Below are 47,471 nucleotides of genomic sequence, written 5' to 3' on the forward strand. Positions count from 1 at the left end.
CTGACGAGGAGTATTCATATTACTGGCTGTGTTTCGGCACGCTGTTGAGTTCTCAAAGAACACGCGCTCACCGGTTCCATTCTCCGTTTCCGGAGTTTTTCACTCGGGGCTTGTGTTGCTGAAGCTTATTTGGTGTTGCTCGCCGGTGTCAAATCGGCCTCTAGGAGGCTTTCTCTCTCCGGCTTGTGCCCCGCTCGTTCCGGTTTTGATTTCCGGCCCGTTCCGCGCTGGCAGAGAGAACATTACACGGGCCTGTTTCGATCTCCAAATCGGGGGGTCCTGGTGGCCGCGAAACGTGCGACCACCAGGACAAATGCCCGTGTCAGGGTGCGGAGACCCCGACATCCGCCGCCGTCAGCGCCTTCCGAACTGCCGACGAGCTGTACTCGTCCGCCCCCACATCGGGCCTGCCGACGCGGGACTGCGGGTCGAAGTCGCGGGTCACGTACGAGTAAGTACCCGCGGAGCTCTCGATCGCCGGGCTGCTGGACGAGAGGCGCAGCAGCCCGTTGGCGTCGCGCACCAGCTTCGGGTCCACGGAGCGGTAACCGGAAGTGATGCCGGCGGTGCCACCCCAGATGATGTTGCCCTCGTACTTCACCGTCGCGCCGCTCATCATGTCGATGAACTTCGACGACGAACCCTTGATGATGTTGTTCGCGAAGACGCAGTCCTTGGGCGCATAGGTGTCGGTGTCGTTGTCGACCACCGCGCCCGTTCCGATCAGGGTGTTGAACGTGACCGCCACGCGGTCGGGACGGTCGTGCAACTTCGAGGTCGGCCCGCTGTCGGCCTCGGAGCCCCTGCCGAACACGATCGCGCGGTCGCCGGTGTTCTCCACGTAGTTGTTGAAGACCTTGTGGTCGTTCCCGTGGAACCGGATGCCGCTGCCGAACAGCAGGTTGCCCTCGACCGTCGTCCGGTTGCCGTGCCGCAGGACGATGTAGCCCTTGCTGTCGCGGATGGTGTTGTACCGGACCGTGTTGTCCGACGACTTGACCGAGATGGCCTCGGGATCGCCGTTGGCCTTCTCGAAGAGGTTGTTCTCGATGACCGCGTACGCCGACAGCTGCTGCTTGTAGCTGTAGCCGAGCCGGATCGACTCACCGCCGTTCGTGCCGTCGTAGTGGTGGTTGTAGAAGTAGTTGTGATGGACCCAGGTGCGCTGGGCAATGGCGCCGTCGGGTCCGGTGATCTGCAGGTAGACGCCCTCGTTCGAACGGTTCGAGAACGTGTTGTGGTCGACCTGGACGTCGTTGGCGCTGACGGTGAGCGAGGCGCCGTCCTTGTCGCCGTCGAACGTCGTGCGGGTGATGCGGGTCGCTTCCGCCGCGGCCGGCACGTCCAGCTTGCTCGTTCCGGTGAAGACGAAACCCTCGACCGTCACACCGCGCACCGCGCCGAACTCGAAGCCGCCGGTTTCGAACACCGCCCGGCCGGCGTGCCTGGCCGCGATGGTGATCTTCGACTTCGTGATCTTGATCGGCTTGGTGGCGCGATGGACGCCGTCCGCGAGCACGATGCGCTGACCCGCTCTGGCCGCGTTGATCGCGGCCTGGAGGGCGGTCACGTTCGGCACGCTGACGACGGCGGCGTACGCGGGTGCCTGGACTGAGGACGACAGCAGAGCAGCCGCACCTATGGCGGCCAGTGATCGGATCATTAGCCAACTCCTGTGGTGGCCCATCGGCAGCGGTGGACCGAAAGTACTGCCGAGTTCCTGCAGAAGGGGGTAGTCCGGCAGGGCCGCTTGCCCCGTCCTGCAGGAATGGGTCCGATGTATGCCCTCAGGGGCAGGCTACGGCGCCGTGGGCCCGACGTCGGCCTTCGTGAGCGCCTTGCGGATCGCCGACGTGCTGTACTCGTCCGCGCCGACGTCCGGCTTGCCCGAGCGCGCCTGCGGGTCGAAGTCACGCGTCACGTAGGAGTAGGTGCCCACCGACGCGTCGATGGCCGGGCTGCCGGACGTGAGCCGGAACAGCCCGTTGGCGTCCTTCACGAGCTTCGGGTCGACGGACCTGTAGCCCGACGCCGGCATGCTGCCGCCGGTCCCGCCCCAGATGACGTTGCCCTCGTACTTCACCGTCGAACCGCTGTGCATGGAGACGACACCGCCGGACGAGCCCTTGATGATGTTGTTCGCCAGCACGCAGTCCTTCGGGTTGAAGTTGCCGCCGTCGCTGTCCACCACCGCACCGGTGCCGATGAGCGTGTTGAACGCGACGGTCACGCGGTCCGGGCGGTCGTGCCCCTTGGAGGTCGGTCCGCTGTCCGCCTCGCTGCCCGACCCGAACACCATCGCGCGGTCGCGGGTGTTCTCCACGTAGTTGTTGTAGATCTTGTGGTCGTTGCCGTGGAACCGGATGCCGCTGTTGAAGAGCAGGTTGCCCTCGACGGTGCTGCGGTTGCCGTGCCGCAGGACGATGTAGCCCCTGCTGTCGCGGATCGTGTTGTAGCGGATCGTGTTGTCCGAGGACTTGACCGAGATGGCCTCGGAGTCGCCGTCCGCCTTCTCGAACAGGTTGTACTCGACGATCGCGTTCGCCGACTTCGACTGCTTGTGGCTGTAGCCGAGCCGGATCGACTCGCCGCCGTTCGCACCCTTGAACTGATGGTTGTAGAAGTAGTTGTGGTGCACCCAGGTCCGTTTGGCGATGTCGTCGCCGGGCCCGGTGATCTGCAGGTACACGCCCTCGCTGGTGCGGTTGGAGAACGTGTTGTGGTCGACCTGCACGTCGTCGGCGCTCACGCTGAGGGAAGCGCCGTCCTTGTTGCCGTTGTAGGTGTTGCGGGTGATGCGGGTGGCCTGTGCCTCGACCGGCACGTCGAGCTTGCTCGTGCCGTCGAAGACGAAACCCTCGATGGTCACGTTCCTCACGGCGCCGAGCTGGAAGCCACCGCTGGTGAACACCGTGCCGCCGACGGTCTGCGCGGCGATGGTGATGCCGGACTTGGTGATCTTGACGGGCTGGCCGGCCGCGTGCACGCCGTCGGCGAGCACGAGGCGCTGACCTGGCCGGGCGGAGTCGATCGCGGCCTGCAGGGAGGACACGTTCGAGACGCCGACGACAGCCGCGTACGCGGGGATCTGGACGAAGGACGACAGCAGGGCGACCGCGCCGACTGCGGCCAGTGATCGGATCATTCGCCAACTCCAGTGATGGTCGTCGGCGGCGGTAGTCGTAAGTTACCGCAATATTCCGGCAGGTGGGGTAGTTCGGTACAAGCCAAGAGCCGTATCCAGCGAAGGCACGCGGTCAAGTTGTCCGATGTCTGCGATCGGGAACCACTGGGCGAGGTCGGTCGTGCCGCCCACTTCGTTCCGTAACGCGCCACCGACGACACGGACCTCGTACATGATCCTCAACGCGTGGTAGTCGCGGCGGGACTCCTCGCGGAACTCCGAGTCGATGCCGAGCAGCCGCAGGACCTCGACGTCGTAGCCGGTCTCCTCCTCGAACTCGCGGATGACCGCGTCGTACGGGTGCTCGCCGTGGTCGATGCCGCCGCCGGGGAGGATCCACCGCTTGCCGTTCGGACCGAGCCAGCGCGCGAGCAGGATCTCGTCCTTGTCGTTGAGGCACACCCCGTACGCGGCCACGCGCTGCTTCTTCGCCCTCATGCGGATCAGCCTAGCTGGTGATCATCGCGAAAAAGTGATATCACTTAGATAGTACTTCGACAGGGGGTAGTCAGATGGTCGACACGACGGTGCACATGCCGGCGCCCGCAGTGCGTGAGAGGCACGCACGCGAGCTGCCCGGTCTCCCGATGTTCTTCGCAGGACTGGCGGTGTACGCGGTGGGTGCTTGGGTGCTCGTGCGAGGGATCGCGGACGCGGCCGATGCGGGCACCGACCCGTCCGCGGGGGTTGTCATCACGGGGGTGCTGGTGCTCTTCGCCGCCTCCCTGATCATGAAGGGACTGTTCACCGTCGCGCCCGGTCAGGCGCGCGTGCTGCAGTTCCTCGGCCGTTACGTGGGCACGGTGCGCACGGACGGCCTGCGGTGGGCCAACCCGTTCACCACGCGGGAGAAGATCTCGACGCGGATCCGCAACCACGAGACGCAGCCGTTGAAGGTCAACGACGCCGACGGCAACCCGATCGAGATCGCCGCGGTGGTCGTGTGGCAGGTGGAAGACACTGCGCGCGCACGGTTCGAAGTGGACGACTTCGTGCGGTTCGTGGGCATCCAGACCGAGACCGCCGTACGGCACATCGCGACGAGCTACCCGTACGACAGCCACGAGGAAGGCGGTCTGTCGTTGCGGGAGAACGCCGACGAGATCACCGAGACGCTGGCGATCGAGATCTCGGCACGCGTGCAGTCCGCGGGCGTGAAGGTGATCGAGTCGCGGCTCACGCACCTCGCGTACGCGCCGGAGATCGCGCAGGCCATGTTGCAGCGGCAGCAGGCTTCCGCGGTCGTCGCGGCCCGCACCCGGATCGTCGAGGGCGCCGTCGGCATGGTCGAGCTCGCGCTGCAGCGACTCGCCGAGCAGGACGTCGTCGAGCTCGACGAGGAACGCAAGGCGGCGATGGTGTCCAACCTGCTCGTCGTCCTCTGCGGTGACCGCTCCACTCAGCCCGTGGTGAACACCGGTTCGCTCTACACCTGATGGCGGAGCGCAAGAGCGTTCTGCTCAGGCTCGATCCGGCCGTGCACGACGCGCTGAGCAGGTGGGCGAACGACGAGTTGCGCAGCACCAACGCGCAGATCGAGTTCCTGCTGCGGCGTGCACTGGCGGAGGCCGGTCGGTTGCCGGGCGAGGCGAAGAAGATGCCTCGCCGCGGCAGGCCCCCGAAGAACCCGGTCGGGGAAGACGACTCGGCGAGCCAGGGCTGAACAGGCGTTTCACCAGCATGAAACCGCTTCCGCGGAGTTCCTCCGTTCGGCGGGTGTGCGGTCCGACTCCTCCACGCGATCGTGTGCGGCGGGCGCACGGGAACGTGGAGGAGTCTTGTCTTTGTTTTCCCGCAGGCGCGCCGTGCTGGGCGTTGCCGTGCTGCTCATGTCGCTGACGCCGGCCGGTGGTGTGGCGGCCGGCAAGGAGATCTACCTGGACGCTCGCGCGTCGTCGGAGCGGCGGGTCGAGGACCTGCTGCGGCGGATGACGCTCGAGGAGAAGATCGGGCAGATGGTGCAGATCCGCGTCGGGAAGCTGCGCGGTGACTGCAACAACGCCAACGGGCCGTTGGTGGACTCGTGCCTGAAGGCCGTGCTTTCCGACGCGCACACGGGCTCGATCCTGTCCGGTGGCGGTGACGCACCGGTCGAGAACACGCCACGCGCGTGGGCCGAGATGAACAACGCGATCCAGCGCTATGCGTTGGAGCACAACCGGTTGAAGATCCCGATCATCTACGGCGCGGATGGCGTGCACGGGCACAACAACGTGCTTTCGGCGACGATGTTCCCGCACCAGATCGGGCTCGGTGCCACGTGGGATCCGGCGCTTTCCGAGCGGATCGGTGTGTCCGCGTCCAAAGCGTTGCGGTCGACGGGCGTGTTCTGGAACTTCGCTCCGGTGTCGGACATCGCGCGCGACACGCGTTGGGGGCGTTACTACGAGACTTACGGCGAGGACCCGTTCCTCGCCGGGCAGATGGCCGCCGCGAACGTGCGCGGACAGCAGTCCAAGGTGGACGACACCGCTCAGCTGACCGCGACCGCCAAGCACTTCGCGGGTTACTCGGCGCCGTCGAACGGGCACGACCGCTCCCCCGCCCAGATTCCGATCCGTCAGCTGCAGGACGTGGTGCTGCCGTCGTTCCAGGCGCAGTTCGACGCCGGGGTGCGCACGGTGATGATCAACTCCGGGTCGGTCAACGGGGTACCGGTGCACGCGTCGAAGTACATGCTGCAGAAGCAGCTGCGGGAGCGGATGGGCTTCAAGGGCGTCGCGGTGTCGGACTGGCAGGACATGAAGTACCTGGTGGACCGGTACAAGATCGCGCCGGACTACCGGACGGCCATCGCGATGAGCGTCAACGCCGGGGTGGACATGGCGATGGAGCCGTCCAACGCGGCCGAGTTCACCTCGCTGCTGCTGGCGAACGTGCGCGACGGGGCGGTGTCGCGCGGGCGGATCGACCAGGCGGTGCGGCGGGTGCTGAAGCTCAAGTTCGACCTCGGGCTGTTCGAGAAGCCGTACGTCGACGCCTCGAAGGCGGACGGGGCTGTCGTGGGCGCGGACCGGGCGTTGGCGCGCCAGGCGGCCGCGGAAGGCACCGTGCTGCTGAAGAATGACGGTGTGCTGCCGTTGTCCACGTCGGCCAAGAAGATCGTCGTGACCGGGGAGACCGCGGACGACGTGCGGCGCCAGCTCGGCGGCTGGACCGTCGAGTGGCAGGGCGTGCCGGACGACTCGCCGTTGCCGCCGACCGCGACCGTGCTGACCGGTGTGCGCGAGGCCGCTCCCGAGGCTTCCGTCGTGCATGCTCCGACGCCTGCGGCCGCTGTTGCTGAGGCTGCCGGTTCGGACGCGGTCGTCGTCGTCCTGGGCGAGAAGCCCGGCGCGGAGGGTCCGGCCGACACGGAGAACCCGGTGCTGACGGCCGATCAGCAGGCGTGGGTGGACGCGGTGCAGGCGACTGGCAAGCCGGTGGTCGTGGTGCTGCTGACCGCGCGCCCGCAGGTGCTCGGGGCGGCGGCGGACGCGAACGCGCTGGTCGCGGGCTGGTTGCCGGGCAGCGAAGGTGGCCGCGGCATCGCCGACGTGCTGTTCGGCGCGGTGAACCCGAGCGGCCGGCTGCCGGTGTCGTGGCCTCGGACGCTCGGTGACCCGACGCTCACCTACGACCAGCTGCCGGGCGCGAACACCTCGGCCGCCGCCAAGTACGACCCGCTCTACCCGTTCGGGCACGGCCTCTCGTACACGTCGTTCGCGACCTCGGGCACGTCCGTGGCCGTCGACCGCTCGACGGCAGTGGTGAAGTTCACGGTGGCGAACACCGGCGGACGTGCGGGCACCGTCGTCGTGCCGGTTCACGTGCGGCAGCCGGCCTCGCCCGTGCTGACGCCTGACCAGCGCCTGGTGGGCTTCACCCGCGTCGAGCTCGCCGCAGGCCAGTCGAAGCAGGTCGAGGTGTCGTTCCAGCTCTCGCAGCTGGCCCTGACCGTCGGCGACGTGGACGGCGACGGCAGGCGCGAGGTCGCGCGCGGTGGCTACGAGGCCGTGGTGGGCGCCGAGAAGGCCGCGTTCACGGTGCGCTGAGCAGGCCTGATATCCTTCGTCGTCGTGAACGCGCGGCACTCCGCCGTGGAGGAGAGCCGGCCCTTGGCCGGTGCCGACCAAGCGCGTCACGAACTCCGGTTTCGACAAGAAGGGTGATGTCGCATGGCGAACATCAAGTCCCAGCTCAAGCGGATCAGGACCAACGAGAAGGCGCGCCTGCGCAACAAGTCGGTCAAGTCGTCCCTCAAGACGGCCATCCGCAAGTTCCGCGAGGCTGCCGAGGCCGGTGACAAGGCGAAGGCCCTGGAGCTGCTGCAGGACGCGTCCCGCAAGCTCGACAAGGCCGCCACCAAGGGTGTCATCCACCCGAACCAGGCCGCCAACAAGAAGTCGGCGATGGCGCTGCGCGCGAACCAGCTCGAGGGCTGATTCCCGCTCGGTTCAAGCCTCTGAGAAGGGCCCGCTCCTCGTTGAGCGGGCCCTTTCGCTGTTCTGGTGCTGTGGTGTCCCGCTTCGGCGGATGGACTGCCGTCGGGGGTGCTCCTCGGCGTCGGGTTCACCGCTTTCGGGCTCTACTACACCCCGCAGACGTTGCGGACCACACAGGAAGGCCAGATCACCGACCGCTACACGAAGTCGGTCGAACTGCTCTCCTCGCCCGCCGTGGACGCCCGGCTCGGCGCCATCCACGCCCTGCGGCGCATCGCCGACGACTCGCCGAAGGGCCGATCCACGATCCACAGCGTGCTGGCCCGCACCGCAGTGCAGCGGCGCCTCCGTCCAGCAGCGAGCCGACCACCCGATCATGCGAATGCCGACCGGGCAGAACGCGCGGCTCAGCCGCGCCGACCTGACGTTCGCCGACCTGTTTTGGGCGGACCTGCGGGCTGCCGACCTGACGTACGCCAAGGCAGAAGCCGCTTGCCTCATGTACGCGAACCTGACCGAAGCGAACCTGAGCAAGGCGGATCTGAAGCGCGCGGACCTCAAGAGCGCACAGCTCCACGGCGCGAACCTGTCCGGGGCAGACCTGCGTGGCGCCGACCTGCGCGGCGCCTTCGGCAAGACGCCGGACGAGATCAAAGCCGTTGCGGAAACCGACTCGGAGACCCACTTCGGCGATCAGGCCGTCCCGGAGCCGAGCGTCGCCGCCTGTGCCGGTGTCGGCTAGCGGCGTCCGTGTGCGGCGACGATCTTGAGCACCGCGCGTTCGAGCGCGTAGTCGGCGTCGGCCGCCACGCCCTTCACGTCGGCGTTGAGCCCTGCGACCACCTGCATCGCGTCGGCCAGGCCCGACTGGTCCCAGCCGCGGGCCTGGGCCTGCGCCTTCTTGATCTTCCACGGCGGCATGCCGAGCGGCCCGGCCAGGCTGAACGGGTCGGCCCTGCCCACCGCGGAGACACGCGCGACCGTGCGGACCGCGTCCGCCAGGGCGTCGGCGACCAGCACGTGCGGCACGCCGAGCTGCATCGCCCAGCGCAGCGCCTCCATCGCGCCCGCCCGGTCACCGGTCACGGCCTTCTCGGCGACCGCGAACCCGGTCACCTCGGCCTTGCCCTGGTGGTAGCGGCGGATCTCGTCGACCGTCACCTTGCCGTCGGTGTCGGACACGAGCTGGGACGCCGCCGCGGCCAGCTCGCGCAGGTTCGTGCCCACGGCGTCGATGAGCGTGGCGACGGCCTCGGGGTCGATCTTGCCGCCGGCCTGCCGCACCTCGTTGCGCACGAACGCTTCCCGATCACCGGGTTTGGTGACCTTCGCGCACTCGGTGACCGCGGCACCGGCCTTCTTCAGTTGTCCGGGCAGGTCTTTGGCCGCCTTGCTGCGGCCACCGCCCGTGTGCACGACGACGAGCGTGACGCCGTCCGCGGGTGCCTTGACGTAGGAGAGCACCGTGTCGGCGATCTCCTTGCTGATCTCCTGCGCGTTCTGCAGGACGATCACGCGACCCTCCGCGAACAGCGACGGGCTCACCAGTTCGGCCAGCTCGGGAGGGGTGAGATCAGTCACCTGCACGCGGGTCAGGTCGGCGTTCGGATCGGCCTTGCGTGCGGCCTCTAGAGCCGCCCGAACAGCACGTTCGACCAGCAACTCCTCCTCGCCGACGACGAGGTGCAGTGACTCCGGTGCGCTCACGCTCCGCATCCTCCCACGTCCCGGATCGTGGACGTTTGTGGCTGAGCAACGGACCGTTGCCGTAGCTTGGTGGCCACAACTGAACACCGCTCATCCAGAGGGGCAGAGGGACCGGCCCGAAGAAGCCCCGGCAACCGGCGTCAGCGCCACGTGCATAACTGCGCGCAGACGATCACGGTGCCAATTCCGACCCGTTCGATTTCGCGGGAAAGATGAGGAGATACCTCGCGATGACTGCTGTCACTGTGCCCACGAGCACGACCTTCGACCTCGGCCCCGCCCGCGCACTGTTGTGCCGTGAGTGCGGTAATGAGACTCCTCTCGCTCCTGAGTACGCCTGTCTGGAGTGTTTCGGGCCGCTGGAAGTGGCCTACGACTTCGGCAGGATCCGGCGCGAGGACATCGAAGCCGGCCCCCGGTCGATCTGGCGCTACCGCGGCCTTCTCCCCGTTCCGTCCACTGTGGAACAGCACCCGAACACCGAACCCGGCGGCACTCGCCTGGTCGAGGCCCACAACCTGGCCAAGGCCCTCGGCGTCCGCAAGGTCTGGGTGAAGGACGACACCGGCAACCCCACCCACTCCTTCAAGGACCGCGTGGTCGGCGTCGCGCTCGCCGCGGCCCGCGAGCTCGGCTTCAAGGTGCTGGCCTGCCCGTCCACCGGCAACCTGGCGAACGCCGTCGCCGCGGCCGCCGCCCGCGCGGGCTGGCAGTCGGTGGTTCTCGTGCCCTCCTCCCTTGAGCGCGCCAAGATCCTCATGAGCGCCGTCTACGAGGGCGCCCTGATCGCCGTCGACGGCAACTACGACGACGTGAACCGCCTGGCCCAGGAACTCGCCGCGGAGCACGAGGACTGGGCGTTCGTGAACGTCAACGTCCGCCCGTACTACGCGGAGGGCTCGAAGACCCTCGGCTACGAGGTCGCCGAGCAGCTCGGCTGGCGCCTGCCCGACCAGATCGTGGTGCCCATCGCGTCCGGGTCCCAGCTCACCAAGGTGGACAAGGCGTTCCGCGAGCTCGGCCAGCTCGACCTGGTCGAGGCCACCCCGTACCGGGTGTTCGGTGCCCAGGCCACCGGCTGCTCGCCGGTGTCCGCCGCGTACAAGGAAGGCCACGACGTCATCCGCCCGGTCCGTCCGGACACCATCGCCCGCTCGCTGGCGATCGGCGCCCCGGCCGACGGCCCCTACGTGCTCGACGCGGTCCGCCGCACCAACGGCGCCATCGAGGACGTGACCGACGAAGAGGTCGTCGAGGGCATCAAGCTCCTCGCCCGCACCGAGGGCATCTTCGCCGAGACCGCCGGCGGCGTGACCGTGGCGACGGCGAAGAAGCTGATCGAGTCGGGCCAGCTCGACCCGGACGGCGAGACCGTGCTGCTGATCACCGGCGACGGCCTCAAGACCCTCGACGCGCTCGGCGACACGATCGGCCCGCGCGCGACGGTGCCGCCGTCGGCCGAGGCCGTCATCAAGGCGCTGGGCTAGTCACCTCCTTCCGGTCCGGGGACGCGCACGCGTCCCCGGACTCATGTTGTCTCAGAGGGAAATCGCGTCCGTCTGCGTCCAGCCGGAGCGCGGGAACCGTTGCAGGCCTTCCATCACGTGCGGCCCGAACGGCTCCACTCGCGCGCGCCACGCCACGATCCGTTGCGGCCACGGGGCTTCCGCCTTCAGCGCGTTGTAGTGGTAGTTGTGCCAGTCGTGCGGCGCGATCCGCAGACCCTCGTCGAACAGGTGCTCCGCGACGAGGTCGTACGCCTCCTCCGGCTTGCCGACCTTGGTGGGCGGCAGCACGTGCGTGACCGTCCCCCGATAGGTGAGAGCGCGTGTGCCGTCTTCGAGTGTTTCGCAGATGTAGTAACCGAAATCGGGTTTCAGCTCGTCGTGCGGCCATGGCGTCGCCGAGTAGTTCGTCTGCCACATCGCCCACGCGATCCGGGGCGTGCCACCGGGAACCGGGTAACGCGCGTTGTGCAGCCTGATCCAGACCATTCTCTTCTCCTTCTCACTGTTCGGTTTCCCGGCAGGACCGCCAGGTCGCCGTCCTTGTCCGTGCGCAACACCAGCGCACCTCCCGCCCGCAACAGGTCGAGCACGTGCTCGCTGGGATGCCCGTAGCGGTTGCCGGCGCCCACGCTCACCAGCGCGATTCGCGGATGCGTGGCCTTGAGGAACGCGGGCAGCGAGTACCGCGACCCGTGGTGCGGCACCTTGAGCACCTCGACCCCGAGGTCCCGCTCCCCCAGCAACGCCGACTGGCCTGCCAGTTCGACGTCACCGGTGAGCAGCACACGGCCTGCTCTGGTGTGTGCCTTCAGCACGAGCGAGTAGTCGTTGACCGTCGTGTTCGTGTCGTCTGATGTCGGTGGCCGCCGCGGGCCCAGGACTTCCACTTCCAGCCCGGGCCAGGCGAACCGCTCGCCCACCTTGGGTTCCACGACCCGCACGCCGTGACCGCGGGCCTGCCTGTTCACCTCCTTCCACGCCCATGCGGGCTCCTTGAGCGGACCGGTCGCGATGGCACCCACCGCACGCCCGGTGAGCACCGCAGGCAGGCCCTGCACGTGATCCGCGTGCAGATGCGTCAGCACGAGAAGCGGAATCCTCTTGATTCCCAACGTCTTCAGGCATCGGTCGACCGCGCCGGGGTCGGGTCCGGTGTCCACGACGACCGCTCGGTCGGGTTCGTCCGTCGCCAGAACCAGCGCGTCGCCCTGACCGACGTCGCAGATGACGACCTTCCAGCCGTCGGGCGGCCACGTCGGTGCGATGACCTTCATCGGCACCAGCACGACGAACCCGCCGACCAGCACCGCGACGACCAACGTCCGCGTCTTCTTGAAGCGGAGCAACAACACCACCGCTGCCGTGACCGCCAGCAGCGCGAGCGCTCCGAGCCAGCCCTTCGGCCAGCCGACCGAGGCACCGGGCACCGTCGCCGACTGCCGTCCGACCTGGATCAACCAGGTCACCGCCGGTCCGGCGATGTGCACGACCAGCTCGGCCGCCGGCCGGTGCAGCGGCGCGATGGCCGCCGCCACCACACCCAGCACCGTCGCCGGCGCGACCACCGGTCCGGCCACCAGGTTGGCGACGATCGCCACGAGGCTCACCTGACCGGACAGCCCCGCGACCAACGGAGCCGTGGCCAGGCTCGCGGCCGTCGGCACAACGACCGCCTCGGCCAAACCGTTCGGCACGCCGCGTTGCTTCAGCGCCTTCGACCACTTCGGCGCGACCAGCACCAGCGACGCCGTGGCCACCACGGACAGCGCGAACCCCGGCTCACCACCCAATGCCGGGTCGACGAACACCAGGACCAGAACGGCCGTGGCGAGACTGGGCAGTGTGGACCTTCGCCTGCCCAGTACGAGGGCGAGCAAGGTGACGGCACCCATGACCGCCGCTCTGAGGACGCTCGGCTCCGGGCCAGCCAGCACCACGAACCCGACAAGCGCCGCCATCGCCGCCGCAGCCGCCGTCCGCGGGCCGGCTCTGAGCCGCTTGGCCAGCAGGTAGACCGCGCCGCACACGATGGCGAGGTTCGCGCCGCTCACAGCAAGCAGGTGCGACAGCCCGGCGGTGCGGAACTCGTCGACGATGCGCGGAGCCATCTGGTCGGTGTCGCCCACCACCAGCGCCGGCAGGAGTCCGGCTTCCTCGTCGCCGAGGACAGCGCTGGCGTCTCTCAGGCCGTCGCGGAGGTCGTCCGCCCAGCGTTGCCAGAACGGCGGTGGCTGCGGGTCGATCGGCGGGCCGCGAACTCTGAGCAGTGCCGAGGACAGGTCGCCGCCTCTCGGTGGCGCCAGCGTTCCCTTGGCGGTGACCTTCTGGCCCGGCAACAGCGTTCGCCACCGGTCGGCCGGAGCCAGCAGGACGAGGTGAGCGCCGTTGGCCTTCGCGGTGATCACCACGTGGTCGACGCCGGCCTGGTGGCCACCGAAGCCCGCAGCCTGGATGCCTCGGGGTCTGGTCGTGAGTTCAACGGTGAGGGTGGTGGCGCGGCCGTCGTTGGCGGCGAGGCGGAGTGGGTGGGTTTCGGCTCTCAGCACGGCGCCGCCTATCCACGCCGCGGCCACCGGGCCGGAGATCAGGAGGGCGATCGCGCACGTCCTGGTCCACCACGCCCTGCGCCAGGCGACCAGGCCGATGAGTCCTGCGGCCAGGCCGGTGAGGACTGCTGCCTGCCAGTTCAGGAAGAGGCCGGCGACGGAGGTCGTCCACACCGCTGTTGCGGCGGGGACCAGGCGGTAGTCGTGGGTCAGCGGGTGTCTGCGGGCCATTGCGGCCTCCGGTGCCCGGTCGGAGGCCTGGGGTCAGGGCTTGGGCTGCCTTGGCGTGGTTGAGGAAGCGCGGTGGTCGGTTCGATCAGGGGTGGGCGGAGATCTGGGTGGTGCCAGGTGAGGTCGATGTGCGGTTGTCGCTCGCCTGGGTGGGTGGACGGGTCGGGTGGTTGGTGACCGGGGCGGATGGCTGCTGCGGGGTGGGGACTGAGCTGGTGGGTGATTCGTACGGATCGCATTCCGGAACTCCTGTCGAGGTCGGAGCTGGGGTTGGGGGACGTAGGGGCGGGCCTGGATGGGTGGTGTCGTTGGGGGCATGCGGCATGGCGGGTTCTTCGCGGACGGCCGGGCGACGCGAGGGCAGCGGTAAGACGGGCTTGGTGGTGGAAGGGCTCCGCAGCGGGAGGGGCTCGGCGGCCGCACCGGGGCTGGTGGTGAGGCCGGGATTGGTGACTGAAGCTGGACAGATAGCGCTGGCACAGGCGGCGGGCTGGGATGGCCGGCGACACCGAGCCGCTGGCGACACCGGTCGGGCGGAGACAGGCGGTGGAGGCGGACGGACGGCTAGGCGTGTTTTGCCGTGCACAGGCGGCACGACGGGGTTTTGGTCGGGCGTCGGGGTGGGGGTGGTGAAGGGGGCGGGTGGGTGGGACGTAGGCGGTGGGTGCGGAGCTCGGGTGGGTGGAGAGGGAAGGTGAGGGTGATCGGGTGGGGTGGGTGGTTGTGGTCGGCTGGAGGTCGGGCTGGGTTGGTCAGGTGGTGGGGCTGGGCCTTAGGGCGCAGGTAGAGGGTCAGCGCTGTGGTGGCGAGGGTCATGTGTGGACCAGGTCGGCCAGCTTGGCGAGTTTCGAGTCGCCGATGCCTTCCACCTCGCGGAGTTGGTCCACCGAGGCGAACGGGCCCTTGCGGGTGCGGTGGTCGACGATGCGTTGGGCCGTCACCGGGCCCACGCCTGGGAGGGCGTCCAGTTCGGAGGCCGTGGCCGAGTTCAGGTTGAGCTTGGACTGGGTGGCGGCGGGGCCGGCCGGGGGTGGGATGCCCACGGCTATCTGTTCGCCGTCGGTGAGCTTGCGGGCCAGGTTCAGGTCGTGGAGGTCGGCGCCCGGTTTCAGGCCGCCTGCCAGGCGGACGGCGTCGGCCACTCGGGCACCTGAGGTCACCGTCACCAGGCCCGGCGTGGCGACCTCGCCGATCACGTTCACCACCAGTTCCGGGGCCGGGGCCGTGGTGCTCACCAGGGCCACGTCCGGGGCCTGTTCGGCGGCGGGGCCGCGCCACCAGCTGCCCAGGCCGATCACCGTGCAGGCCACGGCGATGCCCAGGGCCAGCAGGCCGCGGCGCGGGAGGCGGGGCAGGTGGAAGCGGCGGCGGGGTTTGCCGTGTTCGTCGGAGTCTTCTGAGCGCGCGTAGACCAAGGTCGGGTTGGCGCGGACCTTCGCGGCCAGTGCGGCCAGGCGTTCGCTCGGGCTGTCGTCCGGGTGGGGGCGGGGGAGCATGGGGGCGACGTTACGGAGCGGGGTGGGTGGGGAGACCGGGTTGCTCGCGGGGCTGTGGATTACTCGCGGGTTGTGGACAGGTCGCGATCACTCGGGGCTGGGGAGCCGGGAATTGTCGGGGGTGTGTGGGAGGATGTCGGGTCCTCCCGGCAGCACCACCACGCCCAGCACGCCGGGACCCGTGTGGGCGCCGATCACCGCGCCGACCTCGGAGATCACGCACCCCGTCGAGCCGGGCAGGCGTTCGTCCAGCCGGGTCGCCAGTTCGGCGGCTCGTTCGGGGGCGGCCAGGTGGTGCACGGCCAGGCCGACCGGGCCGTCGCCCGCCGCGGCCGCCGCCAGGTCGACCAGGCGGCCCACGGCCCGGCTCATCGTGCGGACCTTCTCCAGCGGCACGATCCGGCCGTCGTCCATGTGCAGCAACGGCTTCACGGCCAGCGCGGTCCCAACCAGGGCCGCCGCCGTGCCGATCCGCCCGCCGCGCCGCAGGTGCTCCAGGGTCTCCAGGCAGAAGAACATCCGCGTCTGAGCGGCGGCGGACGAAGCGGCCTCCTCCACCGACGCGTGCGAGCGTCCGTCCGCAACAGCCGCGCACGCACGCAACACCGCGAAACCGAGCCCCATGCCGGTCGACCGCGAGTCGACCACGCGAATGCGCGAGGAATCGACCTCCTCCGCCGCCAGCCGTGCCGCCTCCCACGTCCCGGACAGCTCACGAGAGAGATGCACCGACACGATCGCGTCCGACGACGACAGGACGTCCCGGTACACGTCAGCCATCTCACCCGGCGTCGGACGTGAGGTGGTCACCCGGCGGTGCTCGGCCAGCGCGGCGGCCAGTTCGAACGGGCCGAAGTCGACGCCGTCGAGGCGTCCGGCACCGTCCACCGCCACGTGCAGCGGCACCACGGTGATCGAATGGCGCTTCGCGAACCCCTCGGGCAGATACGCCGTGGAGTCGGTGACGATGGAGATGCGCACGAGCGACGAGCCTACGGGGCTCACTCGTCCGAGGGACTCAACGCCACGGACGAGATCAACGCGGCCATCGCCTTGCCCACCAGCTCGTGGCCTTCCCAGCCCCAGTGCATCCCGTCCGGATTTCCGGCGCCGGACCGCACGTGCTCCCCGATCACGGCAGGCAGGTCCAGCAACGGCACATCCGCACGTGCGGCCCAGCCCCGCACCGCCGCAACCGCAGCCGCGTGCCCGTTGTGCACGAAGCTGTACGTAGGTGCCCTGTGCACCGACGGCACGATCCCCACCGCCGGCATCGTGTACTCAAGATTGCGCACCGACTGCAGCATGTCCCGCAGGTACCGCGCCGTCAGCGCAGGAGGCAACGCCACACGCGCATAGGGCGCTAACAGCGGTTGGGCCGCGGCATAGCGTGCACGCACCCACCGCCGCAGCCAGTCAGGCCGCACATAGCGCAGCCCCTCGCGCAGGTACGTGGGCAACGGCGAGGGCAGCGTGTCCATACTGCCCACCGCGAACACCAGCACGTCGGTACGAGGAAGCAGCGACCAGATCCGCGGATCCCCGGTCAGCGCCCACCAGGCGTCCCGAGCCGTCCACCCGAACCCCGCCGCGAGCTCGGCCGAACCACCCAGCTCCGCGGCGCAGAGGTTGTGCCACAGCCGCGGATGATCAGCGGGCAACGGCCCGGACGGACCGAAGAACGACAGCGAGTCCCCGAGGACGAGCAGTCTCAACGCGTGGTGCCCGCGTTGTACGACGTCAGCCGCCACCGGTCGTTGCGGCGGGTGAACACGGTCCAGTGGCAGTTCGAGATGCCCCCGAGCTGCGACCAGGTGTGCACCGGCAGTTCGAGCAAACGACCCGTCAACGCGCTGATCAGGCCACCGTGCGCGCACAGCATGACGGTCTCGGAGAACTCCGCGTCCACCTCGCGCACGACCTCGATGGCCCGCTCGGCCACCTCGACCCGCGACTCGCCGTCCGGTGGCGTGTACGTCGGGTCCGTCCGCCAGATCGTGACCGCGCCCGGCCACTCCTGCTCCACCTCGGCCAGGTTCAGCCCCTGCCACTTGCCCAGGTGGGTCTCGCGGAGACGCTCGTCGATCCGCAGCGGAACGTCAGCCGATGAGGTGAAAACTCGGGCCGTGTCACGCGCGCGTTGCAGGTCGGAGGCGACCACGACCTCCGGTTCGAACCCGGCGAGCACCGGGACGGCGAAGCGGGCCTGGTTCAAGCCGGTCTCGGTGAGCGCCGAGTCCAGATGACCCTGCAGACGACCTGTCGCGTTGTAGTCGGTCTCACCGTGCCGCCACAGCACGAGCCGGCTCAGGGCCATCAGCTACCTCATTCAGCCGTGGAGTCGGCGGGGACGTCCGCTTCGAACTCGATCCGCGGGCAGTCCTTCCACAGCCGCTCCAGGCCGTAGAAGCTGCGCTCCTCGGTGTGCTGCACGTGCACGACGACGTCCACGAAGTCCAGCAACACCCAACGGCCCTCACGGGCACCCTCGCGGCGCACCGGCTTCGTGCCGGCCTCCCGCAGCTTCTCCTCGATGTTGTCGACGATCGCGCCGACCTGCCGCTCGTTGGGAGCGGACGCGATCACGAACACGTCCGTGATCACGAGCTGGTCGGAGACGTCGAGCACCGTCACGTCGTGCGCCTTCTTGTCGGCCGCTGCGTTCGCCGCGACCAGCGCCAGCCGTCGTGCCTCGTCGGTGGCTGCCACGTCACTCCTCTGACTTCCGGCGAGCGTCGATACGCCCACACGAGTTACTGAGGGTACCGGCGAGCGCCAACGACTACTTCGCGCGTAAGCATGACGAAGGCCACCTCAGCGCCCTGAGGTGGCCTTCACCTGCGCCGAAGCTTAGAGCGGACGGACCTGCTGGGCCTGCGGCCCCTTCTGGCCCTGACCGACCTCGAACTCGACCTTCTGGTTCTCCTCGAGCGAGCGGAACCCCTTGGACTGGATCTCCGAGTAGTGCACGAAGACGTCAGCCGAGCCGTCGTCGGGGGCGATGAAGCCGAACCCCTTCTCGGCGTTGAACCACTTCACGGTGCCTGTAGCCAAAGTCTTGCCTTCCACGAACCAGCAACAACCCGCTGATTGTTGCTCCCTGGGCCCACGGATGCACGCAAAATCCACTCGAACGTGGTCACGACTCGGAGTACAAGCCCGTTTTGGCGATGTACTGGACCACACCGTCTGGGACCAAATACCAAACCGGCTGGCCGGAAGCGGTCCTCGCGCGGCACCCGGTGGACGAGATCGCCATGGCCGGGACCTCGATGAGCGACACGGCACCTGGCGGCAGGTGATGGTCGTCCAGCGTGTAACCCGGACGAGTGACCCCGATGAAGTGGGCCAGGTCGAACGCGTCGGCGGCGCGCTTCCACGACAGGATCTGCTCCAGCGCGTCGGCACCGGTGATGAAGAACAGCTCGGCGTCCGGGTACTGCTTCTTGAGGTCCGTGAGCGTGTCCACGGTGTAGGTGGGGCCCTTGCGGTCGATGTCGACCCGGCTGACCGAGAACCGGGGGTTGGACGCCGTGGCGATGACCGTCATCAGATAGCGGTCCTCGGCGGCCGAGACCTCCCGCGACGACTTCTGCCAGGGCTGACCCGTCGGCACGAAGATCACGCGGTCCAGGTCGAACTTGGCCTGCACCTCGCTGGCCGCCACCAGGTGACCGTGGTGGATGGGGTCGAACGTGCCACCCATGACGCCGATGCGCATCGAAACAGCGTAGACGGGCGCCGGACCGCTCCCGTGGTCCAGCGCCCGTCGTGCTGATCACACCGGACGGCCCTGGGGGAGGACGGGCCGTACGGGTCGCGGCCCACCCCGAAGCAGAGCCGCGCAACGGAGGAACGCACGCGCCGCTCCCCCATTACGCGGTTCGGCCAAGATTTTTCTCACCAGGACACGACCAGGCTCACAGGTCCCCTGACCAGCGATCCCCTGCGGAACTCGACGGGTTCGGCGAGCCGCAGGCCGGGCATCCTGCGCAGCAACGCGCCCAGCGCCACCTGCAGCTCCATCCTGGCGAGCTGCGAGCCGAGGCAGAAGTGGATGCCGTGCCCGAACTGCAGGTGCTGGCCCACCTCGCGGTCGAGGTCCAGCTCGTCGCTCTTCGGGTAGACCGACTCGTCGCGGTTCGCCGACGACACGACGACCAGCACCGCCTCGCCTTCCTTCACCAGCACGTCGCCGACCTGGACGTCCTCGGTCGCGATGCGGGTGAAGCCGGCACCGCTGCCCAACGGGATGAACCGCAGCAGCTCCTCGACGGCGTTCGGGAGGTCGTCCTCGCTCAGGCGTTTCAAGCCGTCCGGGTGCTCCAGCAGCGTCACGACGCTGTTGGCGAGCATGTTCGCCGTCGTCTCGTGGCCGGCGACGAGCAGCGTGATGCCGAACCGGACGAGCTCGTCCTCACTCAGCCGGTCCTCGTTGTCACGGGCGGCGACGAGCGCGCTCATCAGATCGCCGGCCGGTTGTTCGCGGCGTTTCGCGACGAGGCCGGTGAAGTACGCGTGCAGCTTCACCATGCCGTGCATGGCCTCTTCCGGCGTGTGGCCGCCGACCGTGGCCATCACCTGGTTCGACCACATGCGGAAGTCCGCGCGGTCCTCGAACGGCACGCCGAGCAGCTCGCAGATCACCGTGATCGGGAACGGCATGGCGAAGCCCTCGACCAGGTCACCGGGGTTGTCCAGACGGTCGAGCAGCTCGTCGGTGATCTGCTGCGCGCGCGGCCGCAGCTCCTCGATGCGCCGCACCGTGAACGCCTTGGACACCAGGCGACGCATGCGCGCGTGGTCCGCGCCGTCGTGGGTGAGGATCGAGCCGCCGGGCGCGATGAGGGGTTGCATCCTCGGCACGTCCTGGTTGATCGTCCGCGCTCGGCTGAACCTCGGGTCGCCCAGGACGAACTTCGTCTCTTCGTAGGACGTGACGAGCCAGCCCTCGCCGCCGTACGGGTACGTCACGCGCGTAACGGGCTCTTCACGCCGTAGACGTTCATAGGTCGGATCGAGGGCCAGGCCGTCGGTTTCGGAGAACGGGTAGGTGGGAGCCATGTCTCCCAACGTAGGACTACGCCTTGGGACGCGTGTGGCCTTCGCCCCAGACGACCCATTTAGAGGACGTCAGCTCGGAAAGGCCCATCGGACCGCGGGCGTGCAGCTTCTGCGTGGAGATGCCGATCTCGGCGCCCATGCCGAACTCCGCGCCGTCGGTGAACGCCGTGGAGGCGTTGACGAACACCGCCGCCGCGTCCACCCGCGTCGTGAACTTCCGTGCCGCCGCAACGTCGTTCGTCACGATCGCCTCGCTGTGGCCGGAGCCGTACGTCGCGATGTGCCTCACCGCTTCGTCCAGCGAGTCCACGACCTTCGCGGCGATGTCGAGGCTCAGGTACTCGGTGCCCCAGTCCTCGTCGTTCGCCTGCACGACATCGGCCTGCTGGGCGAACGTGGCGTCACCGTGGACGGTCACGCTCTCCTGCTGCAACGCCTTGGTGATGCGCGGGACGAACTCGGCCGCGACGTCCTTGTGCACCAGAAGGGATTCCGCGGCGTTGCACACGCTCGTGCGCCGCGTCTTGGCGTTGAGGACGATGGCTTCCGCCATGTCGAGGTCCGCGTGCGCGTCCACGTAGACGTGGCAGTTGCCGACGCCGGTCTCGATCGTGGGAACCGTCGCCTGCGCCACGACGGCGTTGATCAAACCCGCGCCACCGCGCGGAATCACCAGGTCCACCAGGCCGCGTGCGGTGATGAGGTGGGTGACGGACGCGCGGTCGTGGCACGGCAGCAGCTGCACGCAGTCGGCCGGCAGGTTCACGCTTTCGAGTGCATCGCGCAGAACGGCGACGAGCGTGGTGTTGGAGTGCTCGGCGGTCGAGGAACCCCGCAGCAGCGCGGCGTTGCCGGACTTCAGCGCGAGACCGGCGGCGTCGACCGTGACGTTCGGGCGAGCCTCGTAGACCATGCCGACGACGCCCATCGGGACGCGGACCTGCTTGAGCTCCAGACCGTTCGGGAGGATGCCGCCGCGCAGCACCTCGCCGACCGGGTCGGCTTGTCCCGCAACGGTTTCGAGGCCGACCGCGACGCCCTCGATGCGAGCTTCGTCGAGCCTGAGGCGGTCCAGGATGTTGTCCGGGAGGCCGGCCGCCCTGCCCGCTTCGAGGTCCTTGCCGTTGGCCTCGATGATCTCTGGCGCGCGCTCGCGGAGAGCGGCGGCCATCGCGTGCAACGCGGTGTCCTTGCGCTCGCGGGTGGCGAGGACGAGTTCGTCGGCGGCGACGCGGGCGCGGCGGGCTGCCGCGTGCACCTGGTCGCGCAGGTCATCAGTCACGTCAGACAGCTTACGACCTGCGGTTCGACGCCAAGAACGGGTTAATGCCGCCCCGCGAGTTCGCGTCGGACGGCCGACTCCGCGGCGAACTCGCCGCCGCCTGCGGAGCAGCGGCAATCGGAAACTGTCGGTGGCGGGTGGCAAGCTTGCTCCCCATGGACGACATCGCGTTGCGGGAGCTGGCCGAGGAACGGCTGCGGGCACTGGCGGGCCCGCAGGCGGTGCTGCGCGAGGACCAGTGGACGGCGATCCACACCCTCGTGGCCCAGCGGCGCAGAGCTCTCGTCGTCCAGCGCACCGGCTGGGGCAAGTCGGCCGTGTACTTCATCGCCACGGCGTTGCTGCGGCAGCTCGGTGAAGGACCGACGGTCATCGTCTCGCCACTGCTCGCGTTGATGCGCAACCAGGTCGACGCGGCGGCGCGGGCGGGTGTGCACGCGGTGACGATCAACTCGGCGAACACCGACGAGTGGGACGCCGTGCAGGAGCAGGTCGCGGCCGGCGACGTCGACGTGCTCCTGGTGAGTCCGGAACGGTTGAACAACCCAGATTTCCGGGACGCGGTGCTGCCCTCGCTGACCGCGTCCGCGGGCATGCTCGTGGTCGACGAGGCGCACTGCATCTCGGACTGGGGGCACGACTTCCGGCCGGACTACCGCAGGCTGCGGACGTTGCTGACGGAGCTGCCACCGGGCGTGCCGGTGCTGGCGACGACGGCGACGGCCAACGACCGCGTGGTCCACGACGTCACCGAGCAGCTGGGGCTCGGTGCCGACGAGGGCACGCTGGTGCTGCGCGGGCCGTTGGACCGCGACAGCCTGCGGTTGTCGGTCGCGTTGCTGCCCACCGCCGAGTCGCGCCTCGGGTGGCTCGCGGAGCAGCTCGACCGGCTGCCCGGTTCCGGGATCATCTACACGCTCACGGTCGCGGCGGCGGACGACATCGCCGCGTTCCTGTCCGACCGCGGCCATCCGGTGGCCGCGTACTCGGGCAAGACCGAGCCCGCCGAACGCGAACGCGCCGAGGAGGACCTGCTCGGCAACCGGGTCAAAGCGCTCGTCGCCACGTCCGCGCTGGGCATGGGGTTCGACAAGCCGGACCTGGGGTTCGTGGTGCACGTCGGCGCGCCGTCCTCCCCGATCGCCTACTACCAGCAGATCGGGCGGGCGGGCCGAGGCGTCGAACGCGCCGAGGTGATCCTCCTTCCCGGCCACGAGGACCGCGACATCTGGGCGTACTTCGCGTCCTTGGCCTTCCCGGCCGAGGTCGTGGTGCGGCAGGTGCTGTCGGCGCTGTCCTCCTCTGGCAAACCGCTGTCGACGGCGGCATTGGAGCCGATGGTCGAGCTGTCCCGCAGCAGGCTCGAGGTCGTGCTGAAGGTGCTGGACGTCGACGGCGCGGTCCGGCGGGTGCGCGGTGGCTGGGAAGCGACCGGGCGTCCGTGGGAGTACGACGGCGACCGGTACGCGCGCATCGCCGAGGCGCGCAGGGCCGAGCAGCAGGTGATGATCGACTACCTGCGCACGTCGTCGTGTCGCATGAAGTTCCTGCAGGACCAGCTCGACGACCCGCACGCGCGCGAGTGCGGTCGTTGCGACAACTGCACCGGCGAGCGGTTGTCGGTGGAGGTGTCGGAGACCGCGGCAGGCGCTGCCCGCGAACGCCTGCTGCGGCCCGGGCTGGACGTGGCGCCGCGCAAGATGTGGCCGACCGGCATGGCCGCGATCGGCGTGCCCCTGTCCGGCAAGATCCCGCCGTCGGAGCTCGCGGCGACGGGCAGGGCGCTGGGCCGCCTCACCGACATCGGCTGGGGCACCCGGCTGCGCGACCTGCTGGCCGACGGCGCCGACGGCGAGATCCCGGAGGACGTGTTCGCGGCCTGCGTGAAGGTGCTGTCGGCGTGGGGCTGGGACGAGCGTCCGGTCGGCGTGGTGACGGTCGGTTCCCGCAGGCGCCCGGCCCTGGTCGGCAGCTTCGGCCGGCGAATCGCGTCGATCGGCCGGCTGCCGCTGCTCGGCACCGTGTGGCTCGGTGAGTCGACGCACCGGGCCAACAGCGCCCAGCGCCTGGCCGGTCTCGTGCGGTCGGGCGAGACACCGGACGTGTCCGGTGTGGACGGTCCGGTGCTGCTGGTCGACGACCACGTCGACACCGGCTGGACCATGACGGTGGCCGCTCGGATGCTCAGGAAGGAGGGGGTGCCCGCGGTGTTGCCGTTCGCACTGGCCGTCACGAACTGACCCCGGATTGTTCCGGTTCCCATCGGGCGAGAAACTTTCGCCCATGGTGATGCCCGGACCAGCCACGCCTCGCCCGCGCAGGTCGTGGTTGCGGATGTTCTTCGTGGGACTGGCGCTGTGGGTGGCGACGGTGGTGATCACCTATCTCACCGGCAACGCCAACCTGATTCCGACGATCGTGCTGCTGGGCAGCTTCCTGGTGCCGGCGACGTTCGTGACGTGGGCGTTCGAGCACAGCCACTCCGGTGAGGTGACCGGGGAGATCGTGTTCAGGACGTTCGCGGTCGGTGGCGTGCTGGGTGTGCTGGGCGCGTCGTTGCTGGAGTCGTACCTGCTGCACCCGTCACCGTGGCTGTTCGTGGGTGTCGGGCTGATCGAGGAAGCGGTCAAGCTCGGTGCGCTGGCGCTGCTCACGCGGCACCTGGTGCACAAGTCCACACGGGACGGTCTGGTGCTCGGCGCGAGTGTCGGGTTCGGGTTCGCGGCCTTCGAGTCGGCCGGGTACGCGCTCACGGCGACGTTGACCGACAACGGGCTGTCGTTGATGGACCTGGTCACGACCGAGCTGTTGCGGGGGTTCCTCGCTCCGTTCGGGCACGGGCTGTGGACGGCGATCCTGGGCGGTGTGCTGTTCTCGCGCAGTGTGCGCGAGCACTTCCTGCTCACCGGGCGGCTGTTCTGGGCCTACGTCGGGGTGTCCCTGCTGCACGCGCTGTGGGACTCGATGAACAGCATCGCCGTCGTGATCACCGTGGTGGTGACGGGTGAGCCGTGGCAACGGCACGCGGAGCTGTTCACGGTCGTCACGTGGCTCGGGCTGGCGTCGATCTCGGTGGTCGGGCTGGTCTGGCTGCTGGGCCTGGTGCGGGCGTCACGCCGGGAGCACCGGCCGGTGCGGGGCTATCCGCTGCCCACCGACGCGCGGTGGTGGCCGGCCGGTCGTCCTCCTCGGTGAACCGCGCTAGCAGTTGTGGATGGCGGTGGTCGCGGACGACACCATGACATCCACGCCGGGCAGGGTGATGTGCGCGCCGTTGACCTTGAGGCCACCGGGCACCGGCACCTGCTCGTTGATCACGATCTTGCCGCCGGGCAGCGGGATCGTGGTGTTGGGCGCGGTGGTGACGGTGACCGGGAGGCCGGCGACGGTCAGCGCGCCGATGGTGACGGTGCCGGTGGCGCCGCCGCACGTGCTGCGCGAGGTGGCCACGACGTCTCGCAGCGCGACGACGCCAACGCCGACTTCGGCGACGGACGTGCGTGCGGTGGAGGTGCCGGGTGCCAGCGTCGTCACCACCGACGTGCAGAGCGCGCGGGCGCCCAGCGATGAGGTCGCCACGCACGGCGGTGCCGTGGTGCTCGCGCGGGCCACGCGGACCTCGCCGGTGTCCGGGGTCGGCGGCACGGTCAGGCCGAGGGCGGTGCCGGAGAGGCCGAACCCGCGGCCGGTCATGTGCTGCAGGCCGACCGCGGTGGACGCCTGGCTGGGCTCGTAGAACGGGTCGCCGGTGAACGTGGCCGTCACCGGCACGGTCGCGGTGGCGTTCAGCGGCTGGTCCACGGACGCGATCGTGCACTCCGCCGTGCCCCGGGCATCGGTGGTGTCCACACAGGACTGACCGCCGAGGTTGAGCTGGACGCTGCGGCCGGCGACGGGAGTGCCGTCGTCCTCGGTGAGCTTCGCGGCCAGGCGGGCGGGTTCGGCGTTGGCCACGTTGGCGGCGCCGGTGTAGGTGAGCGTGGTTTCTTCTTTGGTGACCACGAAATCGACCGCGGTCCCCGACGGCAGCAGGCTCTTGCTGCCCGCGAACGCCGCGGTCAGCGGATAGGTGGCGGCCGGCTCGTTCGGTGTGATCGGGCAGGACGCGACGCCGTCGGCGTTGGTGGTGCCGGTGCAGGTCTCGGCGTTGTTCAGGGTGAAGACCACCGGCTGGCCGCCGACCGGCGTGCCGGTGGCGGTGAGGGTCAGCCGGGCGGAAACCGTTGCGGGATCGTGGAAGTCACCGGTGAGCGCGCCGGTGTAGGTGAGGGTGGTCGGCTTGCGGGTGACCTCGAACTGGACCTCGGTGCTCGACGGTTGGTGCACCACGTCGCCGCCGTAGCCGATCGCCAGCAGGTAGGTGCCCCCGGCCTCGTCGGGCGTGATCGTGCAGGAGGCGACGCCGTTGGCGTTGGTCGTGCCGACGCAGGTCTCGTCGGCGTTGAGGCGGAAGACCAGTGAGGCGTTCGGCACGGGCGCACCCGAGGTCGTCGTGGTGAGGCGGGCGGAGAGCGTCACCGGGTCGCCGGTGAAGCCGGAGGACGGGCCGGTGTAGGTGATCTTGGTGGACTCGACGAGGTAGCTGATGGTCACCGACGGCTGCTCGTCGGTCTCCTCCAGCGCGAGGTTCGAGACGCCGGCGCCCGCGCGGGCGGAGCCGTTGCCACCGTCACCGCCGTGGACGGCGATGATCAACGGCGTCGGCGCCTGGAAGCCGGACGCGCCGCCGCCACCGCCGTACCAGCCACCGCCGCCTCCTCCCCCGCCGCCACCACCTGCGGTCGCGGGGTTACCGGGTGCGCCGAGCCCGCCGACGCCGAAACCGCCGGGCAGACCGGGGAATCCGCCCGGTCCCGGGATGCCGGGTGTGCCGCCGCTGTTGTCGCCGCCGTTGCCGCCGTTGCTTCCGGCGACGCAGCCGATGGCGAAGCACCGGCCGCCACCACCACCGCCACCGGGCGCGACGACCAGCCGGCTGGCGAGGCTGTCGCACGGCGCTGCGGCGGAACACAGCCGCACGTCGCTCGCGCCACCACCGGCACCGCCCGCGAACGGGGTGCCGAGGCCACCGGGTGCGCCGCCACCGAAGCCCGGCGCGCCGCCGTTCGCGCCGCTGCCGTCGCCGCCGTTCTGGCCCACCGCGACGACGAGTTGCGTGACCCCGGACGGAACGGCGAGGTCTGCGGTGGCTCGATAACCACGTCTACCGTCCGGTGCGGACCCGTCGCCGCCGTCGGCGCCCTTGCCGCCGTGTCCGCCGATGGCCACCACGCGCAGTTTCGTGACGCCTGCGGGGATCGAGTAGGTCTGTTCACCGCCGGTCGGTTGGAACGTCTTCGAGACGAAGTGGTCGGCGAGTGCCGGTGGTGCGAAGACAACGCTCGCGCCCATCAGTCCGATGGTGAGCGCCGTCGCGAGCCTGGCTCGGGACACGGGGGTGCCTTCCGTGCAGAAGGGGCCCCGACCCGGCGAAAGGATCCCGCACCGCAGTTCGAGACGACACGAACTTCACCCGAACGCCGCCGAACGTGATCCGTTCGGACGTCAGGCCAGGAACCCCAGCACGGCGTCGCGGAACTCGGCGGGCCTCCTGCTGTGGATGCAGTGACCTGCGTCGATCGTGATGAGCTCGGCGTTGGGAATCATCCCCGCGACCTCGGCCAGCCGTTCCGGCGGCACGTGGCTGCGCGGACCACCGCCGATCACCAGCGTCGGGGCCTTGATCGCGGCCAGGCCGTCCCACCACACCGGATCGGGTGCGCGCAGCTGGGTCAGCACCTGCGGCACCACCCGGCGGTCGAACCCGCGCCGCAACAGTCCCTGCAGCGCCAGGAACAGTGCCACGCCTTGCTTCGGCGGGCGTGGCTCACCCGAGCGCGGCGGGGGCGGTGGGTCTTCCAGCACGAGTTTGCGCACCCGGTCCGGGCGGCGGCCCGCCAGCAGTGCCGCGACGTGGGCACCGAGCGAGTGGCCGACGAGGTCGAACTCGGCGATGTCCAACGCGTCGAGCACGCCCACGACATCGCGTTGCACCGAGTCGAGGCGGTAGTCGCCGGTCCGGGCACTGCCACCGTGTCCGCGCAGGTCCGGAGCGATCACCAGGCGACCGGCGGCCACCAGCGAGCGGGTGAAGCCCGTCCAGGTCGCCGAACTGCTCGCCAACGCGTGCAGGAGCACGGTCGGCGGGCCTTCCAGCGATCCGTCCAGGCGATAGGCGATGGTCGCACCGCCGACGTTCAGCGTCGGCAGCGGAACCCGTGCTGGCATTGCGAACCGTCCCCCGGTGCGGTGTGGCACTGTCTTGGCCATGATTCCGGACGTCGTGCGGTTCCGGCAGGCAGATCTACTTTCCGTGCTGCACCGGAGGTTCGGGCCGGTGGTGCGGATGGGCCCGTACACCTACCTGCTCGGACCGGAGGCGAACCGGTTCGTGTTCGCCAACTCCGAGCTGTTCGAGGTGGAGCGGGCGTTCCAGGTGCTGGTGCCGGTGGACGGGCCGACGTCGTTGATCGTCAGCGACGGCGAGGACCACAAGCGGCGGCGCCGGCTGGTGCAGCCGGCGTTGGTGCACCGGCAGATCGCCGGCTACGAGCCGGTCATGCGGGCCAACGCCGAGGCGGCGCTCGACTCGTGGCGGCCGGGGCAGGTCGTGGACGCCTACCAGGAGTTCCGGCGGGCCATCCGGCGCAGCACGATCCACGCGCTGTTCGGCGAGAAGATGGCGCGGGACGCCGACTTCTTCGGCGCGCACCTGCAGCTGCTGATCAACCTGATCGACCGGAACCCCGCGGTGGTCACGTGGCTGCGGCGGACGAAGGCACCGGCCTGGCGCAACGCGATGCGGGCGCGCAGGGCCGTCGACGCACGGGTCTACGCGGCGATCGCGGAGGCACGGCAGGGCGGAACGGCCGACGACGACCACGTGCTCGCCTCGCTGGTGCGGGAGAAGGACGGGCTGAGCGACCTGGAGGTGCGCGACCAGGTCGTCACGCTGATCGCGGCCGGGTACGAGACGACCAGCGGCGCGATGGCGTGGGCGGTGTTCAACCTGTTGCGGCACAACGGAGTTTGGGAACGCGCGCAGGACGACGACGAGTACCTGGCCAACGTCGTCAACGAAACGTTGCGGCTGTACCCGCCGGCGGTCGTCTCGGCACGGGTGGCGGCGCAGCCGTTCGAGTTCGCCGGGAAGAAGATCAAAGAGGGCACTTTCCTGCTGTACAGCCCGTACGTCACGCATCGGCTGGCCGAGGTGTGGCCGGATCCCCTGCGGTTCGACCCGGACCGGTGGGAGCGCAAGCCGGCGCCGCACGAGTTCCTGCCGTTCGGCGGCGGCCCGCACCGGTGCATCGGGGCCGGCCTCGCCACGACCGAGCTGACCGTGATGCTGAAAGCGTTGCTGCAGCGGCCGAAACCCGAGTTGGTGAGGCAGCGCATCACGCCGGCGAGCGTCGCCGCGATGCGCCCGAAGCACGGCCTCAAGGTCCGGGCAGCAGGATGATCACCGAAGCGCTGGGCGAGGCGCTGCACCTGATGAGGATGTCCGGCACGTTCTACTGCCGGACCGAGCTCACCGAGCCGTGGGGCCTGACCATGCCCGACATGGCCGACTGCCTGTGGTTCCACGTCCTCACCAGCGGCCGCTGCGAGATCGAGGTCGACGGCGAGATCACCTCGCTGGCACCCGGCGACGTGCTGCTCGTGCCCGGCGGCCAGGGCCACCGGCTGTTCGACTCGGCAAGCTCACCGACGCCGCTCGTCACGACGTTGCCGCACGAGTTCGAGACCGACAACTACGCGATCCTCCGTCACGGCGACGGTGGCGCCGTGACGCACCTCGTGTGTGGTGCGGTGCGCTTCGACCACCCGGCCGCACGGCACCTCATCAAGGTGTTGCCGCACGTGCTGTATGTGCGGCAGGCCGACGACATGCGCGCCACGATCGACCTGATGGCCGCCGAGGCGCGGAACCTGCGTCCCGGCGGCGAAGCGGTCATCACCAGGCTCGCGGACGTGCTGGTGATCCAGACGATCCGCTCGTGGCTCGCCAACGACCCGGCCGCGCGCACCGGGTGGCTGGGTGCGTTGCAGGACGAGCAGATCGGGCAGGCGCTGGCGTTGATCCACCGCGACCCCGCGCAGCCGTGGACCGTCGAACGGCTGGCGCGCGAGACCGCGATGTCCCGCTCGGCGTTCGCGGCGCGATTCACCGATCTCGTCGGCGAACCGGCCATGCGGTACGTGACGCGGTGGCGGATGCACGTGGCGATGAACCGCCTCAAAGACCGCGACAGCACGGTCAGCGAGATCGCGCGCGGCCTCGGCTACGAGTCCGAGGCGGCGTTCAGCCGGGCGTTCAAGCGGATCGTCGGGGTGTCGCCGGGTCAGGCGCGGGCGGGCTGAAGCAGGTCCCAGCGGTTGCCGTAGAGGTCCTCGAACACGGCCACGCGACCGTAGACCTCGTCGCGCGGCGTCTCCAGGAAGCGCACGCCGAACTCGGTCATGCGGGCGTGGTCGCGGTCGAAGTCGTCGGTGGTGAGGAAGAACCCGACGCGGCCGCCGGTCTGGTCGCCGACCCGTGCGGACTGCTGGTCCGTGTCGGCCCGCGCCAGCAGCAACGACGCTCCCCCGCCCGCGGACACCACGACCCAGCGCTTGTCGCCCTGCGGCGTGTCCTCCGCCAGCGTGAACCCGAGACCGTCGACGTAGAACCGGATCGCTTCGTCGTAGTCGCGGACCACCAAGGTCACCAAGCCCATAGAGCGCACGCTGCTCAGTGTGACAGGGTGCCTCCATGGCGGTTACATCGGAGACGCATCGACTGCCCGTGCGCACCCTCGTCGCCTCAAGCGCCGGCAACGCGGTGGAGTGGTACGACTGGGGCATCTACACGGCGTTCAGCATCTACTTCGCCACGCAGATCTTCCCCAAGGGCAACGAGGCCGCGGCGCTGCTGAGCACGTTCGCGACGTTCGCGCTCGCGTTCTTCTTCCGGCCGCTCGGCGGGTACCTGCTGGGCCGGTTCGCGGACCTCAAAGGCCGGCGCACCGCGATGCTGCTGACGATCGTGCTGATGTCGGGCGGGTCGGTGCTGATCGGGTTGCTGCCGACGTTCGACCAGGTCGGCTGGCTGTCACCGGTGCTGCTGGTGCTCGCCCGCATCGCGCAGGGCATGGCGCTCGGCGGCGAGGTGTCCAACGCGTCGGCGTACCTCGCGGAGATCGCGCCCGCCGACCGTCGCGGCCGGTACTCGTCGTTCTTCTACATCTCCACCGGGGCGGCGGTGCTGATCGCGTCGCTGCTCGGGTTCGTGTTGTCGCGCAACCTCGACAAGGCCGCGATGGCGTCCTACGGGTGGCGCGTGCCGTTCCTCGTCGGCGGTGTGCTCGGGCTGATCGGGTTGTGGTTGCGGCGGGAGCTGAAGGAGACCGAGCAGTTCGAGGACAACCGGGCCAAGGCGGAACGCCTGCGCAACCCGCTGCTGACCACGCTCAGGGAGCACCCGAAGGCGGTCGGCCAGCTCATCGGCGTGACGTTGCTGTCGACGCTGAGCTTCTACACGTTCTTCTCCGCGCTGACGCCGTTCGCGGTGACGGCCAGGGGCGCCGGCGCCATCGACGTCTTCCTGGCGTTGTCGATCGGCACGCTGGTGTTCATCGCGCTGCAGTACCCGCTGGGGTGGACGGCCGACCGGTACGGCCGCAAACCGCAGCTGCTCGTGTGGTCGGCGGCGATGGCCTTGCTGGTCGTGCCGTTGTCGGCGCTGGTCAAACCGGGGCTCGCGAACCTGGTCGTCGTGTTCTGCGTCGGGCTCGGGCTCTACACGGCGATGACGTCGATCGCGCCCGCGATCATGAGCGAGCTGTTCCCCACCGAGCTGCGCGGACTGGGCATCGGCGCCTGGTACAACCTGACGGTCGCGCTGTTCGGCGGCACCGCCCCGCTGGTCATCCAGGCCGTCGGCGGGACGGTGTTCTTCTGGTACGTCGCCGTCGCCGCGGTGATCACGTTCCTCGTCGTCCTGTCGTTGCCGGAGACGAAGGGCGCGGAGCTCACCTAGCGAGCGGCACCAGGTCGTCGGCGTGCACGACCTCGCGGCGCTGCTCCTCGGGCAGGTCGTGGGTCTTGCGGCCGATCAACGACGGCAGCTCCCCCGAGTCGTAGCCGACCACACCGCGGGCCACGACCTCGCCGGCCAGGCTCACCAGCTCGACGACGTCACCTGCGTCGAAGTCGCCGTCCACTCCGGTGATTCCCGCTGCCAGCAACGAACGACGCCGGCCGACCACAGCGGCGACCGCGCCGTCGTCGAGGTGCAGGCGGCCGTTCGCGTCGGTGGCGTAGCCGAGCCAGAAGCGGCGGGCGGTGAGACGGGAACCCGTTGCGGCGAAGGCGGTGCCGACGTCGGCGGAGGTGAGCGCGCGATGGGCCTCGGTGGCGCTGGTCAACAGGACCGGGATGCCCGCCGAGGAGGCGAGCCGCGCCGCGGCCAGCTTCGAGGCCATGCCACCGGTGCCGAGACCGGACGCGCCAACGGTTCCGGCCTGCACTCCGTCCACATCGGACGCTCCAGCGACCTCCGAGATGCGGACCGCCCCCGGCTTGCGGGGGTCACCGGAGTAGAGCGCGTCCACATCGGACAGCAGGAACAACGCGTCTGCACCGACCAGGTGCGCCACCAGGGCGGCCAGGCGGTCGTTGTCACCGAAGCGGATCTCCTCGGTGGCCACGGTGTCGTTCTCGTTCACGACCGGCACAGCACCCAGGGCCAGCAGCCGGGAGAACGTGCGCTGGGCGTTGCGGTAGTGGGCGCGGCGCACCACGTCGTCCGCGGTCAGCAGTACCTGGCCGACGGTGAGCGAGTAGCGGCCGAACGAGTTCGCGTAGGCGTGTGCCAACGTCAGCTGGCCGACGCTCGCCGCGGCCTGCTGGGTGGCGAGGTCACGCGGGCGCCGGGACAGCTTCAACGGCGCGAGGCCCGCGGCGATCGCACCGGACGAGACCAGCACGACCTGGCTGCCCGCACCGCACCGCGCGGCGACCGCGTCGACCAGGGAGTCGAGGCGGGCCGGATCGAGCCCGCCTTCCGCCGTGGTCAAAGAAGAAGAACCGACCTTCACCACGATGCGGTTCGCCGAAGCGACCGCTCGCCGTGCTTGTGAGACCGCGGGGGCCGTCACGTTTTACTCCTCGTCGAAGTCGTCGCCGTAGTCGCCGGGCGCGCGGCGGGCCTTCTTCAGGGCCTTGCGCTCGTGGGCGCCGATGCGGTCGTTGCGCTCAAGGCGGGCGTCCGTGCCACGTCCGGTCATCGTCATCGCGATGCCCGCCGGCGTGGTCGGCTCCCAGTCGAACACCAGGTCGCCGATGGTGACCTGGCAGCCGGGAACGGCACCCATCTTCACGAGCTGATCCTCGACACCCAGCCTGTTCAGGCGGTCGGCGAGGTAACCGACGGCTTCGTCGTTGGAGAAGTCGGTCTGGCGGATCCAGCGCTCGGGACGGTCGCCCCTGACGATGAAGCCACCCTCGACCGAGGGGTCCTCGGTCACGGTGAAGCCCTGGTCGTCCACGGCGGTCGGCCGCAGCACGATTCGGGTCGATTCCTTCTTCGGCTGGGCGGCGCGGTACTCGCGCACGACCTCGGCCAGCTTGAAGGTCAGTTCACGCAGTCCCTCGCGGGACACGGTCGACACCTCGAACACCGGCAGGCCGCGGGCCTCGATCTCCGGGCGGACGATGTCGGCGAGGTCCTTGGCGTCCGGGATGTCGATCTTGTTGAGGATCACCACGCGCGGACGGTCGGCGAAGTCGCCGCCGAGCGACGGGGTGTACTCCGCGAGCTCCTGCTCCAGCGCGTCGATGTCGGCGATCGGGTCGCGGCCGGGCTCGTACGTCGCGCAGTCGACGACGTGGGCGAGCACGGCGGTGCGTTCGATGTGCCGCAGGAAGTCGAGGCCGAGGCCCTTGCCCTGCGAGGCACCGGGGATCAGGCCGGGCACGTCGGCCATCGTGAAGATGGTCTCGCCCGCGGTGATCACGCCCAGGTTCGGCACCAGCGTGGTGAACGGGTAGTCGGCGATCTTCGGCTTCGCCGCGGAGAGCACCGAGATCAGCGACGACTTGCCCGCCGACGGGAAGCCGAGCAGGCCGACGTCCGCGACGGACTTGAGCTCCAGCACCAGGTCACGCGTCTCGCCCGGCTCACCGAGCAACGCGAAACCGGGGGCCTTGCGGGCCTTCGACGCGAGCGAGGCGTTGCCCAGACCGCCACGGCCGCCGGCGGCCGCGATGAGCTGGGTGCCCTCGCCGACGAGGTCCGCGACGATCTCGCCGTCCTCGGTCAGCACCACGGTGCCGTCCGGGACGCGCAGGATCAGGTCCTCGCCGTTCGCGCCGTCGCGGTTCGCGCCCGCGCCCGCCTTGCCGTTGGTGGCGGAGGCGTGCGGGCGGAAGTGGAAGTCGAGCAGGGTGTGCACCTGCGAGTCGACGACGAGCACGACGTCGCCGCCCTTGCCGCCGTTGCCGCCGTCCGGGCCGCCGAGCGGCTTGAACTTCTCGCGGTGCACGGAAGCGCAACCGTTGCCCCCGTTGCCGGCGGCAGCGTGGATCACCACCCGGTCTACGAAGCGGGCCACGGAACTACTTCCCTTCAAAAGTCTTGGACAAGCAACGAGGGGCGGTGCCGGAAGACCGGTCCCGCCCCTCGCAGAGGTAGTGCTACGTCGCGGAAAACGGTCCTCAGACCGCGACCGGGACGATGTTGACGGTCTTGCGACCGCGCTTCATGCCGAACTCCACCGCACCCGGCTGCAAGGCGAACAGCGTGTCGTCCTTGCCGATGCCCACACCGACGCCGGGGTGGAACTTGGTGCCGCGCTGGCGGATCAGGATCTCGCCGGCCTTGACGACCTGACCGCCGAACCGCTTCACACCCAGGTACTGGGGGTTGGAGTCACGGCCGTTGCGGGAACTGGACGCACCCTTTTTGTGTGCCATGAGAAGTCAGGTCCTCACTTACCGGTGATGCCGGTGACCTCGACGCGGGTCAGCTTCTGGCGGTGACCCTGGCGCTTGTGGTAGCCGGTCTTGTTCTTGAACTTGTGGATGCGGATCTTGGGACCCTTGGTGTGCTCGACGACCTTGCCGGTCACCGAGAACTTCTCCAGGGCCGCCGCGTCAGCGGTGACGTCAGTGCCGTCGACCACGAGCAGCGTCTGGAGGGAGATTTCGGTGCCCGGCTCGCCCTCGAGCTTCTCGACCTCGACGATGTCGCCGACAGCGACCTTGTACTGCTTGCCGCCGGTCTTGACGATCGCGTACATCAGGACGGAAGTCTCCTGCTACTCGATGGTGACGGGCCATGCGCCATCCAACCGGGAAAATCACCAGAGGAGGCACACGACAGGACCCGTCGGATAACGGGCCGTCAACAAGGTTACGGGAGTGGGTGCGGCCGGAGCAAACCGGGGTGCCCTGATCGCGTTCGCGCAGGCTGTGCGGTCCCTCACAACGCAAGACCGGGGCCGCCCGTGAAGGCGACCCCGGTCTCACTGCCAGCGCTTTCAGCTCTCCTGGACCGGCGGTCCCGCGGGCCGCGACACGGCGCGGCGCCTGCGGGTGGTGGTGACCACCGGCGCGGGCAGCTGGACCTCGGGCTGCTTCGGCACCTCGACGACCAGCGGAGCGGGCGCCTCCTGCACGACCGGCGCACCTGCGGCGCGCTTGGCCGCACGGCGGCGCGGACGGGCACCGGAAGTGGTCACCGGAGCCTCTGCGACGGGCGCTGCGGGCTCGGCGACCGGTTCCGGTGCCACCGGAGCCTCGACGGCGGCGACGGCCTCAGCCGCGAGCTCGGCCACCTCGGCGGCCTCCTCCGCGACCTCGGCCGACTCCTCGGCGACCAGCTCGGCCACCGTCACCGGCTCGACGAGCTCCGGCGCCGCCTCCTCGATCACCGCGGCGGCAGGCTCCTCCGCCGGGGTCTCGACAGGCTCCTCCTCGACCACCTCGGCGGTGTCGTGCGGCACGTGACCGTTGAGCGCCTGCTCCTCGACCACGACCGCGTCGACGACCGCCTGCGGCTCCTTGTCCCGGCGACGACGGCGACGACGGCGGCCGCCGTGACCCTCGTGCTCCTGGTCGGCGGCGACGGCGGCCTCGGAGGTGTCCTCCGGCTCACCGGACTCGACGACCTCGGGCTCGGCCTCGACCGGTGCCTCGACGGTCGCCTCGACCACCTCGGCGGCGTCCGCGGCCTGCTCCGACCCGCCCTTGTTGCGGCGCGACTTGCGGCCACCGCCCTGCGGCTGCTGCTGGCCACCGCCACCGTTGCCGTTGCCACCGCCGTGCGAGTGCACGGGCTCGGTGGACACGATCACGCCACGGCCGCGGCAGTGCTCACACGTCTGGCTGAACGCCTCCAGCAGACCGGTGCCGACCCGCTTGCGGGTCATCTGCACCAGGCCGAGCGAGGTGACCTCGGCGACCTGGTGGCGCGTGCGGTCGCGGCCCAGGCACTCGGTCAGGCGGCGCAGCACCAGGTCGCGGTTCGACTCCAGGACCATGTCGATGAAGTCGATGACGATGATGCCGCCGATGTCGCGCAGCCGGAGCTGGCGGACGATCTCCTCCGCCGACTCCAGGTTGTTGCGCGTCACCGTCTCTTCGAGGTTTCCGCCCGATCCGGTGAACTTGCCGGTGTTGACGTCGATGACCGTCATCGCCTCGGTGCGGTCGATGATCAGGTAGCCGCCCGACGGCAGCCAGACCTTGCGGTCCAGCGCCTTCATCAGCTGCTCGTCGATGCGGTACTCGACGAACGCGTCGTTGTTGCCGACGTGCTTCTTCAGGCGGTCCTGCAGGTCCGGCGCCACGTGGCGCACGTAGCCGTCGATGACGTCCCACGCCTCGTCGCCCTGGACGACGAGCTGGGCGAAGTCCTCGGTGAACAGGTCGCGGACGACCTTCACCAGCAGGTCCGGCTCCTCGTAGAGCAGCGTCGGCGCCTTGGTGGAGGTGCTCTCGGACTTCTCCTTGATGACCTTCCACTGCGCCTGCAGACGCGTGACGTCGCGTGCCAGCTCCTCCTCGGAGATGCCCTCCGAGGCGGTGCGGATGATCACGCCGGCGTCCTCGGGGACGACCCGCTTGAGGATGTCCTTGAGGCGCTTGCGCTCGTTGTCCGGCAGCTTGCGGCTGATGCCCGTGGCACCGCCGCCCGGCACGTAGACCAGGAAGCGGCCGGGCAGGCTGATCTGGGTCGTCAGGCGCGCGCCCTTGTGACCGACCGGGTCCTTGGTGACCTGGACGAGCACGGAGTCGCCGCTGCTCAACGCCTGCTCGATCTTGCGGGACTTGCCCTCCAGACCGGCGGCGTCCCAGTCGACCTCACCGGCGTACAGCACGGCGTTGCGGCCGCGGCCGATGTCGATGAACGCGGCCTCCATGCTCGGCAGCACGTTCTGCACGCGGCCGAGGTAGACGTTGCCCACGATCGAGCCGGTGCCCGACGACGTGACGAAGTGCTCGACCAGCACGCCGTCTTCCAGCACACCGATCTGGGTGCGGTCGCCGCGCTCGCGCACGACCATCGTGCGGGCCACGGCCTCGCGGCGGGCCAGGAACTCGGCCTCGGTCAGCACCGGGGCGCGACGGCGGCCGGCCTCGCGACCGTCCCGGCGGCGCTGGCGCTTGGCCTCCAGCCGGGTCGAGCCGCGGATGCTGCGGACCTCGCTCTGCGCGGCCTCGGAGTCGGCCTTGTCGTCGCGCGCGTCACGGGACTCGCGGACGTGCACCACCGTGTTCGGCGGGTCGTCCTCGGAGGTCGCCTCGTCGTCCGCGCCGGTCTTGCGGCGACGGCGACGGCGGCGACGGCGGGTCGAGCTCTCGTCGCCCTCGTCGTCGGACGCCTCGTCGGCGGCCTCGGTCTCGGCGGACTCGGCCTCCTCGGTGCCTTCCTCGGACTCCTCGCCCCCGTCGGCCTCGGCACCCTTGCCGCGGCCACGGCCACGACGGCCGCGGCGGCGCCGGCGACGGCCCTCGCCCTCGTCGTCGCCATCGGCGTCGGCTTCGGCCTCGGCGGCGTCGAGCTCGTCCGCGGCGATCTCGCCGACAGACTTCTCGTCCTCGGCGACCGGCTCCTCGACGACGAACGGCGAGGCGGCCGCCTTCGGCCGTTCGATCGGCTGAGGCGGCAGGAACACCGCGCTCGGCGCGGCGAAGATCGGCGCGAGCGCCGGTGCCTCGAACGCCGGGACCGCGGGGGCCTCGTAGTCCTCGGTGATCTCACCGGTGACGACGTCGTCCCAGTCCAGCAGCGTCTCCGCCACCTTCAGCGCGACGTCGCGGCTCACGCTCGACTGCGCGCTGCGGGCGACCTCGCCGAGGTCGGCCAGCGCCGTCATCACGTCCTTGCTGGAGACGTCCAGCAGCTTCGCCAGCGCGTGCACCCGCAGCTTGTCCGGCAGATCAGCCAGCTCGGGGCGTGCGGATACCACGCCCTGCCCGCCGGCCCGGCCGGCAGGCTTGTCCTTGTTCGACATGCAGCTCCTCCACCCCCGGGCGCGTCCCGTGAGGACGCGGCCGCGCAGGGGCCTCTCTTGTCTCTCTCCACCGCTGCTCGCGGCGGGAATCCTTGCCTCGCGCGCAGCGGCGTGGCGCCTCACCGGGCGCACGCTTGCGCAGGTCCCACGACGACGCCACCCTCAGCGCCGCTCCTCCTGATGCGTCGCGACTGTCGTTCCAGCGCCCCTGCGTCAGGACTCTCTGTCCTGTTGGAGCGGGTCCACCAGCCTGCCTTCGCCGTCGAGCCGTCCCTGCGCCATCCGGGTTGCTCTCGCAGGTACCGGCGGCACGAGATCGGCGACGACACGAAGCGCATTCAGCACGTCGTCGGGTCGGACGGTAGGCGTTACCTGCCGAACGACCGTCATGAGTATCCCACACGGTTGTGACAATCCGGCCTCATCGTGTCCCGCGTCGCTCGAACGTGGTTCGACCAGTGCCGACACGACCGCGGGCCGCACGTCGATGATCTTCTTGCCGTCCTTGGTCAGACGCTCGACTTCGACCCGCTCCCGCGAGAGGAAGACGCCGACCGCGGCCGCGAGCGCGTCGGGGTCCACCCCGTCGAGCTCGATCCGCCACTCGCTCGCGTCGATGCGCTCGGTGAGGTTGCCACCGTGCGCCTGCACGATGTCGACCACGTCGATGCCGGGTGGCAGCGCCGCGTCGAGCGCGATCTTCAGCGCCTCCGGGTCGACCCGTTCGACGACCGACACCTCGACGTACTCCGCCTCGCTGGCGACGCCGGTCGGTGCGGCCCCCACCCACGACACCTTCGGGTGAGGACTGAAGCCCTGCGAATACGCCATGGGCACTCCGGCCCTGCGCAGCGCACGCTCGAACGTACGAGCGATGTCGCGGTGCGAGGTGAAACGCAACCTCCCCCGCTTGGTGTAGCGGAGGCGCAGTTTCTGCACGGCGGCGGCCGAAGGGTTGTTGGGCTGATGGCGGCTCAGTGGTGCTCCCATGAGGTGTTCCGACGGGTGAGCGGTCCCATCGGCGCAGGCTGTTCGTCCAGGAGGACGGTACCGTGAACCTGATTCAGAACGTTCAGCTTGTCTAGATCGTTGCGCGTGGCTACGGTCCGGCTGACTGGACGCCTTGCCGACCTGGAGGTCCCCGGTGCCTCTGCTCCACCGCGCACGGGCTGCGGCGATGACCGCCCTGCTCGCGGCCGGGTGCATGGCGGCGTCCTCGCCCGCGGGCGCCGAGCCCGTCCTCGACTCGTGCATCCAGCCGGGGCCGACGCTGCGCTACCTGGTGGTGTTCTCGCAGCTCACGCCCACTGAGGTGGCGAACGCGGAGATCACGCGGGCGTGTGGCACCACCACCGTGTACTACCCGGAGATCGGGGTCGCCGTGGCGACCTCTCCCGACCCGTCGTTCCTCAAGCTGATCGGCCCGCAACGCGCGTACAGCGCGCAGGCCGAGCGCGTCGCCAGGCGTTCGGCGCAGCGCAAGAAGGACGACACCGAACTCTTCCGGCCGTCCGGACAGCGCTCGGGCGAACAGTGGGACATGGATCTCATCAAGGCCCCCGCCGCGCACGAGATCAGCACGGGGTCGAAGTCCGTGGTCGTCGGCGTGCTGGACTCCGGCATCGACCTGCATCACCCCGACCTCGTCCCGGCGCTGGCCCCGGAGCTGTCCGCGGGCTGTCTGACCGGGAAGCCCGACCCGTCGCCGACCGCCTGGGCGCCGACGACGTCCGCACACGGCACGCACGTCGCCGGCACCATCGCCGCCGCTGACGACGGCCGCGGGACCACGGGCGTCGCGCCGGGCGTGCGCATCGCGTCCGTGAAGGTCGTCGACGACGACGGCTTCATCTACCCCGAGTACGCCGTGTGCGGCTTCATGTGGGCCGCCGAGCAGCGGATGACCATCACCAACAACAGCTACTTCATCGACCCGTACCTGTTCACGTGCCAGAGCGAGCCCGGCCAGCGCGTGATCTACGAGGCCGTGCGCCGTGCCGTCGACTACGCGACCTCTCGCAACGTGCTGACGGTCGCGGCGGCCGGCAACAACGCCGCCGACCTGTCCCGGCCGGGGCGTGACTCGTTGTCGCCGACGAACGGCGACGCGCAGACGCGGACGGTCGACTCGACGTGCGTGGTGCTGCCGGCTCAGCTCAAGAACGTGGTCGGCGTGTCGGCCGTCGAGTCGACCAAGACCAAGGCCGGGTACAGCTCGTACGGCCTGGGCACCATCGACGTGACCGCACCGGGCGGCGACTCCCGGACGCCGGGCGGGTGCGTGCTCTCGACCGTGCCGTCCGGTTACGACTACTCGTGCGGAACGTCGATGGCGACCCCGCACGCGGCCGGGGTGGCCGCGCTGATCGCGTCGACGCATCCCGGCACCGACGCGGTCACGCTGGGGCGGATGCTGAACGCGCAGGCCGAGACGTTGGCGTGCCCGGCGGACTACGACCTCAACGGCACGGGTGTGCAGGACGCGTTCTGCACGGGCTACTCGGAGTACAACTCCTTCTACGGCCACGGCCTCGTCGACGCGCTGGCCGCCGTCACCAGGTAGCCGAGGTCACCAGGGCACGGGCGTTCCGTCCCACGACCAGAAGCCACCGGTGGGGCCGTCGTCCGGCAGCAGCGCCAGGCGGAGGGCACCTCGGGCGGCCTCGGCCGGATCACCGCCGACAGCGGCGGCCCCTGGGGTGAGATCGGTGGCCCGCAGACCGGGAGCGAGCGCGTTGACCTTGAAGCCCTCCTCGGCCAGCGTCTGGGCGTAGAAGACGGTGAGAGCGTTCAGGGCGGCCTTGGCCGAGCGGTAGGCGGCGGCGCCACCACTTCCCGGGGTGAACTGCGGATTGGGTTGCGCACTCCAGGTCAGCGACGCGGTGCCGCTCGAGATGTTGACGATGCGCGGGCTCGGGGACCGGCGCAGGGCCGGCAGGAACGCGTTGGTCACCGCCACCACCCCGAACACGTTGGTCTCGTACGTGCGCCGGAACTCCTCGACGCCGGTGTCGGCCGGCGTGGCGAGCGACAGGTTGACACCCGCGTTGTTGACCAGCAGGTCAAGCCGGTCCACCCGAGCCGCGGCCTGTGCGATGCCGTCGGGGTCCGTCACGTCGAGGACCAGCAGCCGGGCGCCGACACCGATCTCCTCGACGGCCTGTTGTCCACGTCCGGCGTCGCGGGAGCCCACGTACACGGTGAAGCCTTCGGTGGCGAGCAGCCGGGCGATGTGCTGGCCGATGCCCTTGTTGGCACCGGTGACCAGAGCTGTGCGATCGTTCATGGCGACCACGGTTCCCTGGCGGTGGGGCGCCCTGCCAGGGACGACCTGTACCAGGCGGGAGGCGGCATGGCGCGGCAGGAGCTGGCCCGCTTCCTGCGGGACCGCCGGGCGGGCCTGCGGCCGCACGACATCGGCCTGAGCACGACGGGCACCGCCCGCCGCACGCCGGGGCTGCGCCGCGAAGAGGTGGCAGAGCTCGCTCACATGTCGGTCGACTACTACACGCGGCTGGAGCAGGCCCGCGGACCACGACCGTCGCCCCGGATCCTGGACGCGCTGGCCGGAGCGCTGCGACTCACCCCGGCCGAGCGCAGCCACCTGTTCGGCCTGGCGGGATCGAGCGCGCCGCCCGCCGGCAACCCCGTGCGGCAGGTACCCGCGCACGTGGCCCGCATGCTCCAGCGACTGCCCCAGACCGCGGCCATCGTCACCGACGCGGCGTACGACGTCGTCGCCTGGAACCCCCTGGCCAGGGCACTGCTCGGCGGCGACCTCTCCGGTGGGACGACGAACCTGGCCCGGCGCCGCTTCCTGGACCAGGAGCGAAATTACGAGAGCTCCGGCACCGAGGAGTTCGGGCACATCGTGGTGGCGCGGTTGCGCCGGGCCGCCGACCGCTACCCGCGGGACCCGCAGCTGGCCGCCCTGCTGGCCGAACTGCACGCGGGCAGCGAGGAGTTCCGGCGGATCTGGCAGCTGCGACCGGTCCACGCTCCCCGGCACCGCACCAAGACCATCGATCACCCGGACGTCGGCCCGCTGCGGCTGAACTGCGACGTCCTGCTCGTGCCCGAGGAAGACCTGGAGGTCGTCCTGATCACGGCCGATCCCAGGTCGTCTGCCTCGCGGAACCTGAGCAGGCTGGCCAGGCGGACGACCTGAGCCGTCAGGGCGTGAGCGCCGGGTTCTGCACCGGTGAGCCGATGCCGACCGGGGAGATCGGCAGCAGCTTGCGACCCGTCGGGCCGACCTCGATGTCGGTGCCCATCGCCGGGCACACACCGCAGTCGAAGCACGGCGTCCACCGGCAGTCGTCCTGCTCGCGCTCGTCGAGCGCGTCCTGCCAGTCGGCCCAGAGCCATTCCTTGTCGAGGCCCGAGTCGAGGTGGTCCCAGGGCAGGACCTCCAGCTCCTCGCGCTCGCGGGTGGTGAACCAGGCGAGGTCGACACCGAGGGGCTCCAGCTGTTCCGCCGCCTTGGTGGTCCAGCGGTCGTAGCTGAAGTGCTCGGTCCAGCCGTCGAACCGGCCGCCGTCGCGCCACACCGCCTCGATGACCTTGCCGATGCGGCGGTCACCGCGGCTGAGCAGGCCTTCGATGAGGCTGGGCTTGCCGTCGTGGTAGCGCATGCCGATGTTGCGGCCGAGGCTGCGGTCGGAGTTCACGGCCTCGCGGAGCTTGCGCAGGCGGTCGTCGACCGTGTCCGGGTCGCACTGGGCGGCCCACTGGAACGGCGTGTGCGGCTTGGGCACGAACCCGCCGATCGAGATGGTGCAGCGGACGTCGTTGCGGCCGCTGGCCTGACGGCCGGCGCGGATGACGTTCTTGGCCATCTCGGCGATCTGCAGGACGTCCTCGTCCTCCTCGGTGGGCAGGCCGCACATGAAGTAGAGCTTCACCTGCCGCCAGCCGTTGGAGAACGCGGCCGACACCGTGCGGATGAGGTCCTCTTCGGACACCATCTTGTTGATGACGCGGCGCATCCGCTCGCTGCCGCCCTCGGGCGCGAAGGTGAGACCCGAGCGCCTTCCGTTGCGGGACAGCTCGTTCGCCAGGTCGATGTTGAACGCGTCGACGCGCGTGCTCGGCAGGCTCAGGCCCGTGTTGGTGCCCTCGTAGCGGTCCGCGAGTCCCTTGGTGATCTCCGCGATCTCGCTGTGGTCCGCACTCGACAGCGACAGCAGGCCGACCTCTTCGAAGCCGGTCGCCTCCAGTCCCTTCTGGACCATGGCGCCGATGCCCTCGATGGACCGCTCGCGCACCGGACGGGTGATCATGCCCGCCTGGCAGAACCGGCAGCCGCGCGTGCAGCCGCGGAAGATCTCGACGCTCATCCGCTCGTGCACGCTCTCGGCGAGCGGTACCAGCGGCTGCTTCGGGTACGGCCACGCGTCGAGGTCCATCGTGGTCCGCTTGAACACGCGGTACGGCACGCGGTCGCGGTTCGGCACCACGCGCTGGATGCGGCCGTCGGGCAGGTACTCGACGTCGTAGAAGCGCGGGATGTAGACACCGCCGGTCTCGGCGAGCCTGGTCAGCACCTCGTCGCGGCCACCGGGGCAACCCTCGGCCTTCCACGTCTTCACGATCTCGGTGATCTCGAGGACGGCCTCCTCGCCGTCGCCGAGCACCGCCGCGTCGATGAAGTCCGCGATCGGCTCGGGGTTGAACGCCGCGTGCCCACCGGCGACCACGATCGGGTCGTCCTCGGTGCGCTCGGCCGAGTGAATCGGAATGCCGGCGAGGTCCAGCGCCGTCAGCATGTTCGTGTAGCCCAGCTCCGTCGCGAAGCTGATGCCCATCAGGTCGAACGCCTTCAACGGCCGGTGCGCGTCCACGGTGAACTGCGGGACCCCGTGCTCACGCATGAGCTTCTCGAGGTCCGGCCACACGGCGTAGGTGCGCTCGGCGAGCACGTCGGGCAGCTCGTTGAGGATTTCGTAGAGGATCATGACGCCCTGGTTGGGCAGCCCCACCTCGTACGCGTCGGGGTACATCAACGCCCAGCGCACGGACGCCGCGTCCCAGTCCTTGACGGTCGCGTTGAGCTCCCCGCCGACGTACTGCACCGGCTTGGAGATCCGCGGCAGCAGAGGCTCCAACCTGGGGAAAACAGACTCGACACTCACGCTTCCAGAGTAACGGCCTCTCGCTTGCCGCACCGAATCGCGTGCCAGAACCGAATTGAACTCAGTCCAGCAACAACTTCCCCAGGCGCCTCGCCGCCACCACCGTCCCCACGGCCGCCAGCACCGCGAAGTAGGCGACGTGCCCGAGCATCCCCCACCCGACGACCCCCAGCGTGAGCCCGCGCATGAGCTCGACGGCGTGGTAGAGCGGCGTCCAGCTGACCACCGTCTGCAACCAGCCCGGATAGACCGACAGCGGGTAGAACGTGGTCGAGAACAGGAACATCGGCAGCACCGCCAGCTGCACCAGGTCGAAGTCCTGCCACGACCGCATGAACGTCGTGGCCGCCATCCCGACCGCGGCGAACGCGAACGCGACCAGCAGCGCCGCCGGCAGCGCGAGCAACGCCCACGGCGAGGCGATCAGCCCCATCCCGAGCATCACGCAGAGGAAGCCCGCCGAGTACAGCCCGCCGCGCAGCAGCGCCCAGGCGATCTCGCCCATCGCGATGTCGAACGGCCCCATCGGCGTGGCCAGCATCGCGTCGTACAGCTTGGCGTACTTGAACTTGAAGAACACGTTGAACGTCGCGTCGTACACCGCGCCGTTCATCGCCGACGCCGCGAGCAGGGCGGGCGCCACGAACGCCGCGTAGCTGACCGGCCGCCCGTCCGGCCCCGCGACCGAGGTGACGAACTGCCCGAACCCGAGCCCGAGCGACCACAGGAACAGCATCGGCTCGAACGCGCCGCCGATGAGCACGAACCACGCGCGCCGGTTCACCAGCGCGGCCCGTTCGACGAGCGTGCTGGCCTTGCCGCCGTAGAGGCCGGGCGGGATCACCCGCCACAGCAGCCCGACACTGGCGGGCGCGGCACCGTTCGCGCGGTTGAGGGTCTGGGTCATGTCACACCGCCAGCCTGCGATGGAAGGAACGAGCGGCGAAGAACAGGCCTGCCGAGGCCATGGCGAGCAGGTAGGCGACGTGCCCGAGCGCGGGCAGCAACCCCAGCGTGCCGAAGGTGGTCCCCCGCGCGAGCTCGATGCCGTGCCACGCCGGGGTGAGCCACACCAGCGGCAGCAACCAGCCCGGCAGCTGGCTGACCGGGAAGAACGCCCCGGTGAACAACGTCATCGGCATGAGCACGAACCGGAAGATCACGTTGAAGCTGTCCGGTTTGTCCAGCGTCGCGCTGTAGGCGATCAGCGGACAGCTGAACGCGAGCCCCGCCAGCGTCGCGAACAGCACCGACCACACGATGGCCGGACCGGCCGCCGCACCGAGCACCGCCGCGACGACCACGAACACCGCCGACCGCGCGAACAGCTGCACCCCGTTCCACAGCACCTGCCCGTAGAGCACCTCGGCAGGCGTGATCGGGGTGGCCACCATGCCGATGTACGTCTTCTGCCACAGGAACGACGACATGATCGCGTAGGTCGACTCGAACGTGGCGCCCTGCACCGCCGTGATGACGACCAGCGCGGGCGCGAGGTACTCCAGGTACGGCACGCCCCCGATCAACGCGGTGGACTGCACCTGCGACCCGAACCCGAACCCGAGCGCCAGCAGGAACAGCAACGGCGACAGAAAACTCGACACCGCCGTGGCCCGCCAGTTGCGCCGGTACCACGTCCAGTGCTTCTCGAAGCCGAACCACGACGCCCTGAGTGTGCGCATCAGTCCACCAACGTCCGTCCGGTGAGCCGCAGGAACACGTCCTCCAGCGAACTGCGCCGCACCAGGCTCTGAATCGGCCGCACCCCGTGCTCGTGCACCCGCTGCAGGGCCGCGTCTCCGTCCTGCGTGTACAACAACAACCGGTCCGGCAACACCTCGACCCGCTCCGCGAACCGCTCCAGCTCCGGCTTCTCCTCCCCCGGCGGGAACCGCAGCTCCAGCACCTCCCTGGTGGAGTACCGGCCGATCAGCTCACTCGGCGCCCCCTCGGCCGCGATCCGCCCACCGTCCATCACGACCAGCCGATCGCAGAGCTGCTCGGCCTCGTCCATGTAGTGGGTCGTGATGATGAGCGTGACCCCGTCCTGCTTCAACCGGAACAGCCTGTCCCACAACAGGTGCCGCGCCTGCGGGTCCAGCCCGGTGGTCGGCTCGTCGAGCAGCAGCAGTTCCGGGTCGTTGACCAGCGACCGCGCAATGGTCAGCCGCCGCTTCATCCCGCCGGACAGCGGCTCGACCTCATGATCCGCCCGGTCCGCGAGCTGCGCGAACTCCAGCAGCTCGTCCGCCTTCTCGCGACACCGCTGCCGCGACATCCCGAAGTACCGCCCGTAGATCTGCAGGTTCTGCCGAACCGTCAGCTCGGTGTCGAGGTTGTCGAGCTGCGGCACCACCCCGATCCGCGCCCGGATCTTCGGCCCGTCCCGGTCCGGGTCCATGCCGAGCACCTTCAGCTCTCCACCCGTCCGCCCGGACACGCACGAGATCATCCGCATGGTCGACGACTTCCCGGCCCCGTTGGGCCCCAGGAACCCGAAGGCCTCCCCGCGGCGCACCTCGACGTCGATGCCGCGCACGGCCTCGAACGTCCCAAAATGCTTGGTCAGCGCCTTGGCCTCGACGAGGTTCTCCACCCGCCCGACGTTAACGAACAGGTCCGACAATTTTCGACGCAATTACGATCGCGCCCATGCCGGAGATCGAACTGCGGTGGCTCTCCGAAGCCACCGACCAGCAGCGTGCCGAGATCCACACCGTCGTGCACGACGTAGTCGCGGCCGGTGGCGCCGTCGGCTACCACGAGCCCCCAACGCTCGAACGCATCTCGCTCTGGCTGGACGGCGTCCTCAAACAGTGCCGCGACGGCGACGCCGCCTTCGCCACGGCCCTTGTGGACGGTGTGGTCCGCGCCGTCGGCCTGTGGCGCCGTGGCGGCACCGCCGTCTTCCAGCACCGCGCCGAGATCCAGCAGATCATGGCCCACCCGGCCGCACGCGGCCTGGGCCTGGGCAAACTGGTGGTGCAGGGCCTCGTCGACCACGCCCGCAGCGCGGGCATCGAGATCATCATGCTGGGCGTGCGCGGCAACAACCACGGCGCGATCGAGCTCTACGAAAGCCTCGGTTTCCGCGAGTACGGCCGCATGCCGAACGCCATTGCCGTGGGCAACGAGCGTTGGGACTCCGTCGACATGTACCTGCCGCTCGGCTACCCGGAGGGAACGATCCTCAACGGCTCCAAGCCAGGCGGCCTCGGCTCAAGCCCGCGCCGCAACAACGACACCAACACCTGATCCGCAACGCCGAAGGCGAGCGGCGATGGCGGGGGTGGGGGGGGGGGGGCCGCGCCCCCCCCCCGCCCCCCCCCCCCCCCCCCACTAGCCAAACCCCAA

The 47,471-nt window shown here is 69.8% G+C and carries 43 protein-coding genes and 1 riboswitch; of the genes, 14 read left to right on the forward strand and 29 right to left on the reverse strand.

Annotation, left to right across the window (positions count from 1 at the left end; translation table 11 throughout):
* Positions 1 to 322: 322 nt before the first annotated feature.
* From ACWEIJ_RS44660 to ACWEIJ_RS44670, 3 genes are all read right to left on the reverse strand, one after another.
* The gene (locus ACWEIJ_RS44660; RefSeq protein ID WP_449843369.1) at positions 323 to 1,663 is read right to left on the reverse strand and encodes a polysaccharide lyase 6 family protein; all 1,341 of its coding nucleotides are present in this window, start codon (positions 1,661 to 1,663) and stop codon (positions 323 to 325) included.
* A gap of 135 nt (positions 1,664 to 1,798) precedes the next feature.
* Positions 1,799 to 3,145, reverse strand: a complete 1,347-nt coding sequence (locus ACWEIJ_RS44665; protein ID WP_449843370.1) for a polysaccharide lyase 6 family protein — start codon at positions 3,143 to 3,145, stop codon at positions 1,799 to 1,801.
* A 42-nt stretch (positions 3,146 to 3,187) separates the two neighbouring features.
* Positions 3,188 to 3,622, reverse strand: coding sequence for an NUDIX hydrolase (locus ACWEIJ_RS44670; RefSeq protein WP_449843371.1), 435 nt, complete (start codon positions 3,620 to 3,622; stop codon positions 3,188 to 3,190).
* A gap of 74 nt (positions 3,623 to 3,696) precedes the next feature.
* Here ACWEIJ_RS44670 and ACWEIJ_RS44675 point away from each other — a divergent pair, with 74 nt between their 5' ends.
* The 5 genes from ACWEIJ_RS44675 (at position 3,697) to ACWEIJ_RS44695 (ending at position 8,350) form a co-directional block, all read left to right on the forward strand.
* A complete protein-coding gene (locus tag ACWEIJ_RS44675; RefSeq protein WP_449843372.1) occupies positions 3,697 to 4,620 on the forward strand; it encodes an SPFH domain-containing protein in 924 nt (307 codons plus the stop codon).
* Positions 4,620 to 4,847, forward strand: coding sequence for a hypothetical protein (locus ACWEIJ_RS44680; RefSeq protein WP_449843373.1), 228 nt, complete (start codon positions 4,620 to 4,622; stop codon positions 4,845 to 4,847). Before ACWEIJ_RS44675 ends, ACWEIJ_RS44680 begins: the two co-directional genes overlap by 1 nt.
* A gap of 115 nt (positions 4,848 to 4,962) precedes the next feature.
* Entirely contained in the window at positions 4,963 to 7,218 is a 2,256-nt protein-coding gene (locus ACWEIJ_RS44685; RefSeq protein ID WP_449843374.1) for a beta-glucosidase, read from the forward strand.
* 123 nt (positions 7,219 to 7,341) lie between these two features.
* On the forward strand, positions 7,342 to 7,608 hold the full coding sequence (rpsT, locus tag ACWEIJ_RS44690) for a 30S ribosomal protein S20 (RefSeq protein WP_449843375.1): 267 nt from the start codon (positions 7,342 to 7,344) through the stop codon (positions 7,606 to 7,608).
* 376 nt (positions 7,609 to 7,984) lie between these two features.
* Positions 7,985 to 8,350 carry a pentapeptide repeat-containing protein gene (locus ACWEIJ_RS44695; RefSeq protein ID WP_449843376.1) on the forward strand — a complete coding sequence of 122 codons (366 nt, stop codon included), beginning with the start codon at positions 7,985 to 7,987 and terminating at the stop codon, positions 8,348 to 8,350.
* Here the strand turns inward: ACWEIJ_RS44695 and holA are convergent.
* Positions 8,347 to 9,324 (reverse strand): DNA polymerase III subunit delta, encoded by a 978-nt coding sequence (gene holA, locus ACWEIJ_RS44700; RefSeq protein WP_449843377.1) that lies wholly within the window; start codon positions 9,322 to 9,324, stop codon positions 8,347 to 8,349. The two genes, ACWEIJ_RS44695 and holA, sit on opposite strands and share 4 nt — an antisense overlap.
* A 78-nt stretch (positions 9,325 to 9,402) precedes the next feature.
* Positions 9,403 to 9,534, forward strand: a riboswitch (SAM riboswitch).
* An 11-nt stretch (positions 9,535 to 9,545) separates the two neighbouring features.
* Here holA and thrC point away from each other — a divergent pair.
* Positions 9,546 to 10,802 carry a threonine synthase gene (gene thrC / locus ACWEIJ_RS44705; protein ID WP_355450505.1) on the forward strand — a complete coding sequence of 419 codons (1,257 nt, stop codon included), beginning with the start codon at positions 9,546 to 9,548 and terminating at the stop codon, positions 10,800 to 10,802.
* 51 nt (positions 10,803 to 10,853) lie between these two features.
* On the opposite strand, the gene ACWEIJ_RS44710 is transcribed toward thrC, so the two are convergent.
* The 11 genes from ACWEIJ_RS44710 to ACWEIJ_RS44760 all read right to left on the reverse strand — a co-directional run bounded on the left by ACWEIJ_RS44710 (position 10,854) and on the right by ACWEIJ_RS44760 (position 21,442).
* Entirely contained in the window at positions 10,854 to 11,309 is a 456-nt protein-coding gene (locus ACWEIJ_RS44710; protein ID WP_449843406.1) for a hypothetical protein, read from the reverse strand.
* A complete protein-coding gene (locus tag ACWEIJ_RS44715; protein WP_449843378.1) occupies positions 11,192 to 13,600 on the reverse strand; it encodes a ComEC/Rec2 family competence protein in 2,409 nt (802 codons plus the stop codon). Before ACWEIJ_RS44715 ends, ACWEIJ_RS44710 begins: the two co-directional genes overlap by 118 nt.
* An 812-nt stretch (positions 13,601 to 14,412) precedes the next feature.
* The gene (locus tag ACWEIJ_RS44720; RefSeq protein ID WP_449843379.1) at positions 14,413 to 15,096 is read right to left on the reverse strand and encodes a helix-hairpin-helix domain-containing protein; all 684 of its coding nucleotides are present in this window, start codon (positions 15,094 to 15,096) and stop codon (positions 14,413 to 14,415) included.
* An 87-nt stretch (positions 15,097 to 15,183) separates the two neighbouring features.
* On the reverse strand, positions 15,184 to 16,077 hold the full coding sequence (locus tag ACWEIJ_RS44725) for a DegV family protein (RefSeq protein ID WP_449843380.1): 894 nt from the start codon (positions 16,075 to 16,077) through the stop codon (positions 15,184 to 15,186).
* 20 nt (positions 16,078 to 16,097) lie between these two features.
* On the reverse strand, positions 16,098 to 16,811 hold the full coding sequence (gene octT, locus ACWEIJ_RS44730) for a diglucosylglycerate octanoyltransferase (protein ID WP_449843381.1): 714 nt from the start codon (positions 16,809 to 16,811) through the stop codon (positions 16,098 to 16,100).
* Entirely contained in the window at positions 16,808 to 17,413 is a 606-nt protein-coding gene (locus tag ACWEIJ_RS44735) for a histidine phosphatase family protein (RefSeq protein ID WP_449843382.1), read from the reverse strand. Before ACWEIJ_RS44735 ends, octT begins: the two co-directional genes overlap by 4 nt.
* Before the next feature lie 8 nt (positions 17,414 to 17,421).
* Entirely contained in the window at positions 17,422 to 17,805 is a 384-nt protein-coding gene (rsfS, locus tag ACWEIJ_RS44740; protein ID WP_045316502.1) for a ribosome silencing factor, read from the reverse strand.
* A 141-nt stretch (positions 17,806 to 17,946) separates the two neighbouring features.
* The gene (gene cspE / locus ACWEIJ_RS44745; protein ID WP_030468099.1) at positions 17,947 to 18,150 is read right to left on the reverse strand and encodes a transcription antiterminator/RNA stability regulator CspE; all 204 of its coding nucleotides are present in this window, start codon (positions 18,148 to 18,150) and stop codon (positions 17,947 to 17,949) included.
* Between the two features lie 85 nt (positions 18,151 to 18,235).
* Entirely contained in the window at positions 18,236 to 18,817 is a 582-nt protein-coding gene (nadD, locus tag ACWEIJ_RS44750) for a nicotinate-nucleotide adenylyltransferase (RefSeq protein ID WP_449843383.1), read from the reverse strand.
* A 179-nt stretch (positions 18,818 to 18,996) separates the two neighbouring features.
* The gene (locus ACWEIJ_RS44755; protein ID WP_449843384.1) at positions 18,997 to 20,160 is read right to left on the reverse strand and encodes a cytochrome P450; all 1,164 of its coding nucleotides are present in this window, start codon (positions 20,158 to 20,160) and stop codon (positions 18,997 to 18,999) included.
* A 16-nt stretch (positions 20,161 to 20,176) separates the two neighbouring features.
* Positions 20,177 to 21,442, reverse strand: a complete 1,266-nt coding sequence (locus ACWEIJ_RS44760; RefSeq protein ID WP_449843385.1) for a glutamate-5-semialdehyde dehydrogenase — start codon at positions 21,440 to 21,442, stop codon at positions 20,177 to 20,179.
* A 155-nt stretch (positions 21,443 to 21,597) separates the two neighbouring features.
* Between ACWEIJ_RS44760 and ACWEIJ_RS44765 the strand changes: the two genes are divergently transcribed.
* Complete coding sequence (locus ACWEIJ_RS44765) at positions 21,598 to 23,682, forward strand: RecQ family ATP-dependent DNA helicase (protein ID WP_449843386.1); 2,085 nt, start codon at positions 21,598 to 21,600, stop codon at positions 23,680 to 23,682.
* 49 nt (positions 23,683 to 23,731) lie between these two features.
* Complete coding sequence (locus ACWEIJ_RS44770) at positions 23,732 to 24,637, forward strand: PrsW family intramembrane metalloprotease (RefSeq protein WP_449843387.1); 906 nt, start codon at positions 23,732 to 23,734, stop codon at positions 24,635 to 24,637.
* Between the two features lie 6 nt (positions 24,638 to 24,643).
* Here the strand turns inward: ACWEIJ_RS44770 and ACWEIJ_RS44775 are convergent, their stop codons facing one another.
* Together ACWEIJ_RS44775 and ACWEIJ_RS44780 are read right to left on the reverse strand one after the other, a co-directional pair.
* The gene (locus ACWEIJ_RS44775) at positions 24,644 to 26,833 is read right to left on the reverse strand and encodes a choice-of-anchor P family protein (RefSeq protein WP_449843388.1); all 2,190 of its coding nucleotides are present in this window, start codon (positions 26,831 to 26,833) and stop codon (positions 24,644 to 24,646) included.
* A 153-nt stretch (positions 26,834 to 26,986) separates the two neighbouring features.
* Complete coding sequence (locus ACWEIJ_RS44780) at positions 26,987 to 27,709, reverse strand: alpha/beta fold hydrolase (RefSeq protein ID WP_449843389.1); 723 nt, start codon at positions 27,707 to 27,709, stop codon at positions 26,987 to 26,989.
* 40 nt (positions 27,710 to 27,749) lie between these two features.
* Between ACWEIJ_RS44780 and ACWEIJ_RS44785 the strand changes: the two genes are divergently transcribed.
* Entirely contained in the window at positions 27,750 to 28,943 is a 1,194-nt protein-coding gene (locus tag ACWEIJ_RS44785) for a cytochrome P450 (RefSeq protein ID WP_449843390.1), read from the forward strand.
* Entirely contained in the window at positions 28,940 to 29,845 is a 906-nt protein-coding gene (locus ACWEIJ_RS44790) for an AraC family transcriptional regulator (protein ID WP_449843391.1), read from the forward strand. The genes ACWEIJ_RS44785 and ACWEIJ_RS44790 overlap by 4 nt, the downstream gene beginning before the upstream one ends.
* Here ACWEIJ_RS44790 and ACWEIJ_RS44795 read toward each other — a convergent pair.
* Positions 29,827 to 30,201 carry a VOC family protein gene (locus ACWEIJ_RS44795; RefSeq protein ID WP_449843392.1) on the reverse strand — a complete coding sequence of 125 codons (375 nt, stop codon included), beginning with the start codon at positions 30,199 to 30,201 and terminating at the stop codon, positions 29,827 to 29,829. The two genes, ACWEIJ_RS44790 and ACWEIJ_RS44795, sit on opposite strands and share 19 nt — an antisense overlap.
* A gap of 35 nt (positions 30,202 to 30,236) precedes the next feature.
* Here ACWEIJ_RS44795 and ACWEIJ_RS44800 point away from each other — a divergent pair, with 35 nt between their 5' ends.
* Positions 30,237 to 31,502, forward strand: a complete 1,266-nt coding sequence (locus tag ACWEIJ_RS44800) for an MFS transporter (protein WP_449843393.1) — start codon at positions 30,237 to 30,239, stop codon at positions 31,500 to 31,502.
* Here the strand turns inward: ACWEIJ_RS44800 and proB are convergent.
* The 6 genes from proB to ACWEIJ_RS44830 form a co-directional block, all read right to left on the reverse strand.
* Positions 31,495 to 32,622: a glutamate 5-kinase gene (gene proB / locus ACWEIJ_RS44805; RefSeq protein WP_449843394.1), complete on the reverse strand. Its 1,128-nt coding sequence runs from the start codon at positions 32,620 to 32,622 to the stop codon at positions 31,495 to 31,497. The two genes, ACWEIJ_RS44800 and proB, sit on opposite strands and share 8 nt — an antisense overlap.
* A 3-nt stretch (positions 32,623 to 32,625) precedes the next feature.
* Positions 32,626 to 34,077, reverse strand: coding sequence for a GTPase ObgE (obgE, locus tag ACWEIJ_RS44810; protein WP_449843395.1), 1,452 nt, complete (start codon positions 34,075 to 34,077; stop codon positions 32,626 to 32,628).
* Between the two features lie 103 nt (positions 34,078 to 34,180).
* Complete coding sequence (rpmA, locus tag ACWEIJ_RS44815; RefSeq protein ID WP_355450450.1) at positions 34,181 to 34,438, reverse strand: 50S ribosomal protein L27; 258 nt, start codon at positions 34,436 to 34,438, stop codon at positions 34,181 to 34,183.
* Positions 34,439 to 34,452: 14 nt separating this feature from the next.
* Entirely contained in the window at positions 34,453 to 34,764 is a 312-nt protein-coding gene (rplU, locus tag ACWEIJ_RS44820) for a 50S ribosomal protein L21 (RefSeq protein ID WP_030468121.1), read from the reverse strand.
* Positions 34,765 to 35,004: 240 nt separating this feature from the next.
* The gene (locus tag ACWEIJ_RS44825) at positions 35,005 to 37,983 is read right to left on the reverse strand and encodes a translation initiation factor IF-2 N-terminal domain-containing protein (RefSeq protein ID WP_449843396.1); all 2,979 of its coding nucleotides are present in this window, start codon (positions 37,981 to 37,983) and stop codon (positions 35,005 to 35,007) included.
* A 213-nt stretch (positions 37,984 to 38,196) separates the two neighbouring features.
* Entirely contained in the window at positions 38,197 to 38,922 is a 726-nt protein-coding gene (locus ACWEIJ_RS44830; protein ID WP_449843405.1) for a TIGR03936 family radical SAM-associated protein, read from the reverse strand.
* 205 nt (positions 38,923 to 39,127) lie between these two features.
* On the opposite strand from ACWEIJ_RS44830, the gene ACWEIJ_RS44835 reads away from it, so the two are divergent.
* Positions 39,128 to 40,546 carry a S8 family peptidase gene (locus ACWEIJ_RS44835; RefSeq protein WP_449843397.1) on the forward strand — a complete coding sequence of 473 codons (1,419 nt, stop codon included), beginning with the start codon at positions 39,128 to 39,130 and terminating at the stop codon, positions 40,544 to 40,546.
* Between the two features lie 6 nt (positions 40,547 to 40,552).
* Here the strand turns inward: ACWEIJ_RS44835 and ACWEIJ_RS44840 are convergent, their stop codons facing one another.
* On the reverse strand, positions 40,553 to 41,269 hold the full coding sequence (locus tag ACWEIJ_RS44840; RefSeq protein WP_449843398.1) for an SDR family oxidoreductase: 717 nt from the start codon (positions 41,267 to 41,269) through the stop codon (positions 40,553 to 40,555).
* Between the two features lie 21 nt (positions 41,270 to 41,290).
* On the opposite strand from ACWEIJ_RS44840, the gene ACWEIJ_RS44845 reads away from it, so the two are divergent.
* Positions 41,291 to 42,151, forward strand: coding sequence for a helix-turn-helix transcriptional regulator (locus ACWEIJ_RS44845; RefSeq protein WP_449843399.1), 861 nt, complete (start codon positions 41,291 to 41,293; stop codon positions 42,149 to 42,151).
* A gap of 4 nt (positions 42,152 to 42,155) precedes the next feature.
* On the opposite strand, the gene ACWEIJ_RS44850 is transcribed toward ACWEIJ_RS44845, so the two are convergent.
* The 4 genes from ACWEIJ_RS44850 to ACWEIJ_RS44865 all read right to left on the reverse strand — a co-directional run bounded on the left by ACWEIJ_RS44850 (position 42,156) and on the right by ACWEIJ_RS44865 (position 46,713).
* Positions 42,156 to 44,117, reverse strand: a complete 1,962-nt coding sequence (locus ACWEIJ_RS44850) for a TIGR03960 family B12-binding radical SAM protein (RefSeq protein ID WP_449843400.1) — start codon at positions 44,115 to 44,117, stop codon at positions 42,156 to 42,158.
* A gap of 61 nt (positions 44,118 to 44,178) precedes the next feature.
* Positions 44,179 to 45,024 (reverse strand): ABC transporter permease, encoded by an 846-nt coding sequence (locus ACWEIJ_RS44855; protein ID WP_449843401.1) that lies wholly within the window; start codon positions 45,022 to 45,024, stop codon positions 44,179 to 44,181.
* Between the two features lies 1 nt (position 45,025).
* Positions 45,026 to 45,799, reverse strand: a complete 774-nt coding sequence (locus ACWEIJ_RS44860) for an ABC transporter permease (RefSeq protein WP_449843402.1) — start codon at positions 45,797 to 45,799, stop codon at positions 45,026 to 45,028.
* A complete protein-coding gene (locus ACWEIJ_RS44865) occupies positions 45,799 to 46,713 on the reverse strand; it encodes an ATP-binding cassette domain-containing protein (protein ID WP_449843403.1) in 915 nt (304 codons plus the stop codon). Before ACWEIJ_RS44865 ends, ACWEIJ_RS44860 begins: the two co-directional genes overlap by 1 nt.
* A 56-nt stretch (positions 46,714 to 46,769) precedes the next feature.
* Between ACWEIJ_RS44865 and ACWEIJ_RS44870 the strand changes: the two genes are divergently transcribed.
* A complete protein-coding gene (locus tag ACWEIJ_RS44870) occupies positions 46,770 to 47,372 on the forward strand; it encodes an N-acetyltransferase family protein (RefSeq protein ID WP_449843404.1) in 603 nt (200 codons plus the stop codon).
* Positions 47,373 to 47,471: the final 99 nt, after the last annotated feature.

The sequence above is a fragment of the Lentzea sp. NPDC004789 genome, assembly GCF_053601075.1.

Excerpts from the sequence above, each read along its gene's own strand:
- ACWEIJ_RS44710 (WP_449843406.1), bottom strand. The coding sequence starts at position 11,309 with ATGGTCTGGATCAGGCTGCACAACGCGCGTTACCCGGTTCCCGGTGGC.
- ACWEIJ_RS44785 (WP_449843390.1), top strand. The coding sequence starts at position 27,750 with ATGATTCCGGACGTCGTGCGGTTCCGGCAGGCAGATCTACTTTCCGTG.
- ACWEIJ_RS44795 (WP_449843392.1), bottom strand. The coding sequence starts at position 30,201 with ATGGGCTTGGTGACCTTGGTGGTCCGCGACTACGACGAAGCGATCCGG.
- ACWEIJ_RS44680 (WP_449843373.1), top strand. The coding sequence starts at position 4,620 with ATGGCGGAGCGCAAGAGCGTTCTGCTCAGGCTCGATCCGGCCGTGCAC.
- ACWEIJ_RS44800 (WP_449843393.1), top strand. The coding sequence starts at position 30,237 with ATGGCGGTTACATCGGAGACGCATCGACTGCCCGTGCGCACCCTCGTC.
- ACWEIJ_RS44660 (WP_449843369.1), bottom strand. The coding sequence starts at position 1,663 with ATGATCCGATCACTGGCCGCCATAGGTGCGGCTGCTCTGCTGTCGTCC.
- ACWEIJ_RS44790 (WP_449843391.1), top strand. The coding sequence starts at position 28,940 with ATGATCACCGAAGCGCTGGGCGAGGCGCTGCACCTGATGAGGATGTCC.
- rpsT (WP_449843375.1), top strand. The coding sequence starts at position 7,342 with ATGGCGAACATCAAGTCCCAGCTCAAGCGGATCAGGACCAACGAGAAG.
- ACWEIJ_RS44855 (WP_449843401.1), bottom strand. The coding sequence starts at position 45,024 with ATGACCCAGACCCTCAACCGCGCGAACGGTGCCGCGCCCGCCAGTGTC.
- ACWEIJ_RS44675 (WP_449843372.1), top strand. The coding sequence starts at position 3,697 with ATGGTCGACACGACGGTGCACATGCCGGCGCCCGCAGTGCGTGAGAGG.
- ACWEIJ_RS44720 (WP_449843379.1), bottom strand. The coding sequence starts at position 15,096 with ATGCTCCCCCGCCCCCACCCGGACGACAGCCCGAGCGAACGCCTGGCC.
- ACWEIJ_RS44840 (WP_449843398.1), bottom strand. The coding sequence starts at position 41,269 with ATGAACGATCGCACAGCTCTGGTCACCGGTGCCAACAAGGGCATCGGC.
- ACWEIJ_RS44735 (WP_449843382.1), bottom strand. The coding sequence starts at position 17,413 with ATGGCCCTGAGCCGGCTCGTGCTGTGGCGGCACGGTGAGACCGACTAC.
- ACWEIJ_RS44755 (WP_449843384.1), bottom strand. The coding sequence starts at position 20,160 with ATGGCTCCCACCTACCCGTTCTCCGAAACCGACGGCCTGGCCCTCGAT.
- rplU (WP_030468121.1), bottom strand. The coding sequence starts at position 34,764 with ATGTACGCGATCGTCAAGACCGGCGGCAAGCAGTACAAGGTCGCTGTC.
- thrC (WP_355450505.1), top strand. The coding sequence starts at position 9,546 with ATGACTGCTGTCACTGTGCCCACGAGCACGACCTTCGACCTCGGCCCC.
- ACWEIJ_RS44770 (WP_449843387.1), top strand. The coding sequence starts at position 23,732 with ATGCCCGGACCAGCCACGCCTCGCCCGCGCAGGTCGTGGTTGCGGATG.
- ACWEIJ_RS44665 (WP_449843370.1), bottom strand. The coding sequence starts at position 3,145 with ATGATCCGATCACTGGCCGCAGTCGGCGCGGTCGCCCTGCTGTCGTCC.
- holA (WP_449843377.1), bottom strand. The coding sequence starts at position 9,324 with ATGCGGAGCGTGAGCGCACCGGAGTCACTGCACCTCGTCGTCGGCGAG.
- ACWEIJ_RS44780 (WP_449843389.1), bottom strand. The coding sequence starts at position 27,709 with ATGCCAGCACGGGTTCCGCTGCCGACGCTGAACGTCGGCGGTGCGACC.
- nadD (WP_449843383.1), bottom strand. The coding sequence starts at position 18,817 with ATGCGCATCGGCGTCATGGGTGGCACGTTCGACCCCATCCACCACGGT.
- ACWEIJ_RS44870 (WP_449843404.1), top strand. The coding sequence starts at position 46,770 with ATGCCGGAGATCGAACTGCGGTGGCTCTCCGAAGCCACCGACCAGCAG.
- ACWEIJ_RS44715 (WP_449843378.1), bottom strand. The coding sequence starts at position 13,600 with ATGGCCCGCAGACACCCGCTGACCCACGACTACCGCCTGGTCCCCGCC.
- ACWEIJ_RS44775 (WP_449843388.1), bottom strand. The coding sequence starts at position 26,833 with ATGGGCGCGAGCGTTGTCTTCGCACCACCGGCACTCGCCGACCACTTC.
- ACWEIJ_RS44765 (WP_449843386.1), top strand. The coding sequence starts at position 21,598 with ATGGACGACATCGCGTTGCGGGAGCTGGCCGAGGAACGGCTGCGGGCA.
- ACWEIJ_RS44695 (WP_449843376.1), top strand. The coding sequence starts at position 7,985 with ATGCGAATGCCGACCGGGCAGAACGCGCGGCTCAGCCGCGCCGACCTG.
- rpmA (WP_355450450.1), bottom strand. The coding sequence starts at position 34,438 with ATGGCACACAAAAAGGGTGCGTCCAGTTCCCGCAACGGCCGTGACTCC.
- ACWEIJ_RS44825 (WP_449843396.1), bottom strand. The coding sequence starts at position 37,983 with ATGTCGAACAAGGACAAGCCTGCCGGCCGGGCCGGCGGGCAGGGCGTG.
- ACWEIJ_RS44670 (WP_449843371.1), bottom strand. The coding sequence starts at position 3,622 with ATGAGGGCGAAGAAGCAGCGCGTGGCCGCGTACGGGGTGTGCCTCAAC.
- ACWEIJ_RS44860 (WP_449843402.1), bottom strand. The coding sequence starts at position 45,799 with ATGCGCACACTCAGGGCGTCGTGGTTCGGCTTCGAGAAGCACTGGACG.